Raw genomic sequence first — 56,207 nt, 5'->3', positions numbered from 1 at the left:
GGCGCACCGAGCCGGCGGCGCGCGCCGCGTCCACGGTGTCGAGGGCGAACGCGCGCGCGAGTGCCGCGCGTTCGGCCGGGGAGTGCTCGGGCGCGAGCCGGGTCTTGGCAGCCGTCAGGGACTTCACGGGGATCACGATCGTCCACGCCGCGGCATCCGCTCGCCCGCTCTCGCTCGCGGCGGAGGAACTCGCGGCCTCGGGAGGAACGGATCGGGGCGCGGCTCCTCCCGGCCGCGCGGACCCCTCCCGCCCGTGCGGGAAGACCGAGGCCGCCGCGCTCATGCGCGCAGCCCCGGCAGCACGTCGCGCCCGAACACCTCGAGGAACCGCGCCTGGTCACGGCCCGCGTTGTGCAGGTAGATGCGCGTGAACCCGAGGTCGAGGTGGCGCTGCAGGTTCGCACGGTGCACGTCGGGGTCGGCCGAGACGACCATGCGACCCGCGAAGTCCTCGGGGCGCACCGTGCGCGTGAGCTGCTCGACCTCGAACGGCGAGCGGATGTCGCCGCGCGGGAACCGGAGCGCGCCGATCGGCCACTCGGCGAGCGCGTCGGCCATCGCCTCCTCGTCGGTCGGCGCCCAGGCGAGGTTGAGCTGCAGCACCCTCGGCATGCGGCTCGCATCGCGCCCGCCCTCGCGCGCACCCTCGGCGAAGCGCGCGAGCAGGGCGGCCAGGCGGTCGGCCGGCGCGTTCGTCGTGATGAGCCCGTCGGCGGTGCGCCCCGCCCGCCGGGCCGTCACCGGACCCTGCGTCGCGATGAGGATCTCGGGCGCCCGCTCGGGCATCGTCCAGAGCCGCGACGACTCGAGCTTGAAGAACTCCCCCGAATGCCGGATGTCGCGCCCCGCCGCCGACGCCGCGAACAGCTTGCGGATCACGTCGACCGCCTCGAACATGCGCGCGATGCGCTCGGCGGGCTCGGGCCAGTACGCGCCCGTGACGTGCTCGTTGATCGCCTCACCGGACCCGATGCCGAGCCAGTGCCGGCCAGGGTGCATGGCCGCGAGCGTCGCCGACGCCTGGGCGACGACGGCCGGATGCATCCGGAACGACGGCGTCGTGACGCCCGGGCCGAAGTCGCCCGTGGTCGCCTGCCCGATCGCCCCGAGCACGCTCCACACGAAGCCGGACTGGCCGTGCGAGGGCAGCCAGGGCTGGAAGTGGTCGCTCGCCATGGTGCCGCGGAACCCGTGCTGCTCGGCGAGCGCGGCGAGCGCGACCGCCTCGGCGGGCGGGAACCGCTCGAGCATGACGGCATAGCCGAGGTGGGGGCGCACGCTTCCATCCTGCCCCGATTCGGACGGCACCGCGGCGGGCGGGAGCTCAGGCGTCGCGCAGCACGCCCTCGGCCTGCGCCTCGTCGAAGCCGGCGCGGTATCCGTCGTCGTACGCCTCGTCGGCGCCCTGGCGGAACATGTCGCGGTCGGCGGGCCGCACGATGGAGCGCGCGCCGGGCAGGTCGAGGTCGCCGACGAAGCGCCCGAGTCCGCGCACGATCGCGACGGGTACGCCCGCGGCCTTGCCCTTCACGAGCTCGGCCGCGCTCGCGAGCTCGTCGGCCACGCACGGCATCGTCACGGCGAGCGGCTTGCCCGAGGCATCCGAGCGACCCCTCAGGTCGTCGAAGACGTGCACGCCCGCCGCGCCGATCGCGATGTCGGTCTGGCCCTCGCGCCAGGGCCGGCCCAGCGTGTCGGACAGGAGCACGCCGACCTGCGCGCCGGTGAGCGAGCGGATGCCGGTGGCGATCGCCCGTGCGGAGGCATCCGGGTCGATCGGCAGGAGCAGCACCGTGCCCTCGGGCGCGTTCGACGCGTCGACCCCGGCGGCCGCGCCGATGATGCCGAGGCGGTTCTCGACGATACGGGTCGGAACGCCGCCCGGATTGTCGCGCGTCGCGACGACGCGCACGGTCTCGTCGGTGATCGCCTGCTCGCGGTCGTCGGCCCGGACGACACGGCCCTCGGCCTTCGAGACGACCTTCGAGGTGATGACGAGGATGTCGCCGTCCTCGAGTGGCGAGGGCAGCGCCGCCGTGATGAGCGCGGCGAGGTCGGCGCCCGCCTCGATCTCGGGCAGGCCCTCGATGCCTTCGATGCTGTACCTCACGTCACCCCTCCGCTCGGTTCCTCCTGCCATCTTGGCAGGAGCTCGCATGCCGCACGCGGCGAGCCGGGCGCAAGGGCCTGCGACGAGCGGATGGCTGGGCGTAGCATCCACGCATGGCGAACGATCCCCGACCAGATCCCACGTCGATCGAGGACGACGGCGACGAGTATCGAGACGAGACGCCCGGCGAGCGGCTCGACCGGAAGTGGAACGACATCCTGCAGGAGCTCCGGGTCGTGATGACCGGCACGCAGCTCATCACGGGCTTCCTGCTCGCGGTCGCCTTCCAGCCGAAGTTCGCCGAGCTCGAGCAGCGCGAGGTCACGCTCTACCTCATCCTCGTGGTCCTGGCGACGATCTCGACCATGCTCGGCCTGGCCCCGGTCATCCTGCATCGCCAGCTCAGCGGTCAGAACCAGAAGGAGCGGGTCGTGCGGGTCGCGAATGCGCTGCTGCTCGCGCTCCTCGTGGTCGTCTCACTGACCTCGGCCGGGGTCGCCATGCTCATCTTCGACGTGACCGTCAGCCAGCAGGCCGGCTACACCGCGGGCGGAGTCGCGCTCGTCGTGCTGCTCGCCTTCTGGATCGTCGTGCCGCGGATCGGCAAGCGCGAACCGAGGGAGCGCCGCGCGGCCCGCTGAGCCCACTGGATCCGTTCACGGGACCGCTGGCGGAGAAGCGCCTCCGCATCCTACGATGTGGCGATCGGCCCGCCCGGGCCGGCCCCCACTACCCGAACGGACCCCCCATGGCCCCTGCGCCCATGGCCGGGCTGCGTCGTGCTTCCGTGCTCGTCGCCTCCCTGGCCCTCCTCGGCACCGGCATCGCACCGGCCCACGCCTCCGACCTGCCCTCCCCCGAGCTCACGCCGCGCCCGGCAGAGCTCGTCGATGCCGGCGACGACACCGGCCTGCGCGCGGCTCCCCGAGAAGGCACGCCCGCGTTCTACCTCGAGGGCGGCGCGGGCGGCGCGGATGCGGCCGACGGCGGCATCCGCACGTTCGCCGCCGAGGGTTCCTCGGATGGCACGGCCGCGACCGGGTCGATCAGCGGCCGGATCACGTACTGGGCGAACGGCGTCTCGCAGGGCGGCCTCGCGACCGGCGTCGCCGTGGCCGTCAAGTGGGACGACGTCGCAGGCGAGTGGGCCGGCTACACGAGCGCCGAAGCCGACGCCACGGGTGCCTACTCGCTCACCTCCCTGCCCGCGGGCGACTACGCGGTGCTCGCATACGACGACCTGGCCGGTTCGCCGCTCATCCCGGAGTTCTGGGAGGACGCGCAGCACATCTCCTGGGCGACCGTGACCACGCTCGCCGACGGGCAGGCGGTGACCGGCGTCGACGAGCAGCTCGAACCGCTCGTGAAGGACCGCATCGCGGGTGCCGATCGATACGAGACGGCGGTCCTCGCATCCCAGGCCGCCTTCGGCGAGGAGGTGCCCTGCGCCTTCGTCGCGACCGGCGCCAACTTCCCCGATGCGCTCAGCGCCGGCCCCGCGGCGGCGCACTGCGGCGGCCCCCTGCTGCTCGTGCCCGGCACGGTCATCCCGCCGGTCGTCCTCGCCGAGCTCAAGCGACTCTCGCCCGAGCGGATCGTCATCGCGGGCAGCGCCGCGGTGGTCTCGTCGGGCGTGGAGACGACCCTCAAGGGCATCGCGCCCGTGACGCGCTACGCGGGAACCGACCGCTACGACACCTCGCGCAGGATCGTCGCGGGCGAGTTCGGGACGGCGCCCGCCGCCTGGGTCGCGACAGGAGCCAACTTCCCCGACGCGCTGTCGGCGAGCGGCGCCGCGGCAGCGGCCGACATCCCCGTGCTCATCGTGCCCGGAATCGCGTCGACCCTCGATTCCGCCTCCGCCGGCGCGCTGACGAAGCTCGGTGCGAAGACGGTCGCCATCGCGGGCAGCGCCGCGGTGGTCTCGTCGGGCATCCAGGCGTCGATCGGGAAGCTGTCGACCGCGCCGCAGGTGCTCCGCCTGGCCGGCGCCGATCGGTACGCGACCGCGCTCGCGATCGTGAGATTCGTCTGGGACGGGCAGTCGTCGATCTACGGGTTCTCGGCGAGCGGCTCGAACTTCCCCGACGCGCTCGCCGGCGCTCCCGTGGCCGGATGGCTGTACGCGCCGCTCTACATCACCTCGGAGTACTGCACGAGCCTGGGCGTCCAGACGCAGGTGACCGAGCTCGGGATCGCGGAGTTCTTCGTCCTCGGCAAGTACCAGCCGCTGTACTACAACGGATGGCAGCCGTTCCGCTCCTGCTGAGCGGACCACGTACGACGGGCGCGTCTCCTGCGGGAGGCGCGCCCGTCGGCGTCCGCGGCCGACCCTAGGCTTGTCGCATGCGCATCGCCACCTGGAACGTCAACTCGATCCGCACCCGGTACGGCCGCGTCGTGGACTTCATGGTGCGAGAAGACGTCGACGTGCTCGCCATGCAGGAGATCAAGTGCACGGCCGAGCAGTTCCCGCACGACGCGTTCGAGGCCGCGGGATACGAGGTGGCCATCCACGGCCTGAGCCAGTGGAACGGCGTCGCGATCGCGAGCCGCGTGCCCATCTCCGACGTCGCGACGGAGTTCCCGGGGATGCCGGGATTCCTCAAGGGGCAGGAGGGCCCCGACCTGCCGAAGGAGGCGCGCGCGATCGGCGCGACGGTCGACGGCGTGCGCGTATGGAGCCTGTACGTGCCCAACGGCCGCTCGCTCGGCGATCCGCACTACACCTACAAGCTCGACTGGCTCGCGGCGCTCGCCGAGCACACGCGTGCCGAGACGACCGCGCACCCCGAGGTCCCGTTCGCGCTCATGGGCGACTTCAACATCGCGCCCCTCGACGAGGACAACGGCGACCCCGCCGTCGTCGAGGGCTTCTCCACCCACGTGTCGCAGCCCGAGCGGCAGGCGTTCTTCACGCTCGAGGATGCCGGCGTGACCGACGTCGTCCGCGCGTTGGTGCCGACGGGCTTCACCTACTGGGATTACAAGCAGCTCAAGTTCGTGCGCAACGAGGGCATGCGGATCGACTTCATCCTCGGCTCGGCGCCGTTCGCCGAGGCCGTGACCGCTGCGACGATCCACCGCAACGAGCGCAAGGGCGACGCGCCGAGCGATCACGTCCCGGTGCTCGTCGACCTCGAGCTCAGCCGGGTCGACGACGACCTGCCGATGATCTTCGGCTGACGCGTCCGCACGCAACCCCGTGGGCACGTTCAGGCTCACGGGCTACCCTGCCTCTGATGGACACCCCCACGGAACAGGTCCCCGGGGCCGCGTTCGACCCGCTGGTCGGGTCGGCGCTCGACGGTCGCTACCGGATCCAGGGCTTGATCGGACGCGGCGGCATGGCCGCCGTGTACCGCGCCGACGACCTGGCGCTCGGTCGACACGTCGCGGTGAAGGTCTTCAGCCCCGCGACCGAGGGCATCGACGACGTCGATCGCCGGCGATCGGAGACCGCGCTGCTCGCGAGCCTGACGCACCCCGCGCTCGTGACGCTGTACGACGCGGCGCGTGACGCCGAGAGCAACCGCGAGTTCCTGGTGATGGAGCTGGTCGAGGGCGAGGACCTCCGCGAGATCCTGCGACGCGGCGCCATCCCCCGGCGCGACGCCGCCCGCATGCTCGCCGACCTGGCCGAGGGGCTGCACGTCATCCACTCGCGGGGGATCGTCCACCGCGACGTGAAGCCGGCGAACGTGCTGCTGGCGCCGGCGCACCTGCCGACCCGGCGGTGGAACGCGAAGCTCGCCGACTTCGGCATCGCCCGGCTCCTCGACGAGTCGCGCCTGACGGCGACCGGTCGCATCATCGGCACGCCGGGCTACCTGAGCCCCGAGCAGGTCCGGGGCGAGCCGGTCGGCAGCTCGGCCGACGTGTACTCGCTCGGCCTGCTGCTGCTCGAGGCGCTCACGGGCGAGCAGCCCTTCCCCGGCCCCGCGCTCGAGTCGGCGAGCGCCCGACTCGTTCGGGATCCGGTGGTTCCCGCCGACCTCGGTCCGGAGTGGGTCGACCTGCTGACCGCGATGACCGCGCGCGATCCCGGAGACCGCCCGAGCGCGCTCGACATCGCCCTCGCCGCCCAGTCGCTCGAGGTCGGCCCCATGCACGCGACCTCGACGGGCGAGGGCCTCGACGGGGGCTCCGCCGGTGCCGGCATCGCCCATCCGCCGGCCCAGCACGACGAACACGACACGCGCATCATCGCGGCCGTCGGGGCGACCGGCGCGATCGAATCGCTGGTCGAGGACGCCACGGTGGCCGTCCCCGCGGCGGCCGTCGCACCACCGCTCGCGGACGACGACGACGCGACCGCCGCGACTCGGGTGCTGACCGTCGACACGTTGCCGGGTGAGCGACTGGGGGCGGCGGCCGAGCCCGCACCCGTCTCCGGGCGCCGCGCGGTGCGCCGGGCTCCGCGCTGGGTGATGCTCGGAATCGCCGCCGGACTCGCCCTGCTCGCGGGCCTCGTGCTCGTGCCCGCGCTCGCCGGCCTCGGCGGCGGCGGCGCCGAGCCCGAACAGACGCCGACGCCGGCACCGACGATGCCGAGCGTTCCGGGCGACCTCGGCCTGCACCTCGAGCAACTCGAGGAGGCGGTGACGCCATGACGAGCCGATTCCGTCGCGCGATCGCCGCGGCATCCGTGACCCTCGCCCTGGCCGGCGGGCTCGCCGGCTGCACGGCCGAGACCGACGATGCCGCGCAGCAGTCGCAGGACTATCGCGCCCAGGTCGCCGCGATCGCCGAGTACTCGGCGGCGGGCGAGTATGCGAACGCGCTCGCACGCCTCGACGAGCTCGAGGCCGAAGTCGTGGCCGACGCGGCCGACGGCACGCTCACGGGCGACCGCGAGGCGGCCATCGTCGAGGCGCTCGCGCTCGTGCGCAGCGACCTCGACGCCGCGATCGCCGCGGCCACGGTGCCCGCGCCGGCCCCCGAGGAGGGTGACGACGCCGACGACGCCGACGAGGACTCGTCGGGTCCCGGGAACAGCGGCGACAACGCCAACACGGGCAAAGGCGAGGACAAGGGCAAGGGCAAGGGCAAGGACTGACCTCGTCCGGGCGACTCAGTCCCGACCGCGGAACGCCTCCATCGACCGGTAGACCCCGAAGCCGTCGCCCACCACGCGGTCGAACACGCGGGTCGGCAGCAGCGCCCGCAGTGCGCGCGAGAGGCGCACTGAGGCGGGCAGCTCGACGAGCGGTCGCCCGTCGAGCATCGCGCGCCACACGCGATCGACGACGACCTCGGGCTCCAGCACGGGGGCCAGCAGCGGGCCGCGGGCGCCGTGGAACATGCCCGTCGAGACGTACGAGGGCGTCACCGTCGTCACGGTCACGTGCGCGTGCCCGGCCTGCCGCAGCTCGAGTCGCAGCGAGTCGCTCCAGCCGTTGAGCGCCGCCTTGGATGCCGCGTACACGGCCATGCGCGGGTTGGCGAGCGTCCCCGCGGCGCTGCCGATGTTGACCACCCGCGCGGGCCGGCCCGACGCGATCATGGCGGGCAGGAACTCGCGGGCCACGTACATGGGTGCGAGCGCGTTCACGAGCATCGTGGGCCGGACGTCGTCGCCCGCGTCGGTCTCCCAGAAGAACCGGTTGCCGCGGACGATCCCCGCGTTGTTGACGAGGATGTCCGGGTTCCCGACGTCGCGGCGCACCTTGTGCGCGGTCTTCGCGATCGCGCCGAGCTCCGACACGTCGACAGCGTACGACCGCACGTCCGTGCGTCCGCGGGACCGGCTGCCGAGCTCGTCGGCGGCCCGCGCGAGCGTGGGCGCGTCGCGATCCCAGAGCACCACCGAGGCGGCGCCCTCATCGACCGCGCGCTCCGCGTACATCCAGCCCATGCCGCCCGCCGCCCCGGTGATCAGGATGCGCGCGCCCCGCGCCGTTCTCGCCATGCCGACCATTCTCGCAAGCGTGAGGGGCCCTTCGCCCCGCGTCGACGCTCGGCGCACGCCTAGCCTGATCGCATGGTCGCGCACACGCCCGCGCTCGCGGGGTGGACCACCGATCGGAAGACGTACCTCGACAACCTCAAGGTGGTCCTGATCGCCGCCATCATCGCGATCCACGCGGTGCTGGGCTACGTCGGCTCAGACCAGTACTGGACGTACGCCGACGTGCAGGAGACGACGCTGCATCCCGTCACCGAAGCGGTGCTCGCCGTGGTGGTCGTGCCGTTCGGGCTGTTCATGATCGCACTCCTGTTCCTGGTCGCCGGCCTCCTCACCCCGTCGTCGCTCAGGCGGAAAGGCGGGCGACGATTCGTCGTCGACCGGCTGGTGCGCCTCGGCATCCCCTTCGCCGCCTTCACGTTCGTCCTGTGGCCGGCGACGACGTACGCGCTCTACCATGCGTTCGGCGCAGCACCCGGGTCCTTCTGGGACGAGTACCTCAGCGACGAGGGCGCCATCGACACGGGGCACCTGTGGTTCCTCGGCGTCCTGCTGATCTTCTCGCTCGGCTACGCGGGGCTGCGGGCACTGCTCGGGGGGACGCGCCGGGACGCCGCGGAGACCACGCCGCGCACGCCCCGAGCCATCCGCCTCGCACACCTCGGCGGGCTCGCCGCCGCGGTCGCCGGCGTCACGTTCCTGGTCCGCCTCGCATTCCCGTACGGCAGCGAATCCGCCACCGACCTCAACCTCTGGGAGTGGCCCGGATGCGTCGCCCTGTTCGGCCTCGGGATCGTCGCCTGCGATCGCGACTGGACCACCCGGGTCCCATCCCGGCTCGTGCGCGGATCGGGCATCATCACGATCGTCGCCGCGATCACCGCCGCCGGGTTCCTGTTCCTCGTGATGCAGCTCGGTTCGACCGACCTCATGTGGGGCGGATGGACGTGGCCGGCGATCACGCTCGACGTCATCGAGAGCGCGCTCATGGTGTTCGGCTCCGTGTGGCTGCTCGGCACGTCGCAGCGCCATCTCGCCCGCCCGCTCCCCGCCGGCGCGGCCCTGGGGCGCAGCGCGTACGGCGCGTTCCTCCTGCAGGGCTTCGTGCTCATCGGCCTGGCCCTCGCCCTGCGGTGGCTGTCCCTGCCCGCCGAGCTGAAGGCGCTCGTCGTGGCGGCCGGCGGCGTCGCGGGTTCGTTCGCCCTCGCGTGGCTGCTCGTCAGCCGGGTGCGGTGGCTCTCGCGCATCATCTAGTGCGGGGCGGATGGCGCAGCCCGCGTCCGACCGGGCAGAATCCGAGGCATGAGCGAACCCGACGTGCGCCTGGTCCGGATGTCCGATGCCGAGGTGGAGGCCTGGCTGCCCATCGCCATGGCCCACTACGAGGAGGCCCGGAGGGAGGCGGGCGACACACCCGAACAGGCGGCCGCCGGGCGGCGCGCCTCCGAGGAGCGCTTCTTCCCCGACGGCCGGATCGTGGACGGGCAGTTGCTGCACGCGATCCGGATCGGCGACGAGGACGCCGGGTGGCTGTGGGTCGGTCCGTGGGATGACTCGGGGTCGGTCTGGTGGGTCTGGGACCTCATGGTGCACCCGGGCTACCGGCGTCGCGGCGTCGCGCGCCGCGCGATGCTCGCGGCCGAGGAGATCGCACGCGAGCACGGCGCGGTCACGCTCATGCTCAACGTGTTCGCCGACAACGAGGCCGCGGTCGCGCTCTACGACGCGCTCGGGTTCCGGGCGGCGTCGCTGCACATGGCCAAGCCGCTCTGAGCGTCAGTCCGACAACGGCAGCGCCTCGACGCGATCGCCCGGACCTGCGAGCAGGAGCACGCGACGCGCGGAGACGCCCTCGAGCGCCGCGATGAGGGCCGCGGCATCCGGTGTCGTCTCGGGCACGTCGAGGGCGCGTCGCCACACCGTGACGGAGGCGCCGGTCGCCTCGGCGATGCCGCGTTCGAGCGCATCGGTGTCGCCCGCGGCGACGAGGATGACGCGGGCGATGCGGCGGGCATGTGCCAGGCCCTGCGCGGCGATCTCGGCGCGATCGCGACGCCAGACCGCGAAGTGGTAGCCGAACACCAGCGCGGTCGCGACGAGGACGCCGAGCGGCGCCCGGATCCGGTCGACGAGGCTCGCCGCTGCGGCCGGTTCGAGCACGAACTCGAAGAGCCGGTAGCCGATGACGAGCAGGGCGACGAGCGCGACGATCGCGCTGACCCCGAAGACGACGACGAGGTAGACGCGGCGACCGGCGTCGGCGACCTCCGCCGGGTCGGGATGGCGCAGCGGCCGCCAGTTCAGCCACCAGACCGGTGCGCCGACGATGAGCGCGCTCAGGCCGCTGAGCAGGAGCGTTCGGTTGTCGGACCCCGCGAGGGGTGAGACGAGCTCGGCGAGCGTGGCGTTGAGCACCACGCCGATCCCCGAGGCCGTGGCGATCAGGCCGACCCCCGACATCACGAGCCGGACGGCGCGCTGGACCCGGTCGCCGCGGTCGACGGCCACGGTGCGGTGATGCTGCCATGCGAGCCCTCCGACGACCGCGGCGGCGATCGCGGTGCCCAGCGGGGCGAGCACCAGGCTGGCGGGATCGCCCGGGTCGAAGGCCAGCCGAAGCAGGACGAACAGTGCCACGGCGATGCCGGTGAGCATCGTCGCGGCGGTGGCGAGCACGCCGACCACGACGAGTCCCACGTCGGCGAAGCCCGTGCGCAGCCGGCGGACGTCGTCCCGGAACCAGTGCCAGGCCCAGATCGTCGCGCCGACCACCAGGGTGACGATCGCGGTCACGGGCGCCCGCCACCACGAGCCTCCGGCGATCTCGATCGCTGCGAGCCCCCGGATCGCCTCGTCGAGCAGGCCGCCGAGCGCGCCGATGCCGCCGATGAGCGCGACGACCAGCCCGTACGCGGCGGCGATCACGAGCGGGACCGTCGTCATGCGCAACGGCTGACTCCGGGTGCGCCGCAGCATCCATCGGTGCCAGGTCCAGACGAGCGCCCAGGTCACGGTCGTCGCGGCCGCGACCGGATCCCAACGGCCGTGGATCGCGGCGTCCGCTGCAGTGAGGAGCGCCGACACGGCCACCGCGAGCGAAACCACGTAGAGGACCGTGAGATACAGCCCCCAGGCCAGCGAGCCGCGCTCGGTGTCATCGCCCAGTCGCCGCTGGACCGACCACCACAGCAGGGCGGCGAGCGGACCGCCGATGAGCGTGAACGCGAGCGAGAGCGCCAGGTCGCCCGCGCCGCGCGACGCGATCGGCGCCGTGGACTCGAGCAGGCGCCCGAGCAGGCCGGCGACGCCGATCGCGGCGATGACGACGAGCACCGCCAGGAGCGTGTAGACGATCAGACGACGCACCGTGCCCTGCGCCCTCCCGCTCGACTCGGGCGGGCGGACCTCCTCCTCGGGGGGCGTCGCGTCGGACATCACGGCATCTCCGGCTGGCAGATCGTGAGCGGCCACGGGGCGGTCTCGATGCGCCATTCGTCGCCCTCGCGGACGAGGTCGAACTCGCCCTCCTCCTGCGACTCGTCGGGACCGAGCGGCCCGCCGCCGCCGTAGGAGATCGCCATGAGCACGCGCACGTCGGCCGACTCGTCGCGTTCCTCGGTCTCGACGAGCGTGACCCGCATCCCGTCGACCGGCGGGCCCTCGAGGCGCACGCACCCCTCGGCGAGCTCGTCGACGAGGTACTCCTTCGCCGTCTCCTCGTCGCCGTCGATCACCGCCGCCGAGTAGCGCTGCACGACGCCCTCGGGGGTCGACTCGTCGAGCGACTGCGGTTCGCCGCGCGTGAAGACGACGACCAGCGCGATGATCACGAGTGCCGCGATCACCCCGACGATGATGAGGAGCGTGCGATCGGGCCGGGCGGGGGGCCGGGCCGGGGAGGCGTCCATCCCCGAATCATGGCGTGTACGGGCGCCGATCCCACGGATCTCGGAGGCACGTGTCGCCGCTCCGGCGACGGTGCGGCCGCTCGATCATCGCGGCCCGTGGCTCACGAGCGTCCCGGGACCCGGGAGGCCGCCGTCGAACTGCCCGGCGACGGTCGACAACGCGAAGCCGCGTCCGCGCAGGCCCGCGATGATCGCCGGCACGGCGTCCACGGTCTGCTGATGGGTGTCGTGCAGGAGCACGATGCTGCCCCGCGAGCTCTGGGTGATCGCGCGATCGACGACGACGTCCGTCCCCGGTTCCTCCCAGTCGCGGGTGTCGACGTCCCAGACGATCACGGGCAGGCCGACCAGCCCGCGGACCTTCGCGTTCGACGCCCCGTACGGCGGTCGCATGCTCGAGGCGCTCGCGCCGGTCGCGCTCGCGATCGCCTGCTGGGTCCGGGTGAGCTCGCGCCGCACCTCCTCATCGGTGAGCTTGGTCAGGTTCGGATGGCGCCACGTGTGGTTGCCGATCTGGTGGCCGGATTCGACGATCCGCCCCGCGACGTCCGGGGACGCCTGGACCGCCGACCCCTGGACGAAGAACGTCGCCACCACGCGCTCGCGATCGAGGACGTCGAGCAGGCCGGGGGTCAGCGACGACGGCCCGTCGTCGAACGTGATCGAGACGCAGGGCACGAAGGAGCAGTCGACGGGGTCGTCCCCGACGGCGGCACCGCTCGGAGCGTAGTCGCCGCCGGCCGCCGCCGCGTCGAGCGCCGCCCTGCCCTGCTCCGAGAGCAGCGGTCCGAGCAGTCGGGCGGGGACGTGCACGGAGACGACCCGGCCGACGTCCGCGGCCAGTGCGACCGAGATGACGACACCCGCCGGCGTGACCGCGGAGTCGGCGAGGATCGCCCGCCGGGCGTCCGTTCCCAGGCCCGCGAACGGATCCACGCCCGGTTCGATCCGGCCGGTCGCGCGGAGGCCCTCCGCGACGAGGGACAGCACGCGCGACTCGCGCCCGGGCGCGTAGAGGGTCGCTCCGCCGTACACCCCGCCGGTCGCGGCATCCGCGTACCAGACCTCGCGCACGACCGAGGACGCCGCACCGGCCTCGTGCCGATTCAGCGAGACGCGCTCGCCGAGCAGCGGACCCGAGGCGACGACGATGGAGCAGTCCACGATCAGGCTGGACGGCGTGGGCGTCGTGAACGATCCGCCCCAGCACGGCTGGGCTGCGCCGCCGGCGACCAGGTCCACACCGGGCTGCCAGTCCACCCCCCGCTCGCCGACGTACGCGAGCAGCGCCTCCTCGACCCGTCGGGTGAGCGCCTCGCCGAACTCCGTGACACCGGGCGGCGTCGCCCACCGCGCGGATGCCGCGAGCGTGTCGGTGCGCATGGCGGCGAGCCGCGGGACGAGTGCGCCCGTTCGATCGGGCCCCAGTCTGGGCGGTCCCGGCACGACCTGCGGCGTGGGGATCGGCGCGGCGCCCGGCCTCGGATCCGGCGTGGCGGTCGGGGAGGCGGTGGCGAACGGCACGCTCATCGGGCTCGCCCCGGGGCCGGCACCACCGGCAGAGCAGCCGCCCAGTGCGGTCGCGGCGACCAGGACCGCGATCGCCGCGGCGACCGACGCACGCGAGTGCGTCGCCTCCCCACCCCGAGGCATGCGCACACCCTAACCCGAGGCGCCGCAGATCCGGCGCGTGCCGCCCGCATGGCGATGGGCGCGGTGCTCCGGGATCGGATCACCGCGCCCATCGCGCGTTCGGGGGACGGACGGCTCATCGCGTTCCGGCGGTCGGGGACAGGACGTCGTCGACCCACTCGGTCTGCGTCGCAGCGCCGGCGAAGGCATCGCCGTAGGCCGAGAGTCGTTCGCCCTGCATCTGGGCGGCCGACGGACGAGTGCTGCGTGACATCGCCTCGGCGTACGCCGCGAGCCGCTGGCCCTGGGCATCCGCCGCGGTGGTCCGCGGAGCGACCGCGCCCGAGTGCAGCTCGCGCCGCGCATCGGTGCTCATCTCACGCGCGGACTGAGGTGCCACGCCCTGCGAGTGCAGCTCGCGCATGGCCTCTGCGGTGAAGCCGTTCGCGGTCTGCGGAGCCCTCGCACTCGAGTGCAGCTCGCGCAGCGCCTCGTTGCTGAACTCCGGCACGGACTGGGGAGCCCGCGCACTCGAGTGCAGCTCGCGCAGCGCCTCGTTGCTGAACTCCGGCACCGACTGCGGAGCCGGCCCCTGCGAGTGCAGCTCGCGCAGCGCCTCGTTGCTGAGCCCCTGCACCGTCTGCGGCGTCCGAACGGTCGCCGCGGACAGGATGTCGGCGGAGCTGCGGATGGGCGAGAGGTCGTCCTTGACGATGACGTGCCCACGTGCGAATCCGACGACGGTGGCGCCGCCGTCGTCGCGGACCGGCCCCGGTCCGCCCCACGCGGCCGTGCCTGCACCGCCGCCGATGAGAACCACGAGCGACACGGTGAAGACCACCGGTGCCGCGTGCTTGGTGTTCATGGTTCGTTTCCTTCCTTGACTCTGGGTCTGGCTCTCGGGCTATGGCGAACGTACGAAGGTCCCCACCCGGCCGGATCCGTGCGGCCACCCGGAATGAGCGCGGATTATCCTGAGATTTCCTCAGTGCAGTGGTGGGTCGCGGGTGCTCCCGATGGATGACGCCGCAGCAAGCACGCGCGAATCCGTCCGTTCACGCAACATTCCCGCGCCGAACCGCAATCAATCGCGGAGGCGCCGCACGTAGCCTTGAAGCGCGCGGCGAATCCCGCCGCGCACCGCCGCCGAAAGGCCCCGAATCCCGAGAACGGAGGTTCCGATGTCACAGAACACCATGACTGCTGCAATCGTTGGCGAACCCGAGGTTCTCGAGGACGAGTCCGGCATCGAGATCACCGCCGAGCTCATCGGCCTGGCCGACGGGGTCGAGTCCGACCCCGCCTGGCTCCGCCTCAAGGAGTCGGCCACGAAGCTCCAGGGGCTGCAGGTCAAGGACGGCTCGGTGCCCGAGGAGGGCGACAAGCCCGAGGCATCCGCCCTCGTCGACGCCATCGTCGAGTCGGTCGAGGCCCTCGCGCCCCGATTCCCGCACGAGACCGCCTACCTCACGGCCCTGCAGGCCGACTTCCGTCGCTGGCAGGCAGAGGGCCTCGGCGTGCCCGACTTCCTCGACTCGCTCGTCGAGTTCCAGCCGCAGGTGCACCGTGTCGACGGCATCCGACACCTGGTCGTGTTCCCGATGTACACGCAGAACGGCTCGTCCGACCGCCACGTCGAGGCGCTCGTCGTCGAGACGATCTGGCCCGAGTTCATCGCGCACCTCGAGGCCGGCGACTACGGCAACAAGCTCTTCGTGAGCCTGCGCCTCGTCGACTTCACGCCCGGGTACGACACGAACTCCGCGGTCCTCTTCCCCGAGACCGTCGCGATGCGCGAGATCCCGCCGTTCACGTGGGGCGCGATCTTCCAGGACCGCGAGGCCGCCCGCTACCGCCGGGTCGTGCGCGCGGCATCCGAGATCACCAAGCTCGAACTGCCCGACGACGCGGCATCGCTGCTCGACGACCAGCAGCTCGCCGAACGCACGTTCGTGATGTGGGACATCATCCACGACCGCACGCACATGCGCGGCGACCTGCCGTTCGACCCGTTCATGATCAAGCAGCGGATGCCGTACTTCCTCTACTCGCTCGAGGAGCTGCGCTGCGACCTCACGGCGTTCCGCGAGTCGGTCCGGATCGAGCGCAGCCTGCGCAAGCGTGCCGACGAGGGCGACCAGCTCGATGCGGTCGAGACCCAGCTGCTCGAGCACGCCAAGCTCGTGCAGTACGCCGTGATCTTCGACCGGATCTTCCGATTCGCGATCACGGGGTCGCGCGTGCGCAACTACGACGGCCTCGGCGGGCAGCTGCTGTTCGCCTGGCTGCACCAGAAGCACGCGCTCGAGTGGACCGACGTGAAGCTCGCCTTCGACTGGGAAGCGGTCCCCGACGCCGTCGTCGAGCTCGGCGACGCGATCGACGAGCTGTACTGGAAGTCGATAGATCGCCCGAAGACCGCACACTGGCTCGCCGCCTACGAGCTTGTGCGCGGGGTGCTGACGCCGAACCCGGCCTCGGTGTGGGCCGAGGGGCTGCCCCGCGAGGTGCTCGCCGGCCCGCCCAAGGGCTACACCGACCTCGTCATGGACGACGAGTTCCCGCTGTCCATGTTCTACGAGGCGCTCGACAAGAAGATGAAGCCGGTCATCGAGTCCACCGTCGGGATCACCGCCCGGGACGCCTGACCTTCGACGGCTCGCCCCCGACCGAGCCGAGTCACCCCGGGACGGCGCGCCCGAGGCTTCCGCCCGCCGCCCGGGGTGACTCGCGTCATGAGAGGATTCCCCCGATGACCAGCGCACTGAACGACAAGGTGATTGTGATCGCCGGCGCCACGAGCGCGTCGGGACGTGCCGTCGCCCGCGCGCTCGTCGACGCCGGCGCACGCGTCATCGCGGTCGGTTCGCACCAGGGCCGGCTCGACGAGCTCGAGGTCGACATCCCCGGCGTGACGGGCGAGCGCGCCGACCTCACCGACGGCGACGACGTGCTCGAGCTCGCGATGCGCGTGCACGCCAAGGTCGGCGACGTCGACGGCGTCGTGCACCTGGTGGGCGGATGGCGCGGGGGCGGCGGCATCCCCGGCCAGACCGAGGAGGACTATCGCGTGCTCGAGCGATCCTTCACTGCGCTGCGGAACGCCAGCCGGGTGTTCTGGGACGACCTGGTCGCCTCCGACGCCGGTCGCGTCGCGATCGTGTCCTCGACGACCGTCGAGAAGCCCACTGCCGGCGGGGCGAACTACACCTCGATCAAGGCCGCCAGCGAGTCGTGGATGCGCTCGCTGGCCGACGGATTCGCCAAGGCCGGCGCTCCGGGCGCGGCGGTCACCTTCCGGGTCAAGGCCCTCGACGGGCTGGAAGCGCGGCTCGCCGACGAGGTCGTCGCCCTGTGGGCTGCGGATGCCGCGGCATCCGACCTGAACGGGCGCGTGACGACGCTCGCGAAGTGACCGGAACCGGCGGGCGCCGCCCCTGACCGGGTTAGCGAACCGCCTCCGGACATGCAATCCCCTGTCCGCCCGCGCGCGACGTGCCTATCGTGGCGCCGACGCCGGAGCGGCCCGCCCCGTCGCACGGACGGTCGCGCTGCCCGGAGCGGAGGCGGTGACATGACCGGCTGGAATACGGACACGCTGGCAGGAACGGCGGGGGCGGGCGCCCTCACGATCGTGGAGGGCACCTCGTTCTGCGTCTCGGGACCCAACGGCGACATGGTGCCCGAGCTGCCGCACGGGGCGTTCCATCGCGACACGAGGATGGTCTCGCGCCTGACCCTCCTGATCGACGGGGCGACCGTCGAGCCGCTGTCGGCGATGACGCCCCACCCCGACCGTGTCGTCATGGTCGGACGGGCCGGTCACATCCCCGGCCGGGCCGACACGCCCCTGCTCGTGGAGCGCGACCGTCGCATCGGCGCCGGGCTGCGCGAGCAGATCACCCTGCGCAGCTACTCGCGCGAGGCGCTGACCGTGCGCGTCGAGCTCGTGCTCGAAGCCGACTTCGCCGACATCTTCGAGGTGAAGGAGGGACGCGCGGCCCGTCGGCCCGGGGCGATGCGGGAGTCCGAGCCCGGCAGGTTCGCGATCGCATCGAGCGCGGGCGGGCATCCGGGCGTCACGGTGACCGCCGAGGGCGCGGATGTCGCCGGCGACCGGATCCGGTTCGACGTCGTACTCGAGCCGCGCGGCACCTGGTCCCGGCGCGTGCTCGTGACGCCGCGCGACGAGACGGTGGACGACACGATCGGACCCGACTCGGAGGCCGCCGCGATCGACGAGCCCACGCGTCGCTTCCTCGCCTGGCAGTCGGCATCACCGACCTCATCGTTGCGCGACGACGCGATGGAGCGCGTCATCCGCCAGAGCCAGCGCGATCTCGGCTCGCTTCGCATCTTCGACCCGGCCAATCCGGACCGGCCGGTCGTCGCGGCGGGAGTGCCGTGGTTCATGGCCCTGTTCGGTCGCGACTCGCTCCTCACGTCGTGGATGGCGCTGCCGCTCGACCCTTCCCTCGCGCTCGGGACGCTCCAGACGCTCGCCTCGCTGCAGGGCACCCGCGAGGTGGCCTCCTCCGAGGAGCAGCCCGGCCGGATCCTGCACGAGGTCCGCCTCGGCGCGACGACGAACCTCGCGCTGGGCGGAAGCTCCGTCTACTACGGCACGGCCGACGCCACGCCGCTCTACGTGGTCGTGCTCGGCGAGCTCGCGCGCTGGGGAGCCCTGCCCGACGACGCCGACGACCTGCTCGAGGCCGCCGACCGGGCACTGAAGTGGGTGGACGAGTACGGCGACCGCGACGGCGACGGGTTCGTCGAGTACGAGCGCCTCAACGAGCACGGCCTGGTCAACCAGGGCTGGAAGGACTCGTGGGACGGCATCAACTTCGCCGACGGCACCCTGGCCCAGGCGCCCATCGCGCTGTGCGAGGTGCAGGGCTACGTGTACGCCGCGTTCATCGCGCGCGGCACGCTCGCCTGGCTGCGCGGCGATGCCGAGGGAGCGGAGCACTGGTCGGAGCGGGCGGCCGCGCTGAAGCGCGCGTTCAACGAGCGGTTCTGGCTGCCCGAACGCGGATGGTTCGCCGTCGCGCTCGATCGCGACAAGCGCCCGGTCGACGCCTGCGCGTCCAACATGGGCCACTGCCTGTGGAGCGGCATCGTCGACGACGACAAGGCCGCCGCCGTCGCCGAGCGGCTCCTCTCGCCCGAGATGTTCAGCGGGTGGGGCGTCCGCACGCTCGCATCGGGCATGGGCGCCTACAACCCGGCGAGCTACCACAACGGCTCGGTCTGGCCCCACGACAACGCGATCATCGCGGCGGGGCTCATGCGGTACGGCTTCGTCGAGGAGGCGAACCGGATCGTCGCGGGGCTGTTCGAGGCCGCAGCATTCTCGGGCGGCCGCCTGCCCGAGCTGTTCTGCGGGTTCGAACGCGCGCAGTACCCCGAACCGGTGTCGTACCCCGCGTCGTGCTCGCCGCAGGCGTGGGCGGCGGCGACGCCGCTGTCGCTGCTGCGCACCACGCTGAGGTTCGATCCGTCGATGCCCACGCGCGACGTCTGGGTGGCCCCGACCTCCCTCGGCGAATTCGGCGACATCCACCTGCGCAACGTGCCGTTCGCGGGCAAGCGCATCTCGATCGACACCTCGCGGCGGGGCACCAAGCTCATGGGGCTGCCGACCGACGTGAGACTCCACCACGAGCCGAGCCCGCCCGCCGCCGTCCCCACCGGGAGGAACGGGTGAGCCGCGGCGCACGCCGGTAGGGTCGGGTCCACGACCTGGGAGGGGGGCGACGGTGCCCGACATCACCGCATCCGACGGAACCCGGCTGCACTACGCGGAGACAGGCGATCCGGCGGCGCGACCCGTCGTGCTCATCGCGGGATTCAAGGCGGCCGCATCCAGCTGGCGCTACCAGGTGAAACCGCTGGAACGTGCGGGACACCGGGTGATCGCGTTCGATCGGCGCGGCCACGGTGCGTCCGACCCCGGTGAACGGGAGCCGACGATGGAACGCCACGGCCGCGACATCCACGACCTGCTCGAGGGACTCGACCTGCGCGACGCGACCCTGGTGGGCCAATCGATGGGCGGCAACGCCATCTGGGCCCTCGTCGATCGGTTCGGCACCGACCGGGTTCGCGACCTCGTCATCGTCGACCAGACGCCGTGCATGCTCAACCACGACGACTGGCCGTACGGGTTCTACGATTACGACGCATCGAACGTCGACACGCTCTTCGCGACCGGCATCCACGACCCGGGCCGATTCCCTGCGAAGTCCAAGGGCCTCGTGCGCGTGGCTCGCATGCTGCGTGCCCTCGACCTGCCGAAGGGGGGTGCGCCGACGTACTCCGACGCCGAGCTCGCGCCGCTGGCCGACCATGCGAAGCGGGACTGGAGGCCGGTCGTCGCGCGCGCCGACGTTCCGGTGCTCTTCGTGGCGGGCGCGGAGAGCGAGGTGTGGCCGTCGGGTCACGCCGACGCCGCGGCGGCGTTGAATCCGCTCGCGCAGGCGGTCGTCATCGAACGGGACGGCCACGCCGCCAACATCGAGCAGCCCGCCGCGTTCAGCCGGATCCTGCTCGACTGGCTCGCGAGGCGCACGCCCTAGGTCGGGAACGCCTTTCCCGGGTTGAGCACGCCCGCCGGATCGAACGCGTGCTTCACGGCCCGGTGCAGCTCCACGACGCGCGGGCTCAACTCCGCACTCGCGCCGGCGAGCTTGAGCAGGCCGACGCCGTGCTCGCCGGTCACCGTGCCGCCCAGCTCACGACAGTCCTCGACGATGCGGTCGAAGGCGAGCTTGGCCCGAGCCTTCGCCGCGTCATCCCCCTCAGGCGCGATGATCAGCGGATGCAGGTTGCCGTCGCCGGCGTGCGCGATGTTGGCGATGACGACGTCGTGTTCGCTCGCGGTCGCCTGGATGCGCGCGAGCATCTCGGGCACGCGCGCGCGAGGCACGCAGATGTCCTCGGTGAGGACCGGCCCCAGTCGTTGGACGGCCGGGTAGGCGAGGCGGCGCGCGAGGAAGAGCCGATCGGCGTCGGCCGGCGACGCGCCGCGTTCGACGGTCAGGGCACCGGCATGCGCCATCCGCTCGGCGACCTGCGACGCCAGCGCGTCGCCCGCCGCACCCACCTCGTCGACCCTCGCCAGCAGGAGCGCCTCGACGCCGTGCGGAAGCCCGAGCCCCTTCCACGCATCGACGGCCTCGATGCACGTCCGGTCGATGAGTTCGAGCGCCGACGGGACGATGCCCGCCGCCGAGATCTCGGCGACCGCGCGACCGGCGGTCTCGAGCGCGTCGAACGAGCCCACGACCGCGCGCTCCTCGCGGCCGCCGAGCGGCAGCAGCTTCAGCGTGAGTTCGACGATGATGCCGAGCGTCCCCTCGGACCCGACCATGAGCGCGCTGAGGTCGTACCCCGTGACGCCCTTCGCGGTGCGGCGGCCGAGGCGCACGACCTCGCCGTCGGCGAGGACGACGGTCAGGCCCAGGACGTAGTCGCGCGTCACCCCGTATTTGACGCAGCAGATGCCGCCGGCGTTCGTCGCCGCGTTGCCGCCGAGCGTGGAGATCCGATGGCTCGCGGGGTCGGGCGGGTACCAGAGCCCGTGGGCGGCGACCGCACGGCGGAGGTCGTCGTTCAGGACGCCCGCCTCGGCCACGGCGATTCGCTCGCCGGGGTCGATCTCGACGATCCGGGTCATCCGCTCGAGTGAGAGCACGATCGACCGCGCGGTGGCGTTCGCGCCGCCCGACAGGCCGGTGCCGGCGCCTCGCGCGACGACGTGCAGGCCGGATGTCGCTGCGAACCGCACCGTGGCGGCGACCTGGTCGATCGACTCGGCGAGCACCACCGCGATGGGGTCTGCGAAGTCGGCCCACTCGGCGTCGTCGTGCGCGTACCGCGCGAGATCGGACGGGTCGGCGAGCACGTCGGCGCCCTCGACGGCAGCGCGCAGGTCCGCGACGACCGACACGGATCCGAAGGGCATCAGGTCGCCGCCGGCGGCACCGCGGAGTCCGCGGCCGGCTCGTCGCCCGCCCTGCCGGCCCCGTCGCCATCACCGTCGCCGGCCACGTCGCGCCGGGTGTCTGCCGGGTCGCGCTCGGCCCGGCTGAGCAGCACGAACGGCACGGCGAAGGCCTGGAGGACACCACTCCAGAGCAAGGAGAATCCGTACCCGCCGAGGTCGGCCGCGCGGCCGAGCACGGGCTGGATCGCCGCCCCGCCCGCGCTGCCCAGCAACGAGTCGAACGACAGAACGGTGGCCCGCTGCTTCGACGGGATCATGTCGTTGAGGTAGGCCCGGTGCACCGGGTCGTCGATCGACGACGCGATGCCCCAGACGGCGATCATCGCCACCGCGACCCAGAAGTTCGCCGTGACGGCAAGGGCGACGAGTCCCAGGGCGCTCGAGATGGCGGCGAGCAGGATGACCGACGTGCGCCTGCGGAACCGGCGGCGCACGTGCGGCGCGAGGAATCCGCCGATGATGCCGGCGCCGGAGAGCAGCGCCGCGGCCAGCCCGGCGACCGAGTACGCGTCCTCGTCGCCCCAGAGCTCGAGCAGGTAGGGCTGCAGGGCGTAGAACGCGTAGATGCCCACGCCCATCGTGAACGGCGTGGTCAGCATCAGCCAGCGCACGGGCCGGTTGCCGAGTCCGTAGCGCACCGAGGCCCGGAAGACGTTGCGCGTGGCCGCGAGCGGGCCGGCACCCCGCTCGGGCGTGAACCCGAGGTCGTGCATGAGGATCGCGGCGACGACGAACATGACCACGAGGATTCCGGCCCTGATCAGGAACGGAACCCCGAGGTTCGTCAGCTGGGCGACGACGCCGCCGAGCACCGATCCGCCGAGCATCGCCACGTTGCCGACGATCACCGCCCGGCCGAACACCGTCTCGAGGCTGCCGCGGTATCCCGTCGCCTGGAGCGCGTCGACCAGCCACGCGTCGACTGCGCCCGAGAAGAAGGTGAAGCCGAGGCCGAGGAGCACCGACACCACCGCCCACGCCCAGAACGGCGACTGCCACACCCACAGCAGCCAGTACAGCGCCGTGGTGACCGCGAGCGTGATCGTGCCGAGCAGGTACGACGCACGTCGCCCGAGCGTGTCGGCCACGACGCCGGTCGGGATCTCGAACACGAACATGCCGAGGCTGAAGAACGCGTTGGCGGCGAAGGCCTCGAGGTTGGTCAGGCCGGCATCGAGCAGGAAGAGCGTGTTGATGCCCCAGATGAACGACGCGGCCAACGTGTTACCGAGCATCAGCGTGTAGTACGTGCCCTGCACGCGCCGGGCCGCTCGCCCTCCGCCCTCGGATGCGGGGGCGGTCATGCGCGATTCCGCAGACGGCCCATCGGACCATCATGCTGCACGTCGCCTCGCACGTACAGGCCGCGCCGCCGCCTCGGACGTTTCCCACGGGCCATTCGGACTTTTGTCGTGGAAAGTGAAAAGCCGCGCATATCACCCACGCTTTTGCTTGACCTCAGCGAGACAAATGCCGTAGCCTCCGAAAAAGTTCGTGGATGCCAACTCACGAGCAACGGCGCTCGGGTTCAGACCCTTCGCGCCGTCCCTACAAGAAAACGGTTCAGTGCAAGGGAGCATCATGGATGAACTGACGGAACAGGCCGAGCACGACGCCCGCGTCCTCGGGCGCAGCCTCGGCCTGACGCGCCGGCAACTGCTGGCGGCCACGACGGGTATGGCCGCCGCCGCAGCGGTCGGGCTCGCCGGCGGCCACACGCACGCGCACGCGGCCACGGGCGCCGCCGCCGACGTGGCGAACGGACCGCTGGTCCCGCCCGGCAAGCGGGGCATCATCCTCTACACGGTGCGCGACGCGGTCGGCCGCAACCCGCTCACGAGCGACCTCCCCTCCGGCTTCAAGGAGGTCCTCGCGGAGCTGGCACGCATCGGGTACAAGCAGATCGAGTTCGCGGGCTACGGGCAGAACGCCAACTCCGAGGGCGGCGCGAACCTCGGAACGCCCGAGGGAGCACAGCTGCTCCGCACCTGGCTCGACGACAACGGCCTCGAGGCCGAGGGCAACCACGGCCAGATCCCGTCGACGATCACGGATGCGACGATCGCCGCATTCGACGCCGCGTGCGAGGTCGCCAACATCCTCGGATTCGGCCACATCGGCACCGGCAGCGACCCGACGAGCAGCTCGTACCTCGCCGACTGGCAGGCCGCGGCCGACCGCTGGAACTTCTTCGGCGAGCGCGCCGCGACGCACGGGCTCAAGCTGTACACGCACAACCATGACGCGGCGTACAGCTTCCTGCTCGACAGCACCCCCGACGCGGTGACCGGCCTTCCGACTCGCTCGACCGGCCTCCGCCGCCTGGAGTGGTTCCTGCAGAACACCGACCCGAACTACGTGTACCTCGAGATGGACATCTACTGGGCGCACGTGGCCCAGCACCGATTCCAGAGCTACACGGCGCCCGACGGCTCCGTCGTGCAGAACGTGTTCGACCCTGCCGGTCTCGTCGCCGCGCAGACCACCCGGTTCCCGCTCTTCCACGCGAAGGACGGCGCCTCGCGGCCCGACCTCGCCGCGGGCTACTCGATCGTGCCGTTCGGCGCGGGCGACATCGACTTCACCACGTTCTTCCAGCGGATCGGGGCGAAGGGGTACCACAACTCGATGTACGAGCAGGACAACGCGTCGACGGTCAACTCGCTGGGCGTGAACGCGCCGTCGCCCTCGCTGTCGCTGGAGAACTCCGCGTACAGCTACGGCAATCTGGCCGCCCTGCGCGGCTGACGCACGACCCCGGGCCGCGCGGTGCCTTACCCCGCGCGGCCCGGCACCACATGGATCCCGCCGAACCTCCTTCCATCCGACTGGAGACATCCATGCACATCGCACGTTCACGCCTCGCGGCGCTGGTGACCGGAGCCGCCGTCGCGGCTTCGCTCGTCGTCGCGGGGCCCGCTGCCGCCCATGAGGGCCATGACCACGGAGACGAGGTCGCGGCCACCACGTGGGCCAACTACGAGCGCGTCAGGCTCGCCGGCACCAGCGGGGTCGGCGAGCCGATCGACCTCGCCGTGCTGCCCGACTCCCGCGTGCTCCACACGACGCGCGGCGGCCAGCTCCGACTGACCGACCCCGCCGAGGGCACCACCACGGTCGTCAACACGATCGACGTCTACGCCAACTCCGAGGACGGACTGCAGACCGTCACGCTCGACCCCGATTTCGAGGAGAACGGCTGGGTCTACCTCTATTACGCACCGCGCGTGATGGACGCCCCGTACCCCGAGACCACGCCTGCCGGATCCTCGCCCAACACGCTGCCGGCCGGCGCCGATGCGTCGTACTGGGACCAATGGAAGGGCTACAACCAGCTCAGCCGCTTCAGGTGGGATGACGAGGCGAACTCGCTCGACCTCTCCACCGAGCAGGTCATCATCAAGGTCGAGGTCCAGCGCGGGCAGTGCTGCCACGTCGCCGGTGACGTCGCATTCGACAACGACGGCAATGTCCTCCTTTCGACGGGTGACAACACGCCCGCCGGCACGCCCGGCGCCAACGGCTACGCGCCCATGAACGACCGGGCCGGCTACAATCCCGGCTTCGACGCACGCCGCGGCTCGGGCAACACGAACGACCTCCGCGGCAAGATCATCCGGATCGACGTCCAGGAGGACGGCAGCTACACGATCCCCGCGGGCAACCTGTTCGCGCCGGGCACCGCCGACACCCGCCCGGAGATCTTCGCGATGGGTCTCCGCAACCCGTTCCGCATGGACTTCGACCCGGAGACCGGCGCGGTCACGTGGGGCGACTACGGTCCCGACGCGGGGACGGCGAACGTCGACCGCGGCCCGATGGGCTACGTCGAGTGGCAGTCGACCACGGTCCCCGTGAACGGCGGATGGCCCCTATGCCACGGCCCCAATGCGGAGTACAGCAACTGGGACTACGAGACGCTCACGGTGCGCAACTGGTACGACTGCGACGCACCGGTCAACCCGTCGCCCTACAACACGGGTCTCCAGCAGCTCCCGGCTGCGACCGAACCGCAGATCTGGTACGGCGACCGCCCCGAGCACCAGCCGTGGCCCGAGTTCGGCTCCGGTGGCCAGGCGCCCATGGGCGGGCCGACCTACCGCTACGACGAGGAGCTCGAGTCGGCGACCAAGTTCCCGGCGTATTGGGACGGCAAGGCCTTCATGGGCGAGTTCTCACGTGACCGCATCTTCGCGTTCTCGCAGGACGACCCCGACGGTCCCGTCACGAAGATCGAGGACTTCCTGCCCAACGCGGCCCTCACCGCCGCAGGCATGCCGGTCTGGGACAACGTGATGGACATGGAGTTCGGCCCCGACGGCTCGCTCTACGTGCTCGACTACGGCGACGGATTCTTCCGCCCGAACCCCGACGCCGGGCTCTACCGCGTCGACTACGTCGAGGGCACCAAGGGTCCGCGCGTCGTGCTGTCGGCGGACGTCACGTCGGGCGAGGGACCGCTCGAGGTCGAGTTCGACGCATCGGAGACGACCCACCCCGACGGGCTCGACCTGAGCTTCGCCTGGGACTTCGAGGGCGACGGCACCTTCACCGACGGTGACGCGGTCGCGTCGCACACGTTCACGGAGGACGGCCAGTACCAGGCCCGCGTGCGGGTCACGGACTCGAGCGGTCGCGTGAGCCTCGCCTCGGTCACCATCACCGTGGGCAACACGGCGCCGGTCGTCGAGATCGTCTCGCCCGCCGACGGCGCGTTCACCGACTGGGGCGACACCGTCGCCTTCGAGGTGAAGGTCACCGACCCCGATGAGACGATCGACTGCAGCCGCGTGCTGTGGAGCTACGGCCTCGGTCACGACAACACGCACACCCACCCGCTCTTCACGGGCACGGGATGCACTGCCACGATCGAGACGGCCCTCGAGGCCGGTCACGGCGAGACCGAGAACATCTACGCCCAGATCGGCGCCTCGTACACCGACGGCGGCACCGACACCGCGCCGGCACTCTCGGGTGACGACGTCGTCCTGCTCAACCCGCGCGCACTGCAGGCCGAGCACAACGACGCTCGCAGCGGCGACGTGACCGTGGTCGACGACGAGTCGGCCGAGGGCTTCCGCTACCTCGGCGGCCTCGACGAGGGTGAGTGGATCGCCTACGACCCGGTGGAGCTCGGCGGCATCACGGGCGTGGAGCTCCGCACCAAGGGCGAGGGCACCGTCACGCTCACGTGGGCCGATGCCGACGGTGAGCAGATCGCCGAGTTCGACGTCGACTCCGCCGAGTGGCAGGACGTCGCGGTGCCGCTCACGGTGATCCCCGAGGGCACCGGACGGGTCGTCGTGACCTCGACGGGCGGCGTGGACCTCGACCAGTTCGAGTTCACGACCTCGGTGAGCGACATCCGCTCGCTGCTCGCCGCCCTGCAGGACGACGGCCGCATCACCCGCGGCGTCGCGGCGTCCTTCGGCGACGTGCTGGCAGAGGTCGACGCGGCCCTCGCCGCCGGTGACACCGCGACGGCGACGGCCCGTCTCGAGTTCATCGCCACGCAGGTCCCGAACCGGATCCGCACCGACGCCGACGCGGCAGCGCTCGTGATCCGCGCCGTCGAGGCGGTGATCGCGAACCTGTAGCAGAACCCGCGGCTCCGAACCCGGAGCCGTGACCAGCCGGTGCGGTCGGAAAACGACCTTGGCGGGATCCGCCGGCCGCACCAAGAACGGGACGGGCCGTGCTCCTCGGGAGCACGGCCCGTCTCCGTCTGCGCCGCGTCCCGCCTGCCCGACCGGTGCGGCCGCCGCTAGCCTTCGAGCATGGTGCGCTTCCTCGCGACCGTCGTGATCTCGCTCGTCATGTCCGCGGTCGGGCTGATGCTGGCGGCCTGGCTGCTCCCCGACTTCCACCTCGACGCCGCCGGCTTCCTCGTCGCCGTGGTCGTCTTCACGATCGCCCAGGCCCTGCTCGCTCCGCTGGCGACGAGGCTCGCCCGCCGGCACGCCTCGGCGATCCTCGGCGGCATCGGGCTGATCTCGACCTTCGTCGCCCTGCTCATCGCCTCGCTGTTCCCCGGCGGCATCCGCATCGACGGCGTCATGGCGTGGGTGCTGGCGACGCTGCTGCTCTGGGCGGTGACGGCGCTCGGTACGTGGCTCATCCCGCTGCTGCTCTTCCGGAAGCGGCGCTCGGATCGCGCGACCGCCTGAGCCGACCCTTGACGCGGGAAATCGGTCAGCGTACCGTAAGTACATCATTAATTAAGGAGTTGCTTACGTGAAGGCGGCGGATGACGAGCTCAGCCGGGTCTTCCACGCGCTGGCCGACCCGACTCGACGGGCCATCCTGTCCCGGCTGCACGCCGGGCCGGCCACCGTCGGCGCACTGGCCGAGCCGTTCGACATGAGCCGCCCGGCGATCTCGCAGCATCTCAACGTGCTCGAGCGGGCGGGGCTCATCGAGCGGACCGCCACGGCACAGTGGCGCACCTGCTCGCTGCGGACCGAACCGCTCGACGAGGCATCCGCCTGGGTCGAACGGCATCGCGGCGAGTGGAACGAGCGGTTCGACCTGCTCGACCGGCAACTCCGCAGGATGAAAGGGCAGGAACCATGAACGAGCGAACGGATGACGCGCAGTTCACGATCACCCGCATCTTCGACGCGCCGCGCAGCCTGGTCTGGCGCGCGTGGACCGAGTCGGCGGACGCCGCCGAGTGGTGGCATCCGCGCGGCATCGAGATCAAGGAGGGCAGCGTCGCGATCGACGTCCGTCCCGGCGGACGGTACGCCTACACGATGGTGAACCCGGCCGACGGTGCCGAGTACCCCACGGTGGGCGTCTACCGCGAGGTCGATCCACCGAAGCGGCTGGTGTTCACGTGGGCGTCGCCGGGCGATCCGGATGACACCGCACCGGTCATCACGGTCGACCTGCGCGAGCTGCCGGGCGACCGCACCGAGATGCTGTTCCACCTGCGCGGCGTCGCCGGCCGGCCCGGTGACGAGGACGTGTACGACGGCTGGGACTCGGCCTTCGACCTGCTCGGCGAGCAGCTGACCGCGCGGGCGCGCTGATGGGACGGCTCATCGTCGAGCAGATCGTCTCGGCCGACGGGTACGCCGCCGATGTCGACGGCGGCATCGACTTCTTCGCGGTGCCGCCCGAGCCCGGCGGCGACCGAGGGGCCGGGGACGGCGGGATCGACCGCGAGCAGCTGGCGTGGCTCGAGGGCGTCGACGCCATCCTGCTCGGCGCGAACACCTACCGGATGTTCGCCGGGTACTGGCCGGCGGCCGATCCCCGAACGGAGCCCGTCGCCGAGCCGATCGCGCGCCTGCCGAAGCACGTCGTGTCGAACTCGCTCGCACGAGCTCCGTGGGGCGACGGCGAGATCGAGGTACTCCGAGGGGATGCCGCGGCATCCGTCACCGGCCTGAAGGAGCGGTTCGACGCGATCGTGCTGTGGGGCAGCCTGCAGCTCGCCGACGCGCTGTTCGCTGCCGGGCTCGTCGACGAGCTGCGGCTCCGGATCTTGCCGGTGCTGATCGGCGCCGGCCGTTCGTTCACGCCGGCCGGGCTGGGCACGCGCGCCGTGGAGCTGGACCATGCCGTGACGCATCCGACCGGCCACGTGAGCCTGCACTACCGGCTGCGGTAGCCGCGCAAGCGACCGAGCTATCGACGGGGCTCCGATGCCACCCGGTCGATCTCGCCCGGCTCCTCGGCTGCGACGGACTCGATGCTGCCCGCGTACTGCTCGGAGAGGAGCCGGTAGGACCGGGTCGTGAACGCGAACAGCGCGAGGGCGACCATGATGAGGCCCGCGAACAGGAAGATGAGCGCGATCCCCCGCGCCTCGCCGTCACCGAGCAGCCAACCCCACGTCGCCTGACCGTCCTCGGATTCCATGTAGGGGATGATCCAGAACTGGGCGATCGGCGCGATCAGGAAGGACGTGATCGGCGCAGCCGCCGCCTCGACCGCGGCGGCGAAGCCGAACACGCGCCCCTGGCGCCGGAACGCCACGACCTTCTGGATCACGGTCTGCTCGGATGCCTCGACGACCGGAACGACCGCCATGTAGAGGAAGATGCCGACGGCGTAGAGCCACCACCACTCGCGGATGGTGAAGACCGCGCCGAGCACGCCCATGCCGACCACCACGAGCAGCATCGTCTTGATCGGGTTGCGCCCGAGGCCGAACTTCGCGATGGTGATGCCGCCGATGATGAACCCGGTCGACGTCACGCCGAGCACGATGCCCCACAGTTCGACCGGGAACAGCGTGAGGCCGTACGGGTCCATGAGCGCCATGTAGACCCCGCCGATGAGATTGTTGAGGCACGCGAAGAGGATGAGGCCCATCAGGCCCGGTGCCTGGCGGATCGCGGCGATGCTGCCGCGCACGTCGACGATCGGCTGGTGCTCGCCGTCGACGGTCGGCCGTTCCTCGGGGATCCGCAGGAAGAAGAGGTGCACGAGCGCGACGAGCGTGAGCGCGACGGCGATCGCCAGCGTCCATCCCATGCCGAGCAGGCCGATCGCGAGCCCGCTGAAGACGCTCGTCACGATGAACGCGAGTCCCTGCACGGTGCCCACCATGCCGTTGGCGTTGGCGTGGCGCTCTTCGGGGACGAGCAGCGTGACGGTCGTCGACAGCGCGATGTTGCGCATGTGCTCGACGACCGAGCCGAACAGGATGACGCCCGAGAACACCCAGAACCACGGCCCGCCCAGGTCGACGAGCGCCGACTCGGGCTGCATCAGGTACACGGCCCCGGCGATCAGGAACGACGCGAGCGTGACGACGCTCGAGAAGACCATGACCTGCAGCTTGCGATGCCGGTCGACGATCGTGCCGAACAGCATCGCGAAGAACGCGATGAGCAGCATGTAGGCACCGCCGATGATGCCGGTGGCGAGCACCGATCGCGTCTCGAGGTACACCCAGAACGTGAGCGCGAACCACAGGAAGCTCGTCGTGACGTTCGCGACCATGGTGTTCGCGAGCAGCTGGATGAAGATGCGCATGCCGTTCGGCGGCGGCTCGGGATTCGGGCGGTCCGCCGGGACGGTGGCCGGCTCTGCGGCCTGCTCTGCACCGTGCGCCGGCCCGCGTGGGATGTTCGGCTCCCCCGTTGGATCGGACATGGTCGCGACGCTACCGGGCACCCCCGACACCCGAAACCCCTCGAGGCGGTTGCGGCAGGATGTCGCGCGCTCCCGACCGTCCGGCCTCCGACGTCACTGCGCCGACTGCTCGACGACCACCGAATCGCTGCGGGCACCCGCGTCGGCCCCGCCCCCGACCGCCGGCGTCGTGCAGGCGACGAGCAGGAACACCGCGCCCACGCACAGCGCGAATCCCGCGACGTAGGGGAAGACCGAACCGGAGGAATCGTGCATGCGTCCACGCTTCCGGTCGCCCCCGAGCACGGTCAACCCCTTGCGCGCGGGGTTCACGAGCCGTTCACCGCGGGCCGACCTCTCGCGGTCTGGGAGAATCATCCGGTGACCCACGAGTTCCCGCCCCTGCATGACGCTGCCATCCGCGGCTTCGCCTCCGACAACTACTCCGGCGTGCACCCCGAGGTGCTCGCCGCGATCGCCTCAGCCAACGGCGGCCACCAGGTCGCCTACGGCGACGACGTGTACACCGAGCACCTCCACGAGGTGTTCGCGCGCCACTTCGGCGACCCCGTCGAGGTGTACCCCGTGTTCAACGGCACGGGCGCGAACGTCACGGCGCTGCAGTCGATGCTGCCGCGCTGGGGTGCCGTGATCTCGGCGTCGACCGCGCACATCAACGTCGACGAGGGCGGCGCCCCCGAGCGCGTCGGCGGCATCAAGCTGCTCACCGTGCCGACCGACGACGGCAAGCTGACGCCCGAGCTGGTCGACCGCGAGGCCTGGGGCTGGGGTGACGAGCACCGCGCGCAGCCGCTCGTCGTGTCGATCACGCAGACCACCGAGCTCGGCACCGCGTACTCGGTCGACGAGATCCGGGCGCTCGCCGACCACGCCCACGAGCGCGGCATGCGCCTGCACATGGACGGCGCGCGCATCTCCAACGCCGCGGCATCCCTCGGCCTGCCGCTGCACGCGTTCACGCGCGACGCCGGCGTCGACGTGCTGAGCTTCGGCGGTACCAAGAACGGCGCGCTGCTCGGCGAGGCCATCGTGGTGCTCGACCCCGAGGCATCCGCGGGCCTGAAGTACCTGCGCAAGCTGAACATGCAGCTCTCCTCGAAGATGCGGTTCGTGTCGGCCCAGCTCATCGCGCTGCTCGACGGCGACCTCTACCTGCGCAACGCGTCGCACTCGAACGCCATGGCGCGTCGCCTCCGCGACGCGCTCGACGCCGGCATCGCGGCGGGTGAGCTTCCCGGCCTGTCGTTCACCCAGGCCACCCAGTCGAACGGCGTCTTCGCCGTGCTGCCCGCGGGCGTCGCCGACCGCCTGCGCGACCGCGGCTTCAAGTTCTACGACTGGGATGCCGCGCGCAACGAGGTGCGCTGGATGTGCTCGTTCGACACGACCGAGGCCGACATCGACGCGTTCGTCGCGGGGATCCGCGAGGAGTTGGCGCGCGTCGCGAGCTGACCCCTGCGCGCGTAAGCGCGTGGGCGCGTCACCGGGCGTCACACGCTCGGAATACTCCGAGGAAAGATGCGTTGCAATGGATCGGGCCGACGGCGTCCCCGACCAGCACCATCCACGAAAGGCACGCTCATGACCCTTCTCGACCTCGCCTCGCGCCACGCCGACACCGACGCCCCGCTCATCACCCCCCTCGTCGAGCGCTGGAGCCCCCGCGCCTACGACCCCGCCGCCGAGCTCACCGACGACGACGTGCGCACCCTGCTCGAGGCCGCGCGCTGGGCGCCGTCGGCGAACAACGTGCAGCCGTGGCGCTTCATCGTCGCCCGGCGCGGCACCGAATCGTTCACGACGATCCACGACGCGCTCATGGGCTTCAACCAGGCGTGGGCCGACTCGGCCGCCGCCCTCATCGTCAACATCGCCGAGGTCGCCGACGAGGCCGGCGCGCCGCGCCCGTGGGCCAAGTACGACCTCGGCCAGGCCGTCGCACACCTGTCGGTGCAGGCCCAGCACGACGGTCTCCACACGCACCAGATGGGCGGCTTCGACGCCGCGCGCCTCGCTTCGGAGTTCGGACTGGCCGACGGCCTCGAGGTCGTCTCGATCACGGCGGTCGGCAAGGTCGGCGACGCCGCCGCGCTGCCCGAGCCGCTCCGCGAGCGCGAGGTCGCACCCCGCAGCCGCAAGCCGCTCGACGAGCTGGTCATCGCCGCAGCCTGAGTCGGGCGCGAGGCCGGGCACGCATGAGGTGACGCGAAACGCGGTTCGACCGCCGCGGGAAGAGCGTTTCGCGTCACCTCCCGTTTCGGCGCAGCCCAGGCCCCGACGCCGGGCACGCACGAGGTGACGCGGAACGCGGTTCCTCGCCGTGGGAAGCGCAGTTCGCGTCACTTCGCCGGGCTGCTCCGTGGGCGGGGCGGGCGCGATCTGCTCGGTGGGCGGGGCGGGCGCGCCATCCGCTCGGCGCGGCTCAGGGCCGCAGCAGCACCTTGGTCGCCCGCCGCTCGTCCATCCCGGCGTAGGCCTCGGCCGCCTGCGACAGCGGCAGCTCGAGGTCGAAGACGCGGCCCGGCCGGATGGCGCCCGAGCGCACGTCGTCCATCAGCTCGTCGATGTACCCGCGCACCGGCGCGACGCCGCCGTTGACGCCGACGTTCCGGTTGAACATCTGGCGGACGGGCAGCTCGGGCCCGCCGTTGGGGACGCCGACGAAGCCGACCATGCCGCCCGGCCGCGCCGAGCGCAGCGCCTGGTCCATCGACTCCTTCGTGCCGACGCACTCGAGCACGCGGTCGGCGCCGATTCCGCCGGTCAGGTCCTGCACGGCGGCGACGCCCTCGTCGCCGCGCTCCTCGACGATGTGCGTCGCACCGAACTCCCGAGCGAGCGCCTGACGATCGGCATGCCGGGACATCGCGATGATGGTCGTCGCACCGAGCCGCTTGGCCGCGATGATCGCGCACAGCCCGACCGCGCCATCCCCGACCACCGCGACGGAGTCGCCCGGGCCGACGCCGGCCGATACCGCCGCGTGGTGGCCGGTGCCCATCACGTCGCTGAGGGTCAGCAGGCCGGGGATCTCGTCGTCGCCCACCGGCCCCGGCACGACGGCGAGCGTCCCGTCGGCGAGCGGGACACGCACGCGCTCGCCCTGCCCGCCGTCGGCGAAGCCGCCCGAGCGGTCGGAGCCGCCCCACCAGCTGCCCTGCACGCAGGACGTGCTCACGCCGTTGCGGCAGTTCACGCACGTGCCATCGCACACGTAGAACGGCGCGATCACGAAGTCGCCGGTCTTCACGTGCTCCACATCGGCGCCGACCGATTCGACGACGCCCACGAACTCGTGGCCGATCCGGTGCGGGGCGTCGGTGGGCGTGACGCCACGGTACGGCCACAGGTCGGAGCCGCACACGCAGGCGGCGACGACGCGCACGATCGCATCGGCGCCGCTGCCGGAGAGTTCGGGGTCGGGCACCTCCTCGACGCGGATGTCACGGGCGGCGTGGATCACGGTGGCGAGCATGCCTCCGAGCCTACGCGTCATGAGGGCCCCCATTCTGGGGTGACCGCACCGGAGCGATCGGAGTAGGTTGCGGGCGACCCGGCGTGAACGACTGGGGATCCCCATGAATCGCAAGGGCCTCGTCGCGGGCATCGCGGCGGCATCCGCTCTCGGCCTGCTCGTCGCCTCGCCGGCGACCGCAGCACCGCCCATCGTCGATCACTGGACCGACCACATCGAGCACATCGAGCAGGACGAGCACGAGAACTGGTGCGACGGTTCCGACGGCTCGGTCGTCGTTCCGTTCGACGTGCTCTACACCGAGGACGCCTCCGGGACGTTCATCTTCGGCCAACGAGGCAGCACGGGCCTTTACTACGGCGGGTCCACCTTCCGGAGCGAGTTCTCGTGGACCAACACGGAGAACGGGCGGACGTACACGGCGATCTCCCGAGGGACCGACCGCGACCTGCATATCACCGACAACGGCGATGGCACGATCACGATCGAGGGCGTCAGCACCGGGCCCACGACGTACTACGCCGACGACGGGTCCCGCTTCAAGGATGTCGGCCGCAACCTCTACACGATCGTCATCGACGTGAACGGCACACCCGGGAATCCCGACGACGACGAGTTCGTCGAGTTCATCGGCAACGACGCCCGAGGCCAGTTCGACACCGCCGAGCGCGACTTCTGCGCCGACATCATCGAGTTCATCGGCTGACCGCCGGCGCCGCGAACCCGACCATCGCGGCATCCGCTTGGTGAGATGAGCGGATGCCGCGCAGTCGCGCCCGCGGCATGTCGGCGGTGTCCGACAGAATGCTCTGGTGGTCGGCATCGGCAGCTTCTGGCGCGCACTCCCCGTCGAGGGCAGGTGGCTCCTCTCGACCGTCGCGATCCAGACGCTCGGTCGCGGGCTGACGCTGCCCTTCACGGTCATCTACCTGCACGAGGTTCGCGGCTTCGACCTCGGGCTCTCGGGCGCGCTCATGAGCCTGATCGCGATCACGGGCCTCATCGTGACGGGCCCCGGCGGCGTGCTCATCGATCGATACGGCGCGCGCGCGGTGCTGCTCGGTGGGCTGACCGCGATGATCGCCGGCTGCACGCTGCTGGCGTTCGCGACGCATCCGGCGGTCGCGGCGGTCGCGCTCGTCCTGATGGGCGTGAACTTCGGCGTGTCCTGGCCGGGCTTCAACGCGCTGGTCGCCACCGTGGTCGATGGCGACCTCCGGCAGCAGTACTTCGGCGTGAACTTCGCCCTCGTCAACCTCGGCATCGGCGTGGGCGGCATCCTCGGCGGGTTCTACGTCGACGTCGGCGCCCCCGAGACCTTCACGGTGATCTTCCTGGTCGACGCGGCCAGCAGCCTGGTCCCGATGGCCCTCCTGCTCGGTCCGCTCCGGCACGTGCGTCCGCGTGCCGCCGAGGCGACCGAGGAGGCGCCCGAGGCGGGCAGCTACCGCGAGCTCCTCCGCCGACCCGCGGTCGTGTGGCTCACCCTGCTCACGTTCCTCGCGATGTTCATCGGGTACGGCCAGATGGAGGCCGGATTCCCGGCGTTCGCCCGGCAGGTCGCCGAGGTCTCGACGCGGGTGATCGGCTTCTCGTTCGCCGTGAACACCGCGGTCATCGTCCTGCTGCAGTTCGCCGTCCTCAAGCGCATCAGCGGCCGGCGCCGAACCCGAGTCATGATGGTGATGGCGACCGTCTGGGCCGGCTCGTGGCTGCTGCTCGGCGCCACCGGCCTCCTTCCGGGCAGCCTCGCGGCCGCGATCGGCGTCCTCGCGTTCATGGGAGTCTTCGCGTTCGGCGAGACGCTGCTCCAGCCGACGGTGCCGGCGATGTACAACGACCTCGCCACCGACCGCAATCGGGGCCGCATCAACGCCATCAACTCCGCCGCGTTCCAGGGCGGTGCCATCACCGGGCCGATCGTGGCCGGCCTGCTGCTCGACCTCGACCTGCAGGCTTGGTATATCGCCGTCATGGTGCTCGGATGCGTCGGCATCGGCGTGCTCGCGTCCGTGCTCGAGCGGCGCGTGTCGCCCGCGGTCAACGGCGTGACGGTACCCGCCGACGTCGCGGAGTAGCGGCCTCTGCTTACTCCTCGATGATCTCGGCGTCGATCACGTCGTGGTCGCCGCCCTCGGGCGCCTCTCCGGGCTCGGGCGCGCGCACGACCTCGAGGTGGTCTCCGCTCGGAGCGAGCCCGACCACGACGGTGTCGCCGTCGCGGATGTCGCCGGCGAGCAGCGACCGTGCGAGCCGGTCGGCGACCTCGGTCTGGATGAGCCGCCTGAGCGGACGCGCTCCATACAACGGGTCGTACCCGCGCTCGGACAGCCAGGTGCGCGCGTCGGGAGTGACGCCGAGCTCGAGCCGCCGCTCGTGCAGCCGCGCCGTCAGCCGGTCGATCTGCAGGTTCACGATCTCGCCGAGCTCGTCCTGGCTGAGGGCCGAGAACACGACGAGGTCGTCGAGCCGGTTCACGAACTCGGGCTTGAACGCCTGCCGCACGGCCGCCATGACGGCCTGCTCCTTGTCGGTCCACGACAGCGACGGGTCGATGAGGTATTGCGAGCCGAGGTTCGACGTAAGGACGAGGATGACGTTCCGGAAGTCGACCGTCCGGCCCTGGCCGTCGGTCAGCCGGCCGTCGTCGAGCACCTGCAGCAGCACGTCGAACACCTCGGGGTGCGCCTTCTCGACCTCGTCGAGCAGGATCACCGAGTACGGGCGACGGCGCACGGCCTCGGTGAGCTGGCCGCCCTGCTCGTAGCCGATGTACCCGGGCGGCGCGCCGACGAGGCGGGAGACGGTGTGCTTCTCGCCGTACTCCGACATGTCGATGCGCACCATGGCGTGCTCGTCGTCGAAGAGCACGGCGGCGAGCGCCTTCGCGAGCTCGGTCTTGCCGACGCCGGTCGGGCCGAGGAACAGGAACGAGCCGGTCGGCCGGTCGGGGTCGGAGACGCCGGCACGGGCGCGGCGCACGGCGTCGGCGACCGCGGCGACCGCGTCGCGCTGGCCGATCACGCGACGGCCGAGCTCCTGCTCGAGATGCAGCAGCTTCTCGGTCTCGCCCTGCATGAGCCGCCCGACGGGGATGCCGGTCCACTGCGCGATGACGGCCGCGATGTCCTCCTCGGTGACCTGCTCGTTGACCATGCGCGGCTCGTCGGGCGCCTGCTCGGCGCGCTCGGCCTCGTCGAGGTCGCGCTGCAGTTGCGCGATCGTCTCGTACTCGAGCCGCGACGCGGTGGCGTAGTCGGCCTCGCGCATGGCGCGGTCGCGCTGGGTGATGGCCTCGTCGAGGCGCTTCTTCAGCTCACCGACGCGGTTCAGCGACATCCGCTCGCGTGACCAGCGCTCCTCGAGCTGCACGAGCTCGCGCTCCTGCTCCTGGAGGGTCTCGCGGAGGCGCTCGAGGCGCTCCTTCGAGGCCTCGTCCTTCTCGCGCTTGAGCGCGAGCTCCTCGAGCTTGAGGCGGTCGACCTGTCGCTTGAGCTGGTCGATCTCGACCGGGCTCGAGTCGATCTCCATTTTCAGTCGCGACATCGCCTCGTCGATGAGGTCGATCGCCTTGTCGGGCAGCTGGCGGGCCGAGATGTATCGGTTCGACATGGATGCCGCGGCGACGAGCGCGCCATCCGTGATGGTGACTCCGTGGTGCGCCTCGTAGCGTCCCTTGAGGCCGCGCAGGATCGCGACCGTGTCCTCGACGGACGGCTCACCTACGAACACCTGCTGGAAGCGTCGCTCGAGCGCGGCATCCTTCTCGATGTACTCGCGGTACTCGTCGAGCGTGGTCGCGCCGATGAGCCGCAGCTCGCCGCGCGCGAGCATGGGCTTGAGCATGTTGGACGCTGCGACCGAGCCCTCGCCGCCGCCCGCGCCCATGAGCAGGTGCAGCTCGTCGACGAACGTGATGATGCGACCCTCGGCCTCATTGATCTCCTTGAGCACCGCCTTGAGGCGCTCCTCGAACTGGCCGCGGTACATGGCTCCGGCGACGAGCGCCGAGATGTCGAGCGCGACGAGCTGCTTGTCCTTGAGCGAGTCGGCGACGTCGCCGGCCACGATGCGCTGAGCGAGCCCCTCGACGACGGCCGTCTTGCCGACGCCCGGCTCGCCGATGAGCACGGGGTTGTTCTTGGTGCGCCGGGTCAGCACCTGGCTGACGCGGCGGATCTCGGCGTCGCGCCCGATGACCGGGTCGAGCTTGCCCTGCTTGGCGATCTCGGTGAGGTTGACGCCGTACTGTTCGAGCGCCGACTTCTGCTCTTCCTGCGAGCTCGGCGCGCCCTGCATGTTGGCCACGGAGTTCCCTTCTTCAAACTTGAGCCTACTACGCTCAACTTCCCCGAAGGGGCCGGTATTCCGGATGTCGCGCACTCGTGTACTGCTCGCGCGGGCCGGTCCGCTCCCCGCTCCTCACGCTAGACGGATGCCGCGGGGCTGTCGACGGTGCGTTCCCGTACCTAGTCCGACTCGCCGGGGGCGAGGCCCGCCTCCTCCTGCGGTGAGTCCGCATCGGCCGCGCGGGCACGGTCGGCCACGACCTCGCCGGCACCCGCGCGGGAGCCGCCCGCGGCATCCGTCTCATCGACCGGGCCGCCGTCGACAAGGCCGGAGTGATCCTCCTCGCGACCGTCGTACGCGTCGCCGGCCTCATCGGCGCCCGCGGCGTCGCGCTGCCTGCCGTTCGCGCCGCCCACGATCCCGTCGCCGAACGCTGCCTGCTGCGCGGTCCCCATGGCCGCGGCCGCCTCGTCGGGCCGCTCGCCCGTGCCGCTCGTCCTGCCCATGTCCGTTCCTTTCCGTTCACGGATGCGGCCAGCGTAGGCAGCCCTGGACCATCCCGCGCGGGGGTTGCGCGCACGTCGCGCGGCCCATCGACGCGCGGATGTCCCGGGTCGCCGTCGGACGCGTCACGACAGTCGATAGGGGTCGCGCGACCCCCGCACCCGCCACATCGGTCGTCACGGTGAGCGCGACGACCGGGAATCCCGGCGCGCACCCGCGCGTTGGCGTCGTCAAGGACCCGAACGAGGAGGAACGGATGCCGCTGCAGGGCGAGTACGCGCCGAGCACGTCGAAGTGGGCGCGCGACCAGGCCGAGACCTACGAGGCGACCGGAGGTCGCGAGGCGAGCACGCTGCGCGGCAGGCCCGTCATCGTGCTGACGACGGTCGGCGCGAAGAGCGGCAAGCTGCGCAAGACGGCGCTCATGCGCGTCGAGCACGAGGGCGAGTACGCGGTCGTGGCCTCGCAGGGCGGCGAGCCGGAGCATCCCGCGTGGTACTTCAACATCGTGAAGCAGCCGCACGTCGAGCTGCAGGACGGCGATGTCCGCCGCGACTACCTGGCCCGCGAGGTGACGGGCGACGAGAAGGCGGCGTGGTGGCAGCGGGCGACCGAGGTCTGGCCCCCGTACGACGACTATCAGGCGAAGACCGACCGCCAGATCCCGATCTTCGTGCTGACGCCGATCGACGTCACCTGAGGCTCACAGCCACTGCATGGTGAAGGCGCGCGCGAGCACTCCGCGCAGGCCCGGGAGCGCGAGTACCCGCACGGCAGCGTTGCGCGTGCGCAGCCGCAGGCCCGACGCCGGCGCGCCCATCCGCATGTTGAACGCCGCTTGACGGGTCGCGCGCAGCGCGGCCGCACGGCGCGAGCGGTCGTAGGCCTCGAACACGTCGATGGGCGCCCCCGCGGCGAGCGCGCGCGCCAGTTCGCGGTCGAGGTGCACGGCGTCGATCCACCCGAGGTTCATGCCCTGCCCGCCGATCGGGCTGATCTCGTGCGCCGCGTCGCCGACGAGCGCGACACGGCCCGCCGCGATCGGGCGGGCCAGGTGCTGGGCGGCCTCGAACGCGGTGGGCGCGCCCGCGCCGTCCGTGGAGAACGCGGCCCCGGTGCGGGTCGCGACGATGGTCGCCATCGCGGTCGCGTCGAGTTCGGTCGGCGGGCGGCGCACCCACGCGACCCAGCGACGCCGGCCGCCGGGCATCGGGAACGACTCGACGACCCCGGCGGGCTCGAAGTGCAGCAGCGCGCTCTGCCGCGCATCGGTGTCGTCGACGGTGTCGCACATCACGTAGCTCGCGCGTCCGCCGCGGCGGTGCCAGTCGGCGCCCATGAGCGAGCGGATGCCGCTGCGCACGCCGTCGGCCCCGACCGCGTAGCGCGCGGCCACCCCGACCGACTCGCCCGCCGACGTGCCGCGCACGACGACGTGCGTCCCGCGGTCCCGGATCGTGGAGACCTCGACGCCGCGTCGCATGCGCACCGACGGTGCCGTCGCGAGCCGGTCCTCGAGCATCGCCTCGACCTCGCGCTGCGGCAGCGAGCGCACGAGGCCCGCATTCGGGAACCGCATCGCGCCGAGCGTGCGGCCCTCGCACGTGACGCGGCCGTCTCGGATCTCGACGGCTCGCCGGCGCACCTCGTCGCCGATGCCCGCGACGTCGAGCGCCCGGAGTCCGGGCGGGTGGATGCCGATCGCCCGCGAGGATGCGGTCGGCGGCGGCGGAGTGGGCCGGCGCTCGAGCACGACCACGTCGAGCCCGCGCCGCGCGAGCAGGCAGGCGAGCAGCAGCCCGACCGATCCGGCGCCCACGACCGCGACGTCGTGGATGCGGCCGCCGTCGTGGCCGTCGCCATCGCCGTCGGTCCTCGCCGCAGCGCTGGCCGACACGGAGGCCGCCTCGTCACTCATCGGCGATCTCGTTGCCCCAGACGAGCTCGAGCCGCGACGGGAACCCGCGCTTGACGCGCCATCCGCTCGGGATCGCCGCGGCCAGTTCGGACGCCGTGTGGCTGCGCCGGATCGACGTGAGTCCATCGGGACGGATGAACGAGCCGGCCAGCGCGTTCCACGCGAACGGCAGGGTCGCCGCCCAGAAGCCGAGGTACGCGGCCCGGCTGCGCTCGATGTCGCCGTGCACGCCGATGCCGCCCGGCGCCACGAGCCGCTCGGTGTCGGCCAGGAGCGCGCCGAGCTCGGTCGGCGTGAGGTGGTGCAGCACGTGGTTCGACCACACCACGTCGAAGGTCTCGCCCTCGGCGACGAGTTCGGCCGTGGTCGCGACGCGCGCGCGGAACCGCGGGCTCGCGTGCCGCGAGGCGTAGCGGACGGCGCGCTCGTCGGGGTCGATCGCGACGACCTCGAGCCGAAGCCCGTCGCGTTCGGCGTGCCGGAGGATCTCGCGCGGCAGGTCGCCGCCGCCTGCGCCGACGTCGAGCATGCGCGCCGCATGCGTGGTCGCGAGCCGCGGTCGCACCCACTCCTCGTACACCGCGGCCGGGCGGGACACGATGCGGTTCACGGGTCCGAAGCGGTGGTACGTGCGATCCATCGCGACCCGGTCGGCCCCGGGATCGTCCATGAGCTCGCGCGCCGACTCGTCGCGGCGGTCCATCGTGGCCAGAGCGTGCAGCAGACCCGGCTGGGCCGCGGCGGGAGGGGCCATCCTCAGCCCTTCACCGTCATGAGCGCCGACTCGACGGTGAGCCCGGGTCCGAAGGCCATCGCCGCGACCCGGTCGCCGTCGGACGATGACGACTGGTCGAGGATGTAGCGCAGCACGAACAGCACGGTGGCGCTCGACATGTTGCCGAAGTCGCGCAGCGTCGACCGGGCCGGCACGAGCTGCGCCTCGGACAGTTGCAGCCGCGACTCGACCTTGTCGAGGATGCTGCGCCCGCCGGGATGGATCGCCCAGTGCTCGACGTGCTCGCCCGCGACGTCGGTCGCGAGCGCCTCGGCCAGGTGCGCGTCGGGCGCGAACAGCGGCTCGAGTGCGCCCGTGATGTGGTCGTCGATGATGGCCGGCACCGCGTTGGAGAGCACCATCTCGAAGCCGTGGTCGCCGATCTTCCACGCCATGTCGCCTTCGCCGACCGGGGTGATCCGGGTCTCGAAGCGGTCGAGCGCGAGGGCCCGCTCGCCGGCCTCGAGTGGACGGGAGGTGACGATGCCGGCGCCCGCGCCGTCGGCGAACAGCGATGACGCGACGATGGTGTCGGGATCGTTCGACGAGCGCAGGTGCAGCGTGCACAGCTCGACGCTGACCACGAGCACGACCGCGTCGGGGTCGGCCTCGCAGAACTGCACCGCGTTCCGCAGCGCCGGCATCGACGCGTAGCATCCCATGAACCCGAGGTGGTACCGCTGCACCGCGGGCCCGAGCCCGAGGTCGCGCACGAGCATGTAGTCGGGGCCCGGCGCGTAGAAGCCCGTGCACGACACGGTCACGACGTGCGTGATGTCGGATGCCTCGATCCCCGGGGTCGCGGCGATCGCCGCGCGGCCCGCCTCGAGGTACAGCTTCGTGGCCTCGGTCGCGTAGATCTCGTTGCGCGCCTTGGTGCCCGGAAGCATCAGCTCGCCCGTGGAACGATCGAAGAAGATCGGGTCGTCGCCGCGATCGTCGAACGTGAGCTCCTCGAGCACGGTGTAGCGCCGTTCGATGCCCGACACGTCGAAGGACGTGCCGATGATCCGCTGCGCGAGCCGGTTGAGCCCCGGCTGATCGCGGAACACGTCGCGCACCGCCTCCTGCGGCAGGATGGTCGGCGGCACGACGGTGGACAGCCCGCGCAGGTGCACCCCCGCGCTCATGCCGCCGGCCTCGGGTCGGTTCGTCGCTGCGGCATGGGTGCCCCCTCTCCCGCTTGCAGACTAACCACCGGGAGCCGAGGCGGTCTAGGGAGCCCCGCTGGGTGTCTGCTGGGGACTCGGCCGCTCACCCGGCTCGGTCTCGGTCTCCGCATCCGTGTCGGGGAGGACCTCGGACCAGTCGTCCTTCACGCTCACGACGACGAGCCCGTGCTCGTCGGCTTCGCGCAGCGCCCGTTCGGCGCCGATGTCGTAGGCCTCATCCCCCCGAGCGCCGTCGTCGTCGTGGTGGATCAGCAGGCCGAGCGATCGAGGCGAGCGCGTCGTGTAGCGGAGCATCGGCAGGTCGCCGTCGGAGTTGCCGGCGGCGAGGATGGGACGCCGGCCCACGTTCGCGTAGATGCGAACCGGCTTCTGGGTGCCGTCGTCGATGATCTCGAACCGGCCGCCGTACCGGAGCTCGTTCGCGTCTGCGTCGTACTCGACCCCGACGGCGGAGCCGATCACCTGGTCGATCGGGATGCCGTAGTACTCGGCGCTGATGGGACGCATGAGGTCGCGATCCCCGCCGGAGACCAGATAGCAGGTGAAGCCGTGGTCCTCGAGATGGCGCAGGAGCTCGTGCATCGGCTGGTACACCGTGCGCTCGTACGGACGATCGAGCGCCGGGTGCCGCTCGCGTCGGTAGAACTCCATGGCCTCCGCGTGGTATTCATCGACGCGCCGATCGCTGACGGTCGACAGGATGGCGTCCATCACGAGGTCCATGTCGTGATCGTCCCCGGCGTGGTGGTGCTCGATCGCCCGGCGGAACCACGCGTCGTCACGATCGACCGCGGCACGGTACGGCTCCCGCTCCTTCAGCGACGGGTCGGCCTCGACCTCTGCGCGCCACTGATCGATGACGAAGTGCAGCTGCGTCGGGACGGGCTTCTCCACCCAGAGCGTGCCGTCGTTGTCGAAGACGGCGATGCGCTCCTCCTCGGGGAGCGCATCGGGCCCTTCGCAGACCGAAGCCACGAACCGGAGGATCGCCTCGCGAGCCGGACCGTCGTTCCACGACGGGAGCGCTCTCGTCATGGGCGCCAGACTAGCCGAGCAACTTCGCCCCCGCCGCCGCCGGGCCGGTCTAGGGAGATCCGCTGGATGTCTGCTGGGGGACTCTGGCGTCCCCCGACAGCCAGCGCAGGAATCGCGCGTCCGGATCGCGGTCGAGCAGGACGTCGCGCACGAGCAGCGTCAGGGGGATCGACAGGATGGCGCCGAGCGGACCGATCACGAACGTCCAGAACACCACCGAGACGAAGCTCAGTGTCAGGGAGAGGTCGACGGCGTCGCTGACGAACTTCGGCTGCACGAGCACCTGCAGCACGACGTTGACGACCGAGTAGATCGCGAGCACCGAGATCATGAGCGGCACGCCGCCGACCACGAACGCGAGCACGGCGGGCGGGATGACGCCGAGCACGAACCCGATGTTCGGGATGAAGTTCGTGACGAACGCGAGGATCGCCCACACGGCCGGCACCGGGATGCCGAGCGCCCACAGGGCGAGCCCGTCGATGACCGCCACCACGGCGCCGAACGACGCGTTGACGACGTAATAGCGGCGCACCGACGAGTTGTACGCGCGGATCCGGTCGATCGCCGGGCGCACGCCGGAGCCGAGCGCACGCTCGGCGCGCCCGTACCGCGCGGCGTCGGCGGCCATGAAGATCACGTACGCGAGCACGAAGAAGGCCGCCGTGACGAATCCCACGAGCCATCCGCTCGCCCCCTGCACCAGGTCGAGCAGCGCGGCCGGGTCGAGCGCGCTGGAGGTCGCGTCGGCGACCTGGTCGCCGAGCCCCACCGACGAGAGCCAGTCGACGACGGATGCCGCGGCGGCCTGCAGCTCGTCGAGCACATCGGTCACGAGCTGCGCGAACTGGACGCCCGCGAACACGAGCAGGGCGGCGAGCACCGCGAGGATCAGGTACGCGACCGCGATGACGACAGTCGTCGCGGCCCAGCGCGGCCATCCGCGACGCTGCAGCGGATGGCGCAGCGGGTGCACGATGATCACCAGCACCGCGCCGAGCGCGAGCGGCGCCACGATCTCGCGCGCGAACCAGAGGGCGCCGACCGCGAGCAGCGTCGCGATGAGCACGACGGCCGCGCGCAGGCCGGGGGCCGGCGCTGGTGCGCTCACCCCGTCGCCTCAGCCGAGCAGCTTGGCCTTCGCGGCGGCGAACTCCGCGTCGCTCAGGATGCCCTGTTCCTTCAGCGTCGCGAGCTTCTGCAGTTCGGCCACCACGTCGGTTCCGCCGGCGGCCGCGGGCGGCGGCGCCGCCTGCTGCGCGGCGGCCTGCTGCGCCGCGTACTGCTGCTGCTGATACTGCTGTTGCTGCTGCTGCTGGTACTGCTCGGCCTCCCACTGCTGCTGCGCGGCCGCCTGCTCCTGCGCCTGCTGGTCGGCGTAGCGCTCGTTCTGGCGGTGGGCGACCCGCCCGCTCACCGCCGTCGCGGTCCCGGCGACCACGGCCGTGCGTGCTGCCATGCCGATCAGTCCCGGCCGGCCTCCTCTACCCAGTGGCATGTCCGTCCTCCCCTATTCCACGTCCGCCGCGGCGGCGAACACCTGGTTGACGACCGTTGCGGGGATGCGCTCGACCTGCAGCACCTCGCCGCCGGATGCGGCGAACGCCGACGCGATCCGCTTGGCCCACAGCAGTTCGATCGCCATGATCGCGCCGGCCATGCCCGGCGGGATGCCGTCGGCCAGCGTGTCGATGTCCTCGTCGCCGATGATGCCGGAGGCCTCGAGCTCCACGACCGTGAAGCCGTAGTCGTCGCGGAACTCCTCGAACTCGCGGATGGTCACGCTGCCGTCCTCGCCCCGAGCGACGATGAGCAGGTCGAGCAGGCGGATCTCGTCGCCCACCATCAGGTCGCCGAGCGCCGACAGCGTCGCGTCGTCGGGTCTGTCGCCCTGGAAGCTCACGACGTAGATGTCGACCGGACCGTACTCCAACTCGGCCATGCGATTCCCCCTTGTTGATCGAGGCTGCGGGCGGCGGTGCCGCCCCCACGATTCAAGTCGTGCCCGCCCGACACCTCACGTGCCGAAGGTCCCGAGATTCCGTCGCGCCGTCGCTAGGGTGACGCTACGGGGGCGGCACCGACGTCCCCGCCATCGACTCGAAAGGCGCACCCCCGTGGACTTCTGGGACAACTTCTGGAACTTCGTGTGGATCTTCTTCTGGAGCTTCGCATTCATCGCCTACCTGTTCGCCCTGTTCGCGATCATCGGCGACCTCTTCCGCGATCACGAGACCAACGGCTGGGTCAAGGCGATCTGGATCATCTTCCTGATCTTCCTCCCCTTCCTGACCGCACTGATCTACCTGATCGCCAGGGGCGACGGGATGGCGCGCCGCTCCGCGAAGCAGGCGGCCGACATGCAGCAGCAGACCGACCAGTACATCCGCCAGACGGCTGGATCGCACAGTCCGTCCGACGAGATCGCCAAGGCGAAGGCTCTCCTCGACGCGGGCACCATCAACGCCCAGGAGTACGAGGCGCTCAAGGCCAAGGCGCTGACGCACACCGCCTGAACGAGGGAACGGAACGGCCGGGCGCTCCACGCGCCCGGCCGTTCGGCGTGTCAGGCCGTGACCGCCACGACCCGGCGGGGGACGACCGAGCCGGTGTTCCGCAGGAACAGGATGATCCAGCTGAAGATGAGCAGGCCGGCGACCAGTTCGACCGCCGTCAGGTTGTAGTACCCGGTGATGAAGAAGACCGCGAGCACGACGATGACGCCGACGTAGGCCCAGCCGACGTACACGAAGACGCGGGGCATCGTCGGGAGGAACTTCGGCAGGCCGATGACGAGCACCGCGTAGACCACCGCCATCCCGGTCGCGACCGTGTTGTGCAGCGCGAAGAAGTCGTCGACGGGGAAGATGCCGACGCACGCGAGCAGGATGCCGATGAGCACGAGCCCCCAGCGCGCGACGTCGCGGCCGCGACGCTCGCCGGGATTGGCCGCCGGGAGGCCGGCCGTGGCGTAGCGCGCGACGATCGTGACGATCGCGCCCGCGATGATGAGCGTCAGGTTGAACGCCAGCGCCGAGACGTCGTCGGTCATGCCGAGCGCGGAGAGGTTCTTCTCCCACCACAGCGGGTCGGTCGAGCTCAGCATCGCGGTGATCACGCCCACCACGAGGAACACGGCGAGCACGAGCGAGAGCAGCATGGGCGTCATCCGCACCGACGACAGGAACGACACATAGGCGGTCAGCGCGAGCGCCACGCCGAAGAGCGCCGCCGCCGGGATCAGGTACACCTCGGCGCCGAGGAAGCTCTGCTCGAGCACGTCGGCCAGCCCGGTCCATCCGAGCAGCGCGATGACCGCGTGCGCGAGCGCCAGCGCGAGCACGTCGAACCAGTGCAGTCGAGGACCGGGCTCGTCGAGCGATCCCGGCGCGCGATCGGGGCCCGTCGGCGCCGCGGCCGGCTCGACGGCCACGTCGCCCTCCCCGAAGCGCCGCCGCAGCACCATCCGGCCCGCGGCGAAGGCGAGCGCCGCGACGATCGCCGACCCGATCGCGACGGCAGCGCCGAGCGACCCCGGCCCGGCGATGGGAAGGTCGCGGCCCCAGAACAGCGCGAGGCCGAGCAGCGCGGACACGACGAACACGCCGGCGCCGACGATGAGCGCCGACGACTCCTCGGACTCGGTCGTGCGGGTGGGTTCCCTGAGGATCCCGGCGATCGTCGAGGGCTGCGACATGGATCCTCCGCTCGAGGCCCCGGCGCGCCGTCGCCCGGCGCGACCACCGTGGCCGTGGCACCAGCCTGCCAGTCGAGGACGCGTCCCGTCGCGGACTCCGCTTGCGACACGCCCAGCGTCCGACCCCGGCGGTTCAGCGGCCGATGGGGTCGAGCACCTCGAGCATCGACCCCTGCACGATCCCGGCCCACTCGTAGGCGGCGCGCAGGTAGTCGTCGCGTTCCTCGTCGGCCTCCTGGGCCTCTTCGGGGTCGGCGACTCCGACGCGCTCGGCGAGGATCAGCCGCAGGTCGGTGAGGAAGGTGAGCCATCCCCACGCCTGAGCCTGGTCGAGCTCGATCTCGACGAGCCCCTCGCCTCGGTTGGTGGCCGTGGCATCCCGAACCGACTGGGCGGCCTGCCGCTTGCCGTCGACGAGGCTCTCGCGCGTGTAGCGCGCGAACTCGGTCGCGGATGTCTCGTCGTCCTCGTACGCGGACGGGAACAAGCGGCCGAGCGCGGGGTCGTCCTCGCCGCCGAGCAGCAGGACCGAGTCGACCTGGTCGGCGAGCTCGGAGAGCAGCATGGCCTCCTCGGTCTCGAGGACGATCCGCACGCCGTCTGCGCCCCCCTCGCGCCCGGCGACGATCACGGCTCGACCTTCGAGACGGTCGCCTGCAGCCCGTAGCCGTGCATCGCCTGCACGTGACGCTCCATGGCCTCGCGATTGCCGGATGCCACGACCGCGCGGCCCTCGTGATGCACCTGCAGCATGAGCCGCTCCGCCTTCTCGCGCGGGTAGCCGAAGTAGCTGCGGAACACGTACGTGACGTAGGTCATGAGGTTGACGGGGTCATCCCAGACGATCGTCTGCCAGGGCAGGTCGGGTCGCACGGCCTCGTCGGTGACGAGGTCGGCGTCGAGCTGCTCGATCGTGGACGTCACCCATCCAGACTGTCACGGACGCGGGCCGGATCGCATGTCCCCCGTGGGATCTCGGCCGAGCGCATAGGCCACGGCCTGCGGCAGATCCATCGCCATGCCCGACTCGTACAACGGTGCCAGGTCCTCACGCGTCGGATCCAGCTCATCGATCGTGAGATCGCGGATGCGCGTCACCTCGTGGTCCACGATCTTGGCGCCCGAGGAGTTCCGGAGACCTCGCACGGCCCCGGCGAGCCGAGCCGCTCGCTCCTCGTCGCCGGAGGCCAGGGCGAGGGTCGCTGCGAGCGAGAGGAACAGCACGACCGCGGAGACGTCGCGGTGCGGCGCGAAGAGATCGAGACCCCGCTCGAGGTAGTCCCAGGACGTCTCGATGTCGTCGAGTCGCGCGCTGAAGATGGCGACCTCGAACATGCCCCAGCCCATGCCGAACTCGTTGCCCGCGCGACGGTAGTGCGCAATGCTCTCGTGGAAGAGCTCGAGTGCCCTCCTCGAGTCGTTGTCGAGGTCCGAGACCGACTGCCCCCTGCCCCAGGCGATGTTGCCGAGCCCGTTCTCGTCGGCGAGGTCGCGGTAGATCGCCTCGCCCTCGTCGTAGAGCCCGTAGACCTCGCGGCGGAGGTCGTCGGTGACGCCCGAGGCCAAGGCCGCGACCGACTGCCCCAGCGCCAGGTTGTAGATCGCGTTGGCGATCTCGCCGCGGTCGCCCAGCTCGCGCTGGATCACGAGCGCCTCCCGATAGGGCGGGACGCATCGATCGATCTCACCCTGCCACCAGTACACGCCGCCGAGCGCCTCGAGCGCCCGGGCCCGGTGCTGCGGCTCACCGCCCTCGAGCGAGACGACGGTCTCGAGCCGGCTCCGTCCCTCGTAGAGGTGACCCCGCGACTGCCAGAACCGCCACGATGCCGCGGCGAGGCGCAGCGCGAGATCGGTCTCCCCGTGGACCGCCGCCCAGTCGAGCGCCGTCCGCACGTTGTCGTGGTCGGTGTCGAAGCGGTCGAGCCACTCGGAGCGAGCCTCCCCCATGACGTGCGCCGCGACCTCCTCGGCCCAGTCGGCGTACGCCTCGAGGTGCCGGCGGTGCACGACCTCCCCGGACCCGCTCGCCTCGAGTTTCAGCAGCGCGACCTCGCGGATCACGTGCAGCGTGCGGAACCGGGCCCGGCCGCCCGGGGACGCGACCTGTCGCAGCAGCCCCTGGTCGACGAGCTCGGCGAGCCCGCCCAGCAGGTCGACGTCGAGATCGTCGCACACCCGCTCGATCTGCTCGAGGTCGGCGCCGCCCGCGAAGACGCCCAGCCTCGCGAAGAGCTCCTGCACCGGCGGATCGAGCAGGTCATGGCTCCACGCGATCGCCCCCTCGATCGTGCGCTGCCGTTCCGGCATGTCGACGGTTCCGGTGCCGGGACGGGCCGGATCCAGCCGGGCGAGGATCTCGGGCACCGGAAGCAGCCGCACTCGGGAGGCGACGAGCTCGATGGCGAGCGGCAGGCCGTCGAGTCCGCGCACGAGCTCGGAGACCGATGCGACGTTCTCCGAGGTCACCGAGAAGTCCGGGCGCACCGCCATGGCTCGATCGATGAACAACGCGACGGCGTCGGAGTCCGCTGCCGCGCCCGGGTCGTGCCGCGAGGGCAGGTCCATGGGCTCGAGGGGCATCTCCTGCTCGGCTGCGATCCGCAGTGGACCGCGCGACGTGACGAGGAAGCGGGATCTCGGCGATGCCGTGACCAGGTCGGCGACGACGGATGCGGCGGCGATGACCTGCTCGAAGTTGTCGAGGATGAGCAGCACCTCCTTGTCGGCCAACCGGTCGAGGAGCGCCTCGCGCGGCGGTCGGTTCCCGGGGGCCGAGTCCTCGCCGAGCGACCGGAGCACCTGCGACGGGACGACGGCGGGATCGTCGACCGGCGCGAGGTCGACGAAGTACACGCCGTCGCGGAAACGCGCGCCGATCTCGCTGCCGACCTGGATGGCGAGCCGGGTCTTGCCCGTCCCACCGGTGCCCGTGATGGTCACCACGTGCGAGGACTCCAGCAGCTCCCGCACCCGGACGCTCTCGCGTCGGCGACCGACGAAATGGGTGACCGGCATCGGCAGGTTGTTCGGCACGGCCTCGAGCGATCGCAGGGCGGGGAAGGCGCGGTCGAGCCCATCGATGTCGAGCTGGAAGATCCGCTCGGCCTGCGTCAGGTCCCTCAGGTGGTGCGGGCCGAGGTCGCGCATCGCGACGCCGCCGGGCAGCTCGTGCTCGACGAGCCCGGCGGTCGCCGCGGAGAGCAGGACCTGGCCGCCGTGCGCGCTCCCCATGATCCGGGAGGCGCGGTGCACGTCGAGCCCGATGTAGTCGTCACCGCCGAGGAGGCCGAGGCCGGTGTGGAGGCCCATCCGCACGCTCGGCGCCAGTCCGTCGGGCCACTCGTTCGCGGCCAGCGCGCGCTGGGCGTCGACGGCGGCCGCGACCGCGTCGACGGCCGAGGAGAACGCCGCGAAGAACCCGTCGCCCTCGGTCTTGACGACCGTTCCGCCGTGCTCGGCGATGGCGCCACGGAGGAGCCGGTCGTGGTCGGCGAGCAACGCGGGCCAGCGATCGGCGGCAGCCTCCAGCAGACGGGTCGATCCTTCGACATCCGTGAACAGGTAGGTGACCGTCCCCGTCGGGAGACGACGACTTCGCGAAGCCGTGGTGGTCACCCTTCGAGAGTGGCACGACCTCGGCTCGTCCGCACCCTCGGCCCGGGTGTGTCAGCGGGTCGACGCCGTCACGGTGAACTTCGGATTGCGGGCGACTTGGCGCGTCGGGCCGACGAGCCGCTCGAGCAGTGGGCGGTAGCGCAGGTGCGAGTTCCAGACGCACCACAGCTCGCCGCCGGGCTCGAGCACGCGCGCCGCGTCGGCGAACAAGTGGGTCGCGATGCCGGTGTGCACGGCCGCGTCGGAATGGAACGGCGGGTTCAGCACGACGAGCCGCTCGCTCGTATCGGGCAGGTGCTCGAGGGCGTCGGCTCGCGCGACCTCCACGCGGTCGGCGACGCCGTTCGCGTCGGCGGTCAGGGCGGCGGATGCCGCGGCCGCCGCGCTGCGGTCGGATGCGCGCACCACGACCTCCGGGCGCCGGCGCGCGAGCCACGTGGCGACGACGCCCGAGCCGCACGCGAGGTCAACGGCGGTCGCGGCATCCGGGACCGCGTCGTCGAGCACGTCGAGCAGGAACCGCGTGCCGATGTCGACGGCGGCGCCCGCGAACACGCCGCCGTGCGCGACGATCGTGAGCCCGAGCGCCTCGTCGTGCGCGCGTCGCGGCCAGCCGTCGGAGGGTCGTGCGCCGGACGTCGGACCCAGCGCGCCGGACGCGACGAGCACGCGCGACTTCTGCCGCGCATGCGTCACGTCGACGCGGGCGAACCGGTTCGCGAGCACGTCGTTCATCGCGAGGGACATGTGCTTGATGCGGCCGCCCGCGAACACCCGCACGTCGGCGGCCGCGTGCACGGCGATCAGCTCCGCGACCTGGTCGAGCCGATCGAGCGAGCGCGGCAGGCGCATGAGCACGACGCGGGCCCCCGCGACGAGCTGCGGCTCGAGCGGACGGCTGAGCGGACGATCGTCGGCGGACACTCCGACACGGACGGCGTTCTCGGCGAGCGCGCGCTCGCCCGTGATCGGGTCCTGGTGCACGCGCACCCCGCGCGCGCCCGCGCCGACGGCGCCGAGCGCGAGCGCGCCGTACGCGTCGTCGATGACGACGACCTCGCCGTGAGCCGCGTCGGCGAGCGCGGGCCCCGCCTCGTCGAGGATCAGCCGATCCGCGGCATCCGTCGCCTGCAGCCCCGGCGCCTCGAGATCGGGATGCCGCCGGAGGAGGTCGAGGTCGATCACGGGGCCGGTTCGCCGCCGGGCGTTCCCGCATCCGGCGAGTCCCGGGACGGTTCGAAGATGGGGCGCGTGGACGGGATCTCGATCAGCGGCGAGCTCCGGGCGTAGATCGACGTCCCGTCGTCGTCCGTCCCTTGGAGCGTGACGTCGGGGTTGACGTCGCCGTCGCCGGGGGCCGGCTCGGTCTCGGGGAGTGGGGTGCGTCTCGCCGCGCCGGGCGGGACGAGTTCGCCGATGAACTCCGTCCACTCGGAGCGCTCGAAGCGCTGCGTGCGGCCCGCGATGAGCACGGTCCATCCGTCGGCGTCCTCCGCGAGGCGACGCCCGCGACGGACGTCGGCCACCCAGCCGTGCTCCGCCGGCCGCCAGCGCACGAGCTGGACGCCGTGACCTCGCACCAGGCGGACCCGTCCCATGCCCCCATTCTCCCGCGGGATCTGGTCCTCGGATGCACGGTTGACAGACGCGACTCCGCAGCCGGGCGGCGCGCTCCGCCTGCGGCTATCGAATCGCGGCGGGCAGGCGACGCCAGAACTCGGCGAGCGTGACGGCGCCGCGTTCGAGCACGTCCAACCGGACGTGCTCGTCGGGCGCGTGCCAGCGGTCGTTCGGAAGTCCGGTGCCGAAGAAGAGCACGGGCGCGCCCGTGCGGCGCGCGAGCAGGTCGGCCGGCCCGCCGCCGCCGTTGCCCATTCGGCCGACGCGGTCGACCTCGAAACCGACCTCCATGGCCGCCGCGAGCGCGTCGACCGCGGGATGCTCGGGCGTCCGGTAGGGCGCTTCGGCGGTGACGTGGTCGAACTCCAGGTCGAAGCGGATGCCGCGCAGGCGATCCGCCACCCACCGCTCGACGTGCCCCGCGATCTCCTGCGGGTCCTGGTCTCCCGCGAGCCGGATGCTGAGCTCCGCAGTCGCCGTCGCCGGGATGACGGCGCGCGGGAGCCCTTCGGTGTCGCCCGCCTGCACGCTGATCACCTCGATCCACGGCCGGGCCCAGAGCCGCTCGGGCACCGTCCAGCCCGGCTCCCCCTCGTCACGCGAGGTCTCCGTCAGGGCGACCCACTGGGTCGGCTCGACGCCGAGCTCGGCGAAGTCGGCGCGCTGTCGCCCGTCCGGCGAGCTCGGCGCCTCCAGGCCCGGCACGGCGAGGCGGCCCTCGTCGTCGCGCAGCGCGGCGATCACGCGCGCGAGGTCGTGGATCGGGTTCGGCGACGTGCCCGAGACGGTTCCGCTGTGCACGTCGACCTCGGGCCCGTGCACCGTGAGCGTCGCGCCGATCATGCCGCGTACGCTCGTGCACACCGCCGGTCGGTCGGGGTCGAGCAGGAGCGTGTCGGAGAAGAGCACGAGGTCGGCCTGCAGGTCCGCGGCGTGCGTCTCCATGACCGTCGCGAGGTGCGGCGAGCCAAGCTCCTCCTCGCCGTCGATCAGGAAGCGGAGGTTGACGGCGGGCTCGCCGTCGACGGCGACGTGCGCGGCGAGTCCGGCCAGGTGGGTGAGCACTTGGCCCTTGGCATCCGACGCGCCCCGGCCGAACAGCAGCCCGTCGCGTTCGAGGGGTTCGAACGGCGCGGTGACCGACCACAATTCCGGCCGGATGGCGCGCACGTCGTGATGGCTGTAGACGAGCACCGTCGGCGCGTCGGGCCGCGCCATCCACTCGGCGAACACGGCCGCGCTGTCGGCCTGGGACCAGACCTCGACACGCGGGAAGCCCCCCTCGCGGAAGCGCCCCGCGAGGTACGCCGCCGATCGATGCACGGCTTCGACGCGTTCGGCGTCGCCGGCGATGGACGGGATGCGGACCCACTCCGCGAGCTCCTCGCGGAATCGGGCGCGGCGGCTGCTCACGACCCCCCGGAGCTGCGCCGCCGCGCCCGTCGCCCCATCCACGAGACGAGGCTACGCAGCGGCTCGAGGCGCCGCGCGGGATTGACCCGCATCCGTGCGGGGTGTACGCCCATCCACCGCGCCCGGCGATGCGACGGTCGGTTCGGGCCGAGCCGGAGCGGGTCAGCCCATGCGGCGACCAGTTCGGTTTGCTACCCTCGGCCCCCGATGCGACATTCGGCGCAGTTCCAGGGGGAGCGCCGCGCGGCGAGGGGATCGACCGCACGGCGCTCGTCTCGTGCGCCCGGACCGCGCCGACAGGCTGGATCCGTCACGGCGAAGCCGGCCGCCGCACCGCCGCCGAGGCCACGGCGCGACCGCGTCCGCCCCGCCCGCCGTCGCGGCATCGCCGCGCTTGCCGCCACCGTCGCGGTCGGCGGGCTGCTCGCGACCCTCGCCGTCGCCCCGCTCCCGCGCCCGTCGATCGCGGTGGCCGACAGCACCGTCGCCGCGCTCTCGCCGTTCTCGAGCGCGGCCCAGCAGGTCACGGTCGACGGCGCCATCGCACCCGCCGGCGTCTCGCGCGAGGGCTACTCGGCGGCGACCGGGCCCGAGACGCTCGTGGCATCCGGCACCAACTACGACTGGGCCGAGCTCGTGCTCATCTTCGGCGGCTGGCCGACCACCGACGAGAACGTGCGGCTCATGGTCGAGTGGATGCGCGAGGAGAACGGCCCCGACAACTGGTGGAACCGCAACAACCCGCTCAACAACGGCTACGGCTCGGGCGGCGGAAGCGGGCTCGGCAGCTACGACACGCTGGTCACGGCGGCGCGGTACGCCGCCTCCAACCTGCAGAAGCGCTCGTTCTACGCCGACATCGTCGCCGGACTCGAGGCCGGCACGTCGGCGCACGCCACGGCCCAGGCGATCTGGGCGTCGCCGTGGGCCGAGAGCCACTACGGCTACGGCAGCTGGTGGTCGTCCGCGCCCGTGCCGGTCGTCACGGCGCCGGCCTCGGCGTGGGGTCGCTGAGCCCGCCGATGTGTCCGGGTCTCATAGACTGCCATCTATGGGCAAGGGCGCGACGGATGCGGCGACCGGCGGTCTCGCGCTGATCGCCGATCCCACGCGCGCGCGCATGCTGGCGCTCATCCTCGCCAGCCCCGAGGGCCGCGCGACGGTCACGGCACTCGCGGACGAGCTCGGGCTCCGCCAGCCGACCGTGTCGCACCACGCCAAGACGTTGCACGACCAGGGCGTGCTGGAGCGCACCCCTGAAGGCCGGCGCGCCTGGTACTCCGTCGCGCCGTCCGAGCTCGATCGCGTGCGCGGCCTGCTGGGTGAACCCGGCGCCGCCCCGCCCGATGACGCCGTGGTCGATCGCATCGTCGACGACCTCTCGCAGCGGTTCGCGGGCACGTTCGCTCGTGAGACCGTGGCACGCTACGTGCGCGAGAGCCTCGATCTCGTCTCGGAACACGCTGCCGACTCCCCGCGACTGGCGTCACGGACGAGCGGCTTCGCTGCAGAGCGCCTCTCGGCACTCGCCGGGCACCGCGCGGAATCCCGCGGCACGCCCAAGGTCCTCTTCGTGTGCGTGCAGAACGCGGGGCGGTCGCAGATGGCGGCGGCGATCCTCCGGCACCTCGCCGGCGACCGCGTGCACGTGCGCACGGCCGGGTCGGAGCCGGCGAGCGAAGTGAGTCCCGCCATCCTGAGCGCGCTCGACGAGATCGGCGTGCCGACCGGCGGGGAGTTCCCCAAGCCGCTGACCGACGAGGTCGTCCGGGCGGCCGATGTCGTGATCACGATGGGCTGTGGCGACGCCTGCCCGGTCTACCCCGGGAAGCGGTACCTCGACTGGGAGCTCGACGATCCGGTGGGGCAGCCGACGGCACGGGTGCGCGCCATCCGCGACGACATCGACCGGCGCGTGCGGGAGTTGCTGGCCGAGCTCGCCTGAGGACGACGGTCGTGCGGATGAACTCGCGATGAACACCGCGACACCCGCTTGGCCGATGCATAGAT

The 56,207-nt window shown here is 71.8% G+C and carries 54 protein-coding genes (1 of these 54 only partly in view); 25 read left to right on the top strand and 29 right to left on the bottom strand.

The window, feature by feature from the left end; translation table 11 throughout:
* The 3 genes in view from BLT99_RS15580 to cofE are tightly spaced (at most 46 nt apart) and all read right to left on the bottom strand, a layout consistent with a single transcriptional unit that may run on beyond the window.
* Positions 1-283, bottom strand: partial view of a glycosyltransferase family protein gene (locus tag BLT99_RS15580; RefSeq protein WP_092674477.1) — the start only. It extends 932 nt beyond the left edge of the window; 283 of the gene's 1,215 nt are visible here — the first part of the coding sequence; the start codon lies at positions 281-283; its stop codon lies beyond the left edge, outside the window.
* Positions 280-1,278 carry a TIGR03557 family F420-dependent LLM class oxidoreductase gene (locus tag BLT99_RS15575; RefSeq protein WP_268238574.1) on the bottom strand — a complete coding sequence of 333 codons (999 nt, stop codon included), beginning with the start codon at positions 1,276-1,278 and terminating at the stop codon, positions 280-282. Before BLT99_RS15575 ends, BLT99_RS15580 begins: the two co-directional genes overlap by 4 nt.
* Positions 1,279-1,324: 46 nt before the next feature.
* Positions 1,325-2,140 carry a coenzyme F420-0:L-glutamate ligase gene (gene cofE, locus BLT99_RS15570; protein WP_092674476.1) on the bottom strand — a complete coding sequence of 272 codons (816 nt, stop codon included), beginning with the start codon at positions 2,138-2,140 and terminating at the stop codon, positions 1,325-1,327.
* Between the two features lie 83 nt (positions 2,141-2,223).
* Between cofE and BLT99_RS15565 the strand changes: the two genes are divergently transcribed.
* The 5 genes from BLT99_RS15565 (at position 2,224) to BLT99_RS15545 (ending at position 7,169) form a co-directional block, all read left to right on the top strand.
* Complete coding sequence (locus BLT99_RS15565) at positions 2,224-2,751, top strand: DUF6328 family protein (RefSeq protein WP_092674474.1); 528 nt, start codon at positions 2,224-2,226, stop codon at positions 2,749-2,751.
* Between the two features lie 107 nt (positions 2,752-2,858).
* Positions 2,859-4,379, top strand: a complete 1,521-nt coding sequence (locus BLT99_RS15560; protein WP_092674472.1) for a cell wall-binding repeat-containing protein — start codon at positions 2,859-2,861, stop codon at positions 4,377-4,379.
* 77 nt (positions 4,380-4,456) lie between these two features.
* Positions 4,457-5,296: an exodeoxyribonuclease III gene (locus tag BLT99_RS15555; protein WP_092674469.1), complete on the top strand. Its 840-nt coding sequence runs from the start codon at positions 4,457-4,459 to the stop codon at positions 5,294-5,296.
* A 56-nt stretch (positions 5,297-5,352) separates the two neighbouring features.
* Positions 5,353-6,723, top strand: coding sequence for a serine/threonine-protein kinase (locus tag BLT99_RS15550; protein ID WP_092674467.1), 1,371 nt, complete (start codon positions 5,353-5,355; stop codon positions 6,721-6,723).
* Complete coding sequence (locus tag BLT99_RS15545; protein WP_092674465.1) at positions 6,720-7,169, top strand: hypothetical protein; 450 nt, start codon at positions 6,720-6,722, stop codon at positions 7,167-7,169. Before BLT99_RS15550 ends, BLT99_RS15545 begins: the two co-directional genes overlap by 4 nt.
* A 15-nt stretch (positions 7,170-7,184) precedes the next feature.
* Here the strand turns inward: BLT99_RS15545 and BLT99_RS15540 are convergent, their stop codons facing one another.
* Positions 7,185-8,021: an SDR family NAD(P)-dependent oxidoreductase gene (locus BLT99_RS15540; protein ID WP_092674462.1), complete on the bottom strand. Its 837-nt coding sequence runs from the start codon at positions 8,019-8,021 to the stop codon at positions 7,185-7,187.
* 72 nt (positions 8,022-8,093) lie between these two features.
* Between BLT99_RS15540 and BLT99_RS15535 the strand changes: the two genes are divergently transcribed.
* Both BLT99_RS15535 and BLT99_RS15530 read left to right on the top strand, forming a co-directional pair.
* A complete protein-coding gene (locus BLT99_RS15535; protein WP_092674460.1) occupies positions 8,094-9,272 on the top strand; it encodes an acyltransferase family protein in 1,179 nt (392 codons plus the stop codon).
* 48 nt (positions 9,273-9,320) lie between these two features.
* Positions 9,321-9,791 carry a GNAT family N-acetyltransferase gene (locus tag BLT99_RS15530; RefSeq protein WP_092674457.1) on the top strand — a complete coding sequence of 157 codons (471 nt, stop codon included), beginning with the start codon at positions 9,321-9,323 and terminating at the stop codon, positions 9,789-9,791.
* A 3-nt stretch (positions 9,792-9,794) separates the two neighbouring features.
* Here BLT99_RS15530 and BLT99_RS15525 read toward each other — a convergent pair whose 3' ends face one another.
* The 4 genes from BLT99_RS15525 to BLT99_RS15510 form a co-directional block, all read right to left on the bottom strand.
* Entirely contained in the window at positions 9,795-11,453 is a 1,659-nt protein-coding gene (locus BLT99_RS15525) for a DUF5671 domain-containing protein (protein WP_229724545.1), read from the bottom strand.
* On the bottom strand, positions 11,453-11,926 hold the full coding sequence (locus BLT99_RS15520) for a hypothetical protein (RefSeq protein ID WP_092674455.1): 474 nt from the start codon (positions 11,924-11,926) through the stop codon (positions 11,453-11,455). The genes BLT99_RS15525 and BLT99_RS15520 overlap by 1 nt, the downstream gene beginning before the upstream one ends.
* A gap of 84 nt (positions 11,927-12,010) precedes the next feature.
* Positions 12,011-13,579 (bottom strand): polysaccharide deacetylase family protein, encoded by a 1,569-nt coding sequence (locus tag BLT99_RS15515; RefSeq protein WP_092674452.1) that lies wholly within the window; start codon positions 13,577-13,579, stop codon positions 12,011-12,013.
* 115 nt (positions 13,580-13,694) lie between these two features.
* A complete protein-coding gene (locus BLT99_RS15510) occupies positions 13,695-14,423 on the bottom strand; it encodes a hypothetical protein (RefSeq protein WP_092674450.1) in 729 nt (242 codons plus the stop codon).
* Positions 14,424-14,739: 316 nt separating this feature from the next.
* Between BLT99_RS15510 and BLT99_RS15505 the strand changes: the two genes are divergently transcribed.
* The 4 genes from BLT99_RS15505 to BLT99_RS15490 all read left to right on the top strand — a co-directional run bounded on the left by BLT99_RS15505 (position 14,740) and on the right by BLT99_RS15490 (position 20,139).
* A complete protein-coding gene (locus BLT99_RS15505) occupies positions 14,740-16,206 on the top strand; it encodes a DUF6421 family protein (protein WP_092674447.1) in 1,467 nt (488 codons plus the stop codon).
* A gap of 104 nt (positions 16,207-16,310) precedes the next feature.
* Entirely contained in the window at positions 16,311-16,973 is a 663-nt protein-coding gene (locus tag BLT99_RS15500) for an SDR family NAD(P)-dependent oxidoreductase (RefSeq protein ID WP_092674444.1), read from the top strand.
* A gap of 159 nt (positions 16,974-17,132) precedes the next feature.
* Positions 17,133-19,268, top strand: a complete 2,136-nt coding sequence (locus tag BLT99_RS15495; protein WP_092674442.1) for an amylo-alpha-1,6-glucosidase — start codon at positions 17,133-17,135, stop codon at positions 19,266-19,268.
* A gap of 52 nt (positions 19,269-19,320) precedes the next feature.
* Positions 19,321-20,139 (top strand): alpha/beta fold hydrolase, encoded by an 819-nt coding sequence (locus BLT99_RS15490; RefSeq protein WP_092674440.1) that lies wholly within the window; start codon positions 19,321-19,323, stop codon positions 20,137-20,139.
* On the opposite strand, the gene BLT99_RS15485 is transcribed toward BLT99_RS15490, so the two are convergent.
* On the bottom strand, positions 20,136-21,527 hold the full coding sequence (locus tag BLT99_RS15485) for an FAD-binding oxidoreductase (protein ID WP_092674437.1): 1,392 nt from the start codon (positions 21,525-21,527) through the stop codon (positions 20,136-20,138). The genes BLT99_RS15490 and BLT99_RS15485 overlap by 4 nt on opposite strands.
* Complete coding sequence (locus BLT99_RS15480; protein WP_092674435.1) at positions 21,527-22,873, bottom strand: MFS transporter; 1,347 nt, start codon at positions 22,871-22,873, stop codon at positions 21,527-21,529. The genes BLT99_RS15485 and BLT99_RS15480 overlap by 1 nt, the downstream gene beginning before the upstream one ends.
* Positions 22,874-23,150: 277 nt before the next feature.
* Here BLT99_RS15480 and BLT99_RS15475 point away from each other — a divergent pair, with 277 nt between their 5' ends.
* The 6 genes from BLT99_RS15475 (at position 23,151) to BLT99_RS15450 (ending at position 29,187) form a co-directional block, all read left to right on the top strand.
* Positions 23,151-24,317 carry a sugar phosphate isomerase/epimerase family protein gene (locus tag BLT99_RS15475; protein WP_092674432.1) on the top strand — a complete coding sequence of 389 codons (1,167 nt, stop codon included), beginning with the start codon at positions 23,151-23,153 and terminating at the stop codon, positions 24,315-24,317.
* A 92-nt stretch (positions 24,318-24,409) separates the two neighbouring features.
* The gene (locus BLT99_RS15470; RefSeq protein WP_092674430.1) at positions 24,410-27,166 is read left to right on the top strand and encodes a PQQ-dependent sugar dehydrogenase; all 2,757 of its coding nucleotides are present in this window, start codon (positions 24,410-24,412) and stop codon (positions 27,164-27,166) included.
* Positions 27,167-27,346: 180 nt separating this feature from the next.
* Entirely contained in the window at positions 27,347-27,736 is a 390-nt protein-coding gene (locus tag BLT99_RS15465; RefSeq protein WP_092674427.1) for a phage holin family protein, read from the top strand.
* 67 nt (positions 27,737-27,803) lie between these two features.
* Positions 27,804-28,142, top strand: a complete 339-nt coding sequence (locus BLT99_RS15460) for an ArsR/SmtB family transcription factor (protein WP_092674425.1) — start codon at positions 27,804-27,806, stop codon at positions 28,140-28,142.
* The gene (locus BLT99_RS15455; RefSeq protein WP_092674423.1) at positions 28,139-28,603 is read left to right on the top strand and encodes an SRPBCC family protein; all 465 of its coding nucleotides are present in this window, start codon (positions 28,139-28,141) and stop codon (positions 28,601-28,603) included. Before BLT99_RS15460 ends, BLT99_RS15455 begins: the two co-directional genes overlap by 4 nt.
* Positions 28,603-29,187, top strand: coding sequence for a dihydrofolate reductase family protein (locus BLT99_RS15450; RefSeq protein ID WP_092674420.1), 585 nt, complete (start codon positions 28,603-28,605; stop codon positions 29,185-29,187). The genes BLT99_RS15455 and BLT99_RS15450 overlap by 1 nt, the downstream gene beginning before the upstream one ends.
* 17 nt (positions 29,188-29,204) lie before the next feature.
* On the opposite strand, the gene BLT99_RS15445 is transcribed toward BLT99_RS15450, so the two are convergent.
* Together BLT99_RS15445 and BLT99_RS15440 are read right to left on the bottom strand one after the other, a co-directional pair.
* The gene (locus BLT99_RS15445) at positions 29,205-30,560 is read right to left on the bottom strand and encodes an MFS transporter (RefSeq protein WP_092674418.1); all 1,356 of its coding nucleotides are present in this window, start codon (positions 30,558-30,560) and stop codon (positions 29,205-29,207) included.
* 213 nt (positions 30,561-30,773) lie between these two features.
* On the bottom strand, positions 30,774-30,935 hold the full coding sequence (locus BLT99_RS15440; protein ID WP_157675014.1) for a hypothetical protein: 162 nt from the start codon (positions 30,933-30,935) through the stop codon (positions 30,774-30,776).
* A 105-nt stretch (positions 30,936-31,040) separates the two neighbouring features.
* Between BLT99_RS15440 and BLT99_RS15435 the strand changes: the two genes are divergently transcribed.
* Both BLT99_RS15435 and BLT99_RS15430 read left to right on the top strand, forming a co-directional pair.
* Positions 31,041-32,132: a threonine aldolase family protein gene (locus BLT99_RS15435; protein WP_229724547.1), complete on the top strand. Its 1,092-nt coding sequence runs from the start codon at positions 31,041-31,043 to the stop codon at positions 32,130-32,132.
* Between the two features lie 129 nt (positions 32,133-32,261).
* Positions 32,262-32,852 (top strand): nitroreductase family protein, encoded by a 591-nt coding sequence (locus BLT99_RS15430; protein WP_092674411.1) that lies wholly within the window; start codon positions 32,262-32,264, stop codon positions 32,850-32,852.
* Between the two features lie 250 nt (positions 32,853-33,102).
* Here the strand turns inward: BLT99_RS15430 and BLT99_RS15425 are convergent, their stop codons facing one another.
* Positions 33,103-34,155 carry a zinc-dependent alcohol dehydrogenase family protein gene (locus BLT99_RS15425; protein WP_092674409.1) on the bottom strand — a complete coding sequence of 351 codons (1,053 nt, stop codon included), beginning with the start codon at positions 34,153-34,155 and terminating at the stop codon, positions 33,103-33,105.
* A gap of 103 nt (positions 34,156-34,258) precedes the next feature.
* Between BLT99_RS15425 and BLT99_RS15420 the strand changes: the two genes are divergently transcribed.
* Both BLT99_RS15420 and BLT99_RS15415 read left to right on the top strand, forming a co-directional pair.
* A complete protein-coding gene (locus BLT99_RS15420) occupies positions 34,259-34,861 on the top strand; it encodes a hypothetical protein (protein ID WP_092674406.1) in 603 nt (200 codons plus the stop codon).
* 106 nt (positions 34,862-34,967) lie between these two features.
* Entirely contained in the window at positions 34,968-36,233 is a 1,266-nt protein-coding gene (locus BLT99_RS15415) for an MFS transporter (RefSeq protein ID WP_229724549.1), read from the top strand.
* Between the two features lie 10 nt (positions 36,234-36,243).
* On the opposite strand, the gene BLT99_RS15410 is transcribed toward BLT99_RS15415, so the two are convergent.
* Both BLT99_RS15410 and BLT99_RS15405 read right to left on the bottom strand, forming a co-directional pair.
* Entirely contained in the window at positions 36,244-38,454 is a 2,211-nt protein-coding gene (locus tag BLT99_RS15410; RefSeq protein WP_092676526.1) for an ATP-dependent Clp protease ATP-binding subunit, read from the bottom strand.
* 170 nt (positions 38,455-38,624) lie between these two features.
* Positions 38,625-38,951, bottom strand: a complete 327-nt coding sequence (locus BLT99_RS15405) for a hypothetical protein (protein WP_092674402.1) — start codon at positions 38,949-38,951, stop codon at positions 38,625-38,627.
* 179 nt (positions 38,952-39,130) lie between these two features.
* On the opposite strand from BLT99_RS15405, the gene BLT99_RS15400 reads away from it, so the two are divergent.
* Complete coding sequence (locus tag BLT99_RS15400) at positions 39,131-39,649, top strand: nitroreductase family deazaflavin-dependent oxidoreductase (RefSeq protein WP_443092858.1); 519 nt, start codon at positions 39,131-39,133, stop codon at positions 39,647-39,649.
* Positions 39,650-39,652: 3 nt separating this feature from the next.
* On the opposite strand, the gene BLT99_RS15395 is transcribed toward BLT99_RS15400, so the two are convergent.
* The 7 genes from BLT99_RS15395 to BLT99_RS15365 form a co-directional block, all read right to left on the bottom strand.
* Positions 39,653-40,867 carry an FAD-dependent oxidoreductase gene (locus BLT99_RS15395; RefSeq protein ID WP_092674397.1) on the bottom strand — a complete coding sequence of 405 codons (1,215 nt, stop codon included), beginning with the start codon at positions 40,865-40,867 and terminating at the stop codon, positions 39,653-39,655.
* A complete protein-coding gene (locus BLT99_RS15390) occupies positions 40,860-41,621 on the bottom strand; it encodes a methyltransferase domain-containing protein (protein WP_229724551.1) in 762 nt (253 codons plus the stop codon). The genes BLT99_RS15395 and BLT99_RS15390 overlap by 8 nt, the downstream gene beginning before the upstream one ends.
* Before the next feature lie 2 nt (positions 41,622-41,623).
* Complete coding sequence (locus BLT99_RS15385; RefSeq protein ID WP_092674392.1) at positions 41,624-42,772, bottom strand: type III polyketide synthase; 1,149 nt, start codon at positions 42,770-42,772, stop codon at positions 41,624-41,626.
* An 84-nt stretch (positions 42,773-42,856) separates the two neighbouring features.
* Positions 42,857-43,849, bottom strand: coding sequence for an HAD family hydrolase (locus BLT99_RS15380; RefSeq protein WP_092674390.1), 993 nt, complete (start codon positions 43,847-43,849; stop codon positions 42,857-42,859).
* A gap of 49 nt (positions 43,850-43,898) precedes the next feature.
* A complete protein-coding gene (locus tag BLT99_RS15375) occupies positions 43,899-44,960 on the bottom strand; it encodes an AI-2E family transporter (RefSeq protein WP_092674387.1) in 1,062 nt (353 codons plus the stop codon).
* Positions 44,961-44,969: 9 nt separating this feature from the next.
* Positions 44,970-45,308, bottom strand: a complete 339-nt coding sequence (locus tag BLT99_RS15370) for an SHOCT domain-containing protein (protein WP_229724554.1) — start codon at positions 45,306-45,308, stop codon at positions 44,970-44,972.
* Between the two features lie 51 nt (positions 45,309-45,359).
* Positions 45,360-45,791 carry a DUF6325 family protein gene (locus tag BLT99_RS15365; RefSeq protein WP_092674382.1) on the bottom strand — a complete coding sequence of 144 codons (432 nt, stop codon included), beginning with the start codon at positions 45,789-45,791 and terminating at the stop codon, positions 45,360-45,362.
* Between the two features lie 175 nt (positions 45,792-45,966).
* On the opposite strand from BLT99_RS15365, the gene BLT99_RS15360 reads away from it, so the two are divergent.
* Positions 45,967-46,365 carry an SHOCT domain-containing protein gene (locus BLT99_RS15360; RefSeq protein ID WP_092674380.1) on the top strand — a complete coding sequence of 133 codons (399 nt, stop codon included), beginning with the start codon at positions 45,967-45,969 and terminating at the stop codon, positions 46,363-46,365.
* A 50-nt stretch (positions 46,366-46,415) separates the two neighbouring features.
* On the opposite strand, the gene BLT99_RS15355 is transcribed toward BLT99_RS15360, so the two are convergent.
* From BLT99_RS15355 to BLT99_RS15330, 7 genes are all read right to left on the bottom strand, one after another.
* Complete coding sequence (locus tag BLT99_RS15355; protein WP_092674377.1) at positions 46,416-47,546, bottom strand: hypothetical protein; 1,131 nt, start codon at positions 47,544-47,546, stop codon at positions 46,416-46,418.
* A 133-nt stretch (positions 47,547-47,679) separates the two neighbouring features.
* On the bottom strand, positions 47,680-48,177 hold the full coding sequence (locus BLT99_RS15350; RefSeq protein WP_092674375.1) for a DUF2017 family protein: 498 nt from the start codon (positions 48,175-48,177) through the stop codon (positions 47,680-47,682).
* Positions 48,174-48,470, bottom strand: a complete 297-nt coding sequence (gene clpS, locus BLT99_RS15345) for an ATP-dependent Clp protease adapter ClpS (RefSeq protein ID WP_092674372.1) — start codon at positions 48,468-48,470, stop codon at positions 48,174-48,176. The genes BLT99_RS15350 and clpS overlap by 4 nt, the downstream gene beginning before the upstream one ends.
* A 12-nt stretch (positions 48,471-48,482) precedes the next feature.
* Entirely contained in the window at positions 48,483-51,164 is a 2,682-nt protein-coding gene (locus BLT99_RS15340) for an adenylate/guanylate cyclase domain-containing protein (protein WP_092674369.1), read from the bottom strand.
* 51 nt (positions 51,165-51,215) lie between these two features.
* On the bottom strand, positions 51,216-52,349 hold the full coding sequence (locus BLT99_RS15335; RefSeq protein ID WP_229724556.1) for a class I SAM-dependent methyltransferase: 1,134 nt from the start codon (positions 52,347-52,349) through the stop codon (positions 51,216-51,218).
* Positions 52,346-52,762 (bottom strand): hypothetical protein, encoded by a 417-nt coding sequence (locus BLT99_RS18120; protein ID WP_229724559.1) that lies wholly within the window; start codon positions 52,760-52,762, stop codon positions 52,346-52,348. The genes BLT99_RS15335 and BLT99_RS18120 overlap by 4 nt, the downstream gene beginning before the upstream one ends.
* 85 nt (positions 52,763-52,847) lie before the next feature.
* A complete protein-coding gene (locus tag BLT99_RS15330; protein ID WP_197675503.1) occupies positions 52,848-54,239 on the bottom strand; it encodes a M20/M25/M40 family metallo-hydrolase in 1,392 nt (463 codons plus the stop codon).
* 165 nt (positions 54,240-54,404) lie between these two features.
* On the opposite strand from BLT99_RS15330, the gene BLT99_RS15325 reads away from it, so the two are divergent.
* Positions 54,405-55,211, top strand: coding sequence for a hypothetical protein (locus tag BLT99_RS15325; RefSeq protein WP_092674364.1), 807 nt, complete (start codon positions 54,405-54,407; stop codon positions 55,209-55,211).
* A gap of 37 nt (positions 55,212-55,248) precedes the next feature.
* Entirely contained in the window at positions 55,249-56,142 is an 894-nt protein-coding gene (locus BLT99_RS15320) for a metalloregulator ArsR/SmtB family transcription factor (protein ID WP_092674360.1), read from the top strand.
* Positions 56,143-56,207 lie beyond the last annotated feature (65 nt).

The sequence above is a fragment of the Agromyces flavus genome (genome assembly GCF_900104685.1).
Lineage (GTDB): Bacteria > Actinomycetota > Actinomycetes > Actinomycetales > Microbacteriaceae > Agromyces > Agromyces flavus.
This window is presented reverse-complemented; position numbering and strand designations above follow the sequence as displayed.

What these genes read in the sequence shown, in the direction of transcription:
- cofE (WP_092674476.1), bottom strand. Translation starts at nt 2,140, where the DNA reads ATGGCAGGAGGAACCGAGCGGAGGGGTGACGTGAGGTACAGCATCGAA.
- BLT99_RS15565 (WP_092674474.1), top strand. Translation starts at nt 2,224, where the DNA reads ATGGCGAACGATCCCCGACCAGATCCCACGTCGATCGAGGACGACGGC.
- BLT99_RS15560 (WP_092674472.1), top strand. Translation starts at nt 2,859, where the DNA reads ATGGCCCCTGCGCCCATGGCCGGGCTGCGTCGTGCTTCCGTGCTCGTC.
- BLT99_RS15555 (WP_092674469.1), top strand. Translation starts at nt 4,457, where the DNA reads ATGCGCATCGCCACCTGGAACGTCAACTCGATCCGCACCCGGTACGGC.
- BLT99_RS15550 (WP_092674467.1), top strand. Translation starts at nt 5,353, where the DNA reads ATGGACACCCCCACGGAACAGGTCCCCGGGGCCGCGTTCGACCCGCTG.
- BLT99_RS15545 (WP_092674465.1), top strand. Translation starts at nt 6,720, where the DNA reads ATGACGAGCCGATTCCGTCGCGCGATCGCCGCGGCATCCGTGACCCTC.
- BLT99_RS15540 (WP_092674462.1), bottom strand. Translation starts at nt 8,021, where the DNA reads ATGGCGAGAACGGCGCGGGGCGCGCGCATCCTGATCACCGGGGCGGCG.
- BLT99_RS15535 (WP_092674460.1), top strand. Translation starts at nt 8,094, where the DNA reads ATGGTCGCGCACACGCCCGCGCTCGCGGGGTGGACCACCGATCGGAAG.
- BLT99_RS15530 (WP_092674457.1), top strand. Translation starts at nt 9,321, where the DNA reads ATGAGCGAACCCGACGTGCGCCTGGTCCGGATGTCCGATGCCGAGGTG.
- BLT99_RS15525 (WP_229724545.1), bottom strand. Translation starts at nt 11,453, where the DNA reads ATGTCCGACGCGACGCCCCCCGAGGAGGAGGTCCGCCCGCCCGAGTCG.
- BLT99_RS15520 (WP_092674455.1), bottom strand. Translation starts at nt 11,926, where the DNA reads ATGGACGCCTCCCCGGCCCGGCCCCCCGCCCGGCCCGATCGCACGCTC.
- BLT99_RS15515 (WP_092674452.1), bottom strand. Translation starts at nt 13,579, where the DNA reads ATGCCTCGGGGTGGGGAGGCGACGCACTCGCGTGCGTCGGTCGCCGCG.
- BLT99_RS15510 (WP_092674450.1), bottom strand. Translation starts at nt 14,423, where the DNA reads ATGAACACCAAGCACGCGGCACCGGTGGTCTTCACCGTGTCGCTCGTG.
- BLT99_RS15505 (WP_092674447.1), top strand. Translation starts at nt 14,740, where the DNA reads ATGTCACAGAACACCATGACTGCTGCAATCGTTGGCGAACCCGAGGTT.
- BLT99_RS15500 (WP_092674444.1), top strand. Translation starts at nt 16,311, where the DNA reads ATGACCAGCGCACTGAACGACAAGGTGATTGTGATCGCCGGCGCCACG.
- BLT99_RS15495 (WP_092674442.1), top strand. Translation starts at nt 17,133, where the DNA reads ATGACCGGCTGGAATACGGACACGCTGGCAGGAACGGCGGGGGCGGGC.
- BLT99_RS15485 (WP_092674437.1), bottom strand. Translation starts at nt 21,527, where the DNA reads ATGCCCTTCGGATCCGTGTCGGTCGTCGCGGACCTGCGCGCTGCCGTC.
- BLT99_RS15480 (WP_092674435.1), bottom strand. Translation starts at nt 22,873, where the DNA reads ATGACCGCCCCCGCATCCGAGGGCGGAGGGCGAGCGGCCCGGCGCGTG.
- BLT99_RS15475 (WP_092674432.1), top strand. Translation starts at nt 23,151, where the DNA reads ATGGATGAACTGACGGAACAGGCCGAGCACGACGCCCGCGTCCTCGGG.
- BLT99_RS15470 (WP_092674430.1), top strand. Translation starts at nt 24,410, where the DNA reads ATGCACATCGCACGTTCACGCCTCGCGGCGCTGGTGACCGGAGCCGCC.
- BLT99_RS15465 (WP_092674427.1), top strand. Translation starts at nt 27,347, where the DNA reads ATGGTGCGCTTCCTCGCGACCGTCGTGATCTCGCTCGTCATGTCCGCG.
- BLT99_RS15455 (WP_092674423.1), top strand. Translation starts at nt 28,139, where the DNA reads ATGAACGAGCGAACGGATGACGCGCAGTTCACGATCACCCGCATCTTC.
- BLT99_RS15450 (WP_092674420.1), top strand. Translation starts at nt 28,603, where the DNA reads ATGGGACGGCTCATCGTCGAGCAGATCGTCTCGGCCGACGGGTACGCC.
- BLT99_RS15445 (WP_092674418.1), bottom strand. Translation starts at nt 30,560, where the DNA reads ATGCGCATCTTCATCCAGCTGCTCGCGAACACCATGGTCGCGAACGTC.
- BLT99_RS15440 (WP_157675014.1), bottom strand. Translation starts at nt 30,935, where the DNA reads ATGCACGATTCCTCCGGTTCGGTCTTCCCCTACGTCGCGGGATTCGCG.
- BLT99_RS15430 (WP_092674411.1), top strand. Translation starts at nt 32,262, where the DNA reads ATGACCCTTCTCGACCTCGCCTCGCGCCACGCCGACACCGACGCCCCG.
- BLT99_RS15425 (WP_092674409.1), bottom strand. Translation starts at nt 34,155, where the DNA reads ATGCTCGCCACCGTGATCCACGCCGCCCGTGACATCCGCGTCGAGGAG.
- BLT99_RS15420 (WP_092674406.1), top strand. Translation starts at nt 34,259, where the DNA reads ATGAATCGCAAGGGCCTCGTCGCGGGCATCGCGGCGGCATCCGCTCTC.
- BLT99_RS15410 (WP_092676526.1), bottom strand. Translation starts at nt 38,454, where the DNA reads ATGCAGGGCGCGCCGAGCTCGCAGGAAGAGCAGAAGTCGGCGCTCGAA.
- BLT99_RS15405 (WP_092674402.1), bottom strand. Translation starts at nt 38,951, where the DNA reads ATGGGCAGGACGAGCGGCACGGGCGAGCGGCCCGACGAGGCGGCCGCG.
- BLT99_RS15395 (WP_092674397.1), bottom strand. Translation starts at nt 40,867, where the DNA reads ATGAGTGACGAGGCGGCCTCCGTGTCGGCCAGCGCTGCGGCGAGGACC.
- BLT99_RS15390 (WP_229724551.1), bottom strand. Translation starts at nt 41,621, where the DNA reads ATGGCCCCTCCCGCCGCGGCCCAGCCGGGTCTGCTGCACGCTCTGGCC.
- BLT99_RS15385 (WP_092674392.1), bottom strand. Translation starts at nt 42,772, where the DNA reads ATGAGCGCGGGGGTGCACCTGCGCGGGCTGTCCACCGTCGTGCCGCCG.
- BLT99_RS15380 (WP_092674390.1), bottom strand. Translation starts at nt 43,849, where the DNA reads ATGACGAGAGCGCTCCCGTCGTGGAACGACGGTCCGGCTCGCGAGGCG.
- BLT99_RS15370 (WP_229724554.1), bottom strand. Translation starts at nt 45,308, where the DNA reads ATGGCAGCACGCACGGCCGTGGTCGCCGGGACCGCGACGGCGGTGAGC.
- BLT99_RS15365 (WP_092674382.1), bottom strand. Translation starts at nt 45,791, where the DNA reads ATGGCCGAGTTGGAGTACGGTCCGGTCGACATCTACGTCGTGAGCTTC.
- BLT99_RS15355 (WP_092674377.1), bottom strand. Translation starts at nt 47,546, where the DNA reads ATGTCGCAGCCCTCGACGATCGCCGGGATCCTCAGGGAACCCACCCGC.
- BLT99_RS18120 (WP_229724559.1), bottom strand. Translation starts at nt 52,762, where the DNA reads ATGGGACGGGTCCGCCTGGTGCGAGGTCACGGCGTCCAGCTCGTGCGC.
- BLT99_RS15325 (WP_092674364.1), top strand. Translation starts at nt 54,405, where the DNA reads ATGCGACATTCGGCGCAGTTCCAGGGGGAGCGCCGCGCGGCGAGGGGA.
- BLT99_RS15320 (WP_092674360.1), top strand. Translation starts at nt 55,249, where the DNA reads ATGGGCAAGGGCGCGACGGATGCGGCGACCGGCGGTCTCGCGCTGATC.